Annotated in this window: 49 protein-coding genes and 1 tRNA gene (1 of these 50 cut by a window edge); 23 read left to right on the plus strand and 27 right to left on the minus strand. The window is 64.2% G+C overall.

Translation table 11 applies throughout. The features are described 5' to 3' along the window. A protein-coding gene (locus tag EP7_RS20390) for an ABC transporter permease subunit (RefSeq protein WP_463523991.1) crosses the window boundary here: on the plus strand, positions 1–125 show its 3' portion. Its footprint begins 1606 nt before the window's first position; 125 of the gene's 1731 nt are visible here — the last part of the coding sequence; the start codon falls outside the window, past its left edge; it ends in the stop codon at positions 123–125. 22 nt (positions 126–147) lie between these two features. Beyond that, complete coding sequence (locus tag EP7_RS20395) at positions 148–702, plus strand: hypothetical protein (RefSeq protein WP_463523992.1); 555 nt, start codon at positions 148–150, stop codon at positions 700–702. 9 nt (positions 703–711) lie between these two features. Here the strand turns inward: EP7_RS20395 and EP7_RS20400 are convergent, their stop codons facing one another. Further along, the gene (locus EP7_RS20400) at positions 712–1551 is read right to left on the minus strand and encodes a hypothetical protein (RefSeq protein WP_463523993.1); all 840 of its coding nucleotides are present in this window, start codon (positions 1549–1551) and stop codon (positions 712–714) included. 211 nt (positions 1552–1762) lie between these two features. Here EP7_RS20400 and EP7_RS20405 point away from each other — a divergent pair. From EP7_RS20405 to EP7_RS20415, 3 genes are all read left to right on the plus strand, one after another. After that, positions 1763–1833, plus strand: a tRNA-Gln gene (locus tag EP7_RS20405). 65 nt (positions 1834–1898) lie between these two features. After that, on the plus strand, positions 1899–2471 hold the full coding sequence (locus EP7_RS20410; RefSeq protein ID WP_463523994.1) for a hypothetical protein: 573 nt from the start codon (positions 1899–1901) through the stop codon (positions 2469–2471). A gap of 15 nt (positions 2472–2486) precedes the next feature. Next, on the plus strand, positions 2487–2981 hold the full coding sequence (locus tag EP7_RS20415) for a tyrosine-type recombinase/integrase (protein WP_463528443.1): 495 nt from the start codon (positions 2487–2489) through the stop codon (positions 2979–2981). Here EP7_RS20415 and EP7_RS20420 read toward each other — a convergent pair. Further along, positions 2974–3168 carry a helix-turn-helix domain-containing protein gene (locus tag EP7_RS20420; RefSeq protein ID WP_463523995.1) on the minus strand — a complete coding sequence of 65 codons (195 nt, stop codon included), beginning with the start codon at positions 3166–3168 and terminating at the stop codon, positions 2974–2976. The two genes, EP7_RS20415 and EP7_RS20420, sit on opposite strands and share 8 nt — an antisense overlap. 288 nt (positions 3169–3456) lie before the next feature. On the opposite strand from EP7_RS20420, the gene EP7_RS20425 reads away from it, so the two are divergent. Beyond that, positions 3457–4170, plus strand: a complete 714-nt coding sequence (locus EP7_RS20425; protein ID WP_463523996.1) for a hypothetical protein — start codon at positions 3457–3459, stop codon at positions 4168–4170. On the opposite strand, the gene EP7_RS20430 is transcribed toward EP7_RS20425, so the two are convergent. Both EP7_RS20430 and EP7_RS20435 read right to left on the minus strand, forming a co-directional pair. Next, entirely contained in the window at positions 4163–4363 is a 201-nt protein-coding gene (locus EP7_RS20430; protein WP_463523997.1) for a hypothetical protein, read from the minus strand. The genes EP7_RS20425 and EP7_RS20430 overlap by 8 nt on opposite strands. 169 nt (positions 4364–4532) lie before the next feature. After that, the gene (locus EP7_RS20435) at positions 4533–5582 is read right to left on the minus strand and encodes a hypothetical protein (RefSeq protein ID WP_463523998.1); all 1050 of its coding nucleotides are present in this window, start codon (positions 5580–5582) and stop codon (positions 4533–4535) included. Between the two features lie 1149 nt (positions 5583–6731). On the opposite strand from EP7_RS20435, the gene EP7_RS20440 reads away from it, so the two are divergent. From EP7_RS20440 to EP7_RS20450, 3 genes are all read left to right on the plus strand, one after another. Then, positions 6732–6983 (plus strand): type II toxin-antitoxin system HigB family toxin, encoded by a 252-nt coding sequence (locus EP7_RS20440; protein WP_463528444.1) that lies wholly within the window; start codon positions 6732–6734, stop codon positions 6981–6983. 48 nt (positions 6984–7031) lie between these two features. Continuing rightward, positions 7032–7448, plus strand: a complete 417-nt coding sequence (locus tag EP7_RS20445; RefSeq protein WP_463523999.1) for a helix-turn-helix domain-containing protein — start codon at positions 7032–7034, stop codon at positions 7446–7448. Positions 7449–7620: 172 nt separating this feature from the next. Beyond that, the gene (locus EP7_RS20450) at positions 7621–8604 is read left to right on the plus strand and encodes an IS630 family transposase (RefSeq protein ID WP_463524000.1); all 984 of its coding nucleotides are present in this window, start codon (positions 7621–7623) and stop codon (positions 8602–8604) included. A 250-nt stretch (positions 8605–8854) separates the two neighbouring features. Here EP7_RS20450 and EP7_RS20455 read toward each other — a convergent pair whose 3' ends face one another. The 4 genes from EP7_RS20455 to EP7_RS20470 form a co-directional block, all read right to left on the minus strand. Beyond that, positions 8855–10030 (minus strand): VWA domain-containing protein, encoded by a 1176-nt coding sequence (locus EP7_RS20455; protein ID WP_463524001.1) that lies wholly within the window; start codon positions 10028–10030, stop codon positions 8855–8857. After that, positions 10027–12306, minus strand: coding sequence for a DUF5682 family protein (locus EP7_RS20460; protein WP_463524002.1), 2280 nt, complete (start codon positions 12304–12306; stop codon positions 10027–10029). Before EP7_RS20460 ends, EP7_RS20455 begins: the two co-directional genes overlap by 4 nt. Positions 12307–12327: 21 nt before the next feature. Continuing rightward, positions 12328–13407 (minus strand): ATP-binding protein, encoded by a 1080-nt coding sequence (locus EP7_RS20465; protein WP_463528445.1) that lies wholly within the window; start codon positions 13405–13407, stop codon positions 12328–12330. A gap of 68 nt (positions 13408–13475) precedes the next feature. Beyond that, entirely contained in the window at positions 13476–16463 is a 2988-nt protein-coding gene (locus EP7_RS20470) for a DUF5691 domain-containing protein (protein ID WP_463524003.1), read from the minus strand. A 459-nt stretch (positions 16464–16922) separates the two neighbouring features. Here EP7_RS20470 and EP7_RS20475 point away from each other — a divergent pair, with 459 nt between their 5' ends. Next, complete coding sequence (locus tag EP7_RS20475; protein ID WP_463524004.1) at positions 16923–17420, plus strand: helix-turn-helix domain-containing protein; 498 nt, start codon at positions 16923–16925, stop codon at positions 17418–17420. Then, positions 17420–17965, plus strand: a complete 546-nt coding sequence (locus EP7_RS20480; RefSeq protein WP_463528446.1) for a transposase — start codon at positions 17420–17422, stop codon at positions 17963–17965. Before EP7_RS20475 ends, EP7_RS20480 begins: the two co-directional genes overlap by 1 nt. Positions 17966–18005: 40 nt before the next feature. On the opposite strand, the gene EP7_RS20485 is transcribed toward EP7_RS20480, so the two are convergent. After that, positions 18006–18809 (minus strand): IS5 family transposase, encoded by an 804-nt coding sequence (locus EP7_RS20485; RefSeq protein ID WP_463524005.1) that lies wholly within the window; start codon positions 18807–18809, stop codon positions 18006–18008. Positions 18810–19048: 239 nt separating this feature from the next. Continuing rightward, entirely contained in the window at positions 19049–19345 is a 297-nt protein-coding gene (locus EP7_RS20490) for a hypothetical protein (RefSeq protein ID WP_463524006.1), read from the minus strand. Between the two features lie 629 nt (positions 19346–19974). Here EP7_RS20490 and EP7_RS20495 point away from each other — a divergent pair. From EP7_RS20495 to EP7_RS20515, 5 genes are all read left to right on the plus strand, one after another. Further along, on the plus strand, positions 19975–21204 hold the full coding sequence (locus EP7_RS20495) for an SGNH/GDSL hydrolase family protein (protein WP_463524007.1): 1230 nt from the start codon (positions 19975–19977) through the stop codon (positions 21202–21204). A 176-nt stretch (positions 21205–21380) separates the two neighbouring features. Further along, a complete protein-coding gene (locus tag EP7_RS20500) occupies positions 21381–21737 on the plus strand; it encodes a DUF4180 domain-containing protein (protein ID WP_463524008.1) in 357 nt (118 codons plus the stop codon). 166 nt (positions 21738–21903) lie between these two features. Beyond that, the gene (locus tag EP7_RS20505) at positions 21904–22149 is read left to right on the plus strand and encodes a hypothetical protein (RefSeq protein ID WP_463524009.1); all 246 of its coding nucleotides are present in this window, start codon (positions 21904–21906) and stop codon (positions 22147–22149) included. Between the two features lie 36 nt (positions 22150–22185). Beyond that, positions 22186–22383, plus strand: coding sequence for a hypothetical protein (locus EP7_RS20510; protein ID WP_463524010.1), 198 nt, complete (start codon positions 22186–22188; stop codon positions 22381–22383). A 46-nt stretch (positions 22384–22429) separates the two neighbouring features. After that, on the plus strand, positions 22430–22636 hold the full coding sequence (locus EP7_RS20515) for a hypothetical protein (RefSeq protein WP_463524011.1): 207 nt from the start codon (positions 22430–22432) through the stop codon (positions 22634–22636). A 27-nt stretch (positions 22637–22663) separates the two neighbouring features. On the opposite strand, the gene EP7_RS20520 is transcribed toward EP7_RS20515, so the two are convergent. Beyond that, the gene (locus EP7_RS20520; protein WP_463524012.1) at positions 22664–23071 is read right to left on the minus strand and encodes an ester cyclase; all 408 of its coding nucleotides are present in this window, start codon (positions 23069–23071) and stop codon (positions 22664–22666) included. 193 nt (positions 23072–23264) lie between these two features. On the opposite strand from EP7_RS20520, the gene EP7_RS20525 reads away from it, so the two are divergent. From EP7_RS20525 to EP7_RS20535, 3 genes are read left to right on the plus strand one after another with little or no spacing between them, the layout of a single operon-like run. After that, on the plus strand, positions 23265–24089 hold the full coding sequence (locus tag EP7_RS20525; protein WP_463524013.1) for an alpha/beta hydrolase: 825 nt from the start codon (positions 23265–23267) through the stop codon (positions 24087–24089). Between the two features lie 26 nt (positions 24090–24115). Then, entirely contained in the window at positions 24116–24622 is a 507-nt protein-coding gene (locus tag EP7_RS20530) for a SecY-interacting protein Syd (RefSeq protein WP_463524014.1), read from the plus strand. A 36-nt stretch (positions 24623–24658) separates the two neighbouring features. Beyond that, positions 24659–25153 carry a hypothetical protein gene (locus EP7_RS20535; RefSeq protein ID WP_463524015.1) on the plus strand — a complete coding sequence of 165 codons (495 nt, stop codon included), beginning with the start codon at positions 24659–24661 and terminating at the stop codon, positions 25151–25153. A 111-nt stretch (positions 25154–25264) separates the two neighbouring features. Here the strand turns inward: EP7_RS20535 and EP7_RS20540 are convergent, their stop codons facing one another. From EP7_RS20540 to EP7_RS20580, 9 genes are all read right to left on the minus strand, one after another. After that, positions 25265–25573, minus strand: a complete 309-nt coding sequence (locus EP7_RS20540; protein ID WP_463524016.1) for a hypothetical protein — start codon at positions 25571–25573, stop codon at positions 25265–25267. A 62-nt stretch (positions 25574–25635) separates the two neighbouring features. Next, positions 25636–25965, minus strand: coding sequence for a transposase (locus EP7_RS20545; RefSeq protein WP_463524017.1), 330 nt, complete (start codon positions 25963–25965; stop codon positions 25636–25638). Between the two features lie 184 nt (positions 25966–26149). Continuing rightward, a complete protein-coding gene (locus EP7_RS20550) occupies positions 26150–26497 on the minus strand; it encodes a hypothetical protein (RefSeq protein WP_463524018.1) in 348 nt (115 codons plus the stop codon). Positions 26498–26576: 79 nt separating this feature from the next. After that, on the minus strand, positions 26577–27092 hold the full coding sequence (locus tag EP7_RS20555) for a transposase (protein ID WP_463524019.1): 516 nt from the start codon (positions 27090–27092) through the stop codon (positions 26577–26579). Between the two features lie 12 nt (positions 27093–27104). Further along, positions 27105–27491, minus strand: coding sequence for a transposase (locus EP7_RS20560; RefSeq protein WP_463524020.1), 387 nt, complete (start codon positions 27489–27491; stop codon positions 27105–27107). A 578-nt stretch (positions 27492–28069) separates the two neighbouring features. Beyond that, complete coding sequence (locus tag EP7_RS20565; RefSeq protein ID WP_463524021.1) at positions 28070–31177, minus strand: efflux RND transporter permease subunit; 3108 nt, start codon at positions 31175–31177, stop codon at positions 28070–28072. A 183-nt stretch (positions 31178–31360) separates the two neighbouring features. After that, positions 31361–31855, minus strand: coding sequence for a hypothetical protein (locus EP7_RS20570; RefSeq protein WP_463524022.1), 495 nt, complete (start codon positions 31853–31855; stop codon positions 31361–31363). Between the two features lie 636 nt (positions 31856–32491). After that, positions 32492–34207: a hypothetical protein gene (locus EP7_RS20575; RefSeq protein ID WP_463524023.1), complete on the minus strand. Its 1716-nt coding sequence runs from the start codon at positions 34205–34207 to the stop codon at positions 32492–32494. Positions 34208–34676: 469 nt separating this feature from the next. After that, positions 34677–35336 (minus strand): hypothetical protein, encoded by a 660-nt coding sequence (locus tag EP7_RS20580; protein ID WP_463524024.1) that lies wholly within the window; start codon positions 35334–35336, stop codon positions 34677–34679. Positions 35337–35695: 359 nt separating this feature from the next. On the opposite strand from EP7_RS20580, the gene EP7_RS20585 reads away from it, so the two are divergent. The 3 genes from EP7_RS20585 (at position 35696) to EP7_RS20595 (ending at position 41288) form a co-directional block, all read left to right on the plus strand. Next, a complete protein-coding gene (locus EP7_RS20585; RefSeq protein ID WP_463524025.1) occupies positions 35696–36694 on the plus strand; it encodes a hypothetical protein in 999 nt (332 codons plus the stop codon). A 467-nt stretch (positions 36695–37161) separates the two neighbouring features. After that, a complete protein-coding gene (locus EP7_RS20590; protein ID WP_463524026.1) occupies positions 37162–38457 on the plus strand; it encodes a metal-dependent hydrolase family protein in 1296 nt (431 codons plus the stop codon). A gap of 404 nt (positions 38458–38861) precedes the next feature. Next, the gene (locus EP7_RS20595) at positions 38862–41288 is read left to right on the plus strand and encodes a type IA DNA topoisomerase (RefSeq protein ID WP_463524027.1); all 2427 of its coding nucleotides are present in this window, start codon (positions 38862–38864) and stop codon (positions 41286–41288) included. Between the two features lie 1166 nt (positions 41289–42454). On the opposite strand, the gene EP7_RS20600 is transcribed toward EP7_RS20595, so the two are convergent. From EP7_RS20600 to EP7_RS20630, 7 genes are all read right to left on the minus strand, one after another. Beyond that, the gene (locus EP7_RS20600; protein ID WP_463524028.1) at positions 42455–43810 is read right to left on the minus strand and encodes a DUF1501 domain-containing protein; all 1356 of its coding nucleotides are present in this window, start codon (positions 43808–43810) and stop codon (positions 42455–42457) included. Between the two features lie 124 nt (positions 43811–43934). Further along, positions 43935–46781 (minus strand): c-type cytochrome domain-containing protein, encoded by a 2847-nt coding sequence (locus EP7_RS20605; RefSeq protein WP_463524029.1) that lies wholly within the window; start codon positions 46779–46781, stop codon positions 43935–43937. Then, positions 46778–49033, minus strand: coding sequence for a serine protease (locus tag EP7_RS20610; protein WP_463524030.1), 2256 nt, complete (start codon positions 49031–49033; stop codon positions 46778–46780). Before EP7_RS20610 ends, EP7_RS20605 begins: the two co-directional genes overlap by 4 nt. 4 nt (positions 49034–49037) lie before the next feature. Next, on the minus strand, positions 49038–51332 hold the full coding sequence (locus tag EP7_RS20615) for a DUF1549 and DUF1553 domain-containing protein (RefSeq protein ID WP_463524031.1): 2295 nt from the start codon (positions 51330–51332) through the stop codon (positions 49038–49040). 530 nt (positions 51333–51862) lie between these two features. Further along, complete coding sequence (locus tag EP7_RS20620) at positions 51863–53194, minus strand: DUF1501 domain-containing protein (protein ID WP_463524032.1); 1332 nt, start codon at positions 53192–53194, stop codon at positions 51863–51865. 14 nt (positions 53195–53208) lie between these two features. Beyond that, positions 53209–55476, minus strand: a complete 2268-nt coding sequence (locus EP7_RS20625) for a DUF1549 and DUF1553 domain-containing protein (protein ID WP_463524033.1) — start codon at positions 55474–55476, stop codon at positions 53209–53211. Continuing rightward, entirely contained in the window at positions 55473–55820 is a 348-nt protein-coding gene (locus EP7_RS20630) for a hypothetical protein (protein WP_463524034.1), read from the minus strand. The genes EP7_RS20625 and EP7_RS20630 overlap by 4 nt, the downstream gene beginning before the upstream one ends. Before the next feature lie 840 nt (positions 55821–56660). Between EP7_RS20630 and EP7_RS20635 the strand changes: the two genes are divergently transcribed. After that, entirely contained in the window at positions 56661–57446 is a 786-nt protein-coding gene (locus EP7_RS20635) for a hypothetical protein (RefSeq protein ID WP_463524035.1), read from the plus strand. Positions 57447–57671: the final 225 nt, after the last annotated feature.

Consider the following 57671-nt stretch of genomic DNA (forward strand, 5'->3'; position numbering starts at 1 on the left):
GTGATGGTTCGTGGCGGATCCCGGTCTGGGTCGGGTTCCTCGCCATCTATCCTCCCGCATGCCTTGTGCTCTACGGGATCACCTACCAGGTCTTCCGATGGCGATGGTGGCGGGCCTCGGCCTGAGCCGAACTCCGACGAGGTCCGAATGCGAATCTCCGCCTCGATGCAGCTGATCCTCGCCCTGGCACTGGGACTGACCCTCGCGACTGGCCAGGCGACCGAGCCGGTCATGCTGGCCCAGCTCCGGGGCGCCCCGCTCGGCGCCTGGTTGAGGGTCCTCGGCGGGAACATGCTCACCGCAGCGGCGATCGTCGGAGGCCTGAGCCTCGCCGTCGAGTTCCTCAGAGGGCAGTTCCCCGTGTCGTGGGGCCTCGGTCGATGGACATGGTCGATGGCGATGATCTATGCCGGCTTGAACATCGGGACCATCGTTGCGGCCATCGTCGCCAGCCAGGTAAGAAGGCGTGGCGAGTGCCCCACCTGGGAGGTCCTCCGACGAGTCTCGCTCCAGGCTTCGACCGACCAGTTCCTCGGCCCATTCGCCTGGGCCTGGCTGGCCTTCGTCCTCACCGCTCGACTCGCCGGGGGTCCTGGGGGCTCTCCGACGAACGACCTCCGCGAGCGGCTCGGCTTCGAATTTGGGGCACTCACCGCTGCGACGGCCTTGATCGTCCGGGCCTTCGAGTCCGTCGGCATCTGAGTGCGGACCTCAGCCCTTTGGAAGTGTCCCGTCGTCTAGATACCACATCCGGTCCGGCCCGCGCACCAGGCTGGCGCTTCCCTTGACCACCTCAATCGGCCCGTCGGCCCGCTTCCCCCGGAGGAAAACCGCAACCTGATACGTCGCGTTGATCTCCGTCTCCCCCGCGCTCTTGGCCGCCTTGAAATTCTGGAGTTCGAACTGTACCGGAGTCCAACTCGACGCACGACCATGACGCATCCTCGTCAGCGTCTCATTCCAATACGCCTTGAACCCCTCAAACGAACCGAATCGGGTCCCCGTCCGGCCTTCGTTGCTCAAGAGCAGCCACATCCGGCGAAAATGCGGCCTGTGATGTGACAGGGCTTCGTAGTAATCCTTCAAAGCCTGTTCCGGCGTGATCCGAACGGGTCGTTCCAGAGTGATGAGCACGGGATAGGCCAGCCACATCAGCAACAGGCCGCCGACGACCAGGATCAGCAAGGCCAGGCCGATCTCGCCCGACAAGACCATATTCCCAAAGAGATAGAGAATTGGCAGAAATACGAGCACGATCTTGACGAAATCTCCCCCCGACTCACCCCAGCGGCTCCAGACCTCTCCCACCGTTTCCTCAGCCTCAAGACCCCGACGACGGGGCTTGCTCGCTCGGGAATCGGTACGTTCCGAAGGTTCCTCACTCCGAGCCTGCTGGGCCCGCGCCGGGATCGGAGGAACAATCGGCGTGACGTCCTCTTCATCGATCGGGTCGGGCCCTTCGAGATCGTAGCCACCGCCGCTCGAGTCGGGACCGGGCGATTGGTTGAACTTCCCTTGCACGTCGCTCCCCTTCGCTGAAAACGCGGGCATTCACGCCGTCTTGACTCGAAGACGACCAGATCATCGAACGACCCCATCGCGGGCCCAGGACAAATGACTCACGAGCAATGATCCTCCAACGATGACAACGCGCGACCCTCGCGAAGGCAAGCGGAGAGTGTTGAACACGCCCCTCAGACCGAAACTTGGTCACCTCGACCTTGACAATCATGGGGATCTGGACGAAACTAGCCCTGCAAATTGGGGATTGGTGTAACGGTAGCACGACTGACTCTGAATCAGTTAGTCCAGGTTCGAATCCTGGATCCCCAACTACTGACAGCGTAGGGAGTTGCGGCCGGCGACGGCTGGGGCGACGGCTCCCAAGTGCAGGAAAAGTGCAGGAACCCTGGTTCCGCAAGCAGACCAACGCTTGGTACGTCGAGATCGACGGCGTCCAGACCAGGCTCGGCCCGCATCCCGCCGATCGCCCGCCCGTCAAGGGCAAGCGCGGCTGGGCCCCGCCGCCGGAGATCGTCGAGGCCTGGCACGTCCGGATGCGCGAGGGGGGCCTGGCCCCCGCCACCAAGGCGATCAACGCCGCCCGACTCTTCGACGAGTTCCTCGCTTTCGTCGACGAGACCGGCAAGGCCAAGACCCGGGACTGGTACCGGTTCTTCCTCCAGGACTTCAAGGACCGGCACCCGGCGATCGACGCCGCGGCCGTCGACGAGTCCCACGTCGAGCGCTGGCTCCGCGCCAAGCGGAAGCGGACCTGGGGTCAGTCGACCCGCCGGGGCGCAATCACCGCGCTGAAGCGGGTCATGAGCTGGGCAGTCAAGACCCGTCGCCTGACCGAGAGCCCCATCGCCCACATGAGCCGCCCGGCAGTCGTGCGTCGCGAGCGAATCCTCACCGCGCCCGAGCGGGGCGACATCCTCGCCCTATACCCCGAGGGCGACCCCTTCTGAGACCTGCTCGTCGCGCTGGCCGAGTCGGGGGCACGCTCCGGGGAGGTCATCCGCCTGACCGCCGCCGACGTCGACCTCCCCGGCGGCGTGGCCACCCTGGCCGACCACAAGACCGGCGGCAAGACCGGGGCGGCCCGGTTCATCTACCTGACCGCGGACCTCGCCGCGGTCCTCGCCCGCCTGGTCATCCTGCACCCGTCGGGCCTGCTCTTCCGCAACGCCGTCGGCAACCCCTGGACCCTGCAGGCGATCAACTGCCGGTTCCGCCGCAAGCGGGCCCGCAAGGTCGACCCCCTGGACGCCGATGTGACCGCCTACGTCTACCGCTCCAGCTGGACGACCGACGCCCTCGAGAACGAGGTGCCCATCGCCACCGTCGCGGAGCTGCTGGGCCACACCAGCACCGCGATGGTCTCGAAGCACTACTCGAAGCTCGCCGCCAAGAAGGACTACCTGCGGAGGGCGGCCCAGCAGGCGGTCAAGAAGCCCGGCGGCGACCCGCCTACTTGATCCACTTCAGCGGCCCGACGGCGTCGACCTCGGCGCCGCGGGTGTAGGCCGTCAGGTGCTCGTCGGTGATCCGGATCGTCCCCCGGCCCAGGCCGTGCCGCGCGCACCTCAGCCGCTTCGACCGGATCAGCGCGTAGACCGTGCCGACGCTGATCTCAAGCTTCTCCGCCGCCTGCTTCACCCGCATCGTCGCCATCCTCCCGGGGGTCCACTCCGTTCACATCTTCAACGATAGCGCCCCTTCGCGGCACGCGCAAGCTCGCCCCGTAATCAATACCTGCGAGCCACTGGCATTGAGGCCGATGCCTGCAATGCCGCCCTCGCCGATGCCGCGGCCGTCCCCGCCCACGTCGAGGGCTTCCACGCCGGCCAGCAGGCCCTCTCCCAGCTCACCCCCGAGGCCGTCGCCACCCAGGCAGCTACCCCCGAGGGCAAGGCCCAGCTAGAGTCCACCGTCAAGCAGAGCATCACCAAGATGCTGCCGGCGCTGGAGACCTCGACCGGGAAGAAGGGCCCGGAGATCCTCGACAACTTCATGAAGGAGGGCCCCGAGAAGGCCATGCAGCGGGCGGTCGCCTCCACCAGCCCCGACGAGATGGCCAAGCAGTTCCAAGCCGTCGGCTACGACACCAGCAAGGCTCAGGACGGCGGCGACCTGACCAAGATGTTCGACGACTTCTTCGGCAAGATGGACGGCCCCAGCCAGCTGGCCGTGTCGCTGGGCATCCCCCTGGCCGTAGTCGGCCTGATCAGCTCATTCATGGGCGGCGGACTGATGTCGATGCTCGGCGGCGGCGCGGCCGTCGCGGGCGGCACCGGCCTGCTCACCCAGCTGATGGGCGGGTCCGAGGGCGCACCCGCGGCCAGCGCGGCGGCTCCTGGCCCTGCGGCCGCCGCGCCCCAGACTGCCGCACAGCCCCCGACCCAGGACGCCACCGACGCGGCCTACGTCAAGGGGCTGCCCGTGGCCGACCAGACGAACCTGATCAACTTCTCGCAGGAGCAGGACCCGGTCAAGCTCGAGGCCCTGCGTGCCCAGGTCGCCCCCCACCTGGACAAGATCAACCACGGCTGGCTGCCGACGAGCTGGGGAGGGAGCGGCGACATTCAGCAGCGGATGCTCCCCAGGGTCCGCGCGCTCAAGGCCGAGCAGGGCCCCCTGCTGGAGGCCCTCAACAAGGTCAAGTGACCGGGTCGGGGTCGACGCGCTGGGAGTAGCGACCCATCGCGAAGATCCCCGCGGCGGCGACGTAGCAGAGGCCGCCTGTCGGCGCGCGCCAACTGCCCGGCATGCCGTATCGTGCCGCGAGGAACATGGCGACGAGCTGTAGCGCAATGGCGCCCCAGAGCAGCATCGTCTTCTTCCGGATCGTCAACGTCATCGGTGACCGTCCCCGTCGTCTGCCTGATCTCGAGGCGCGGCCATTGTAAACCGGACGACCGGTTGCACATATGGCGTTGCCTGGAAACCCCAAACGACAACGCCCCGGGGCTCTACCCGGGGCGTTGTCGTTTGTCGTAAGACCGTACAGGTCAACCTATTGCCGGCAATCAGGCGTTCGCCTCGGCCAGCGCCTGCTCGTGCTCCTTCACGTAACGCTCGCGCTCCGCCGGCGTCCACCTCGGCGGGAACTGGGCCGTCGGGTCGCCCTTGAAGTAGCGGGCGAGCCGGACCTTGTCGTCGCGGCTCGACGCGTCGTAGCCGCCCACCTCTGTGTAGAAGAAGGGGAAGTCCCTGATCAGGTCGTCGTGGTCCATCGGGATGAAGCCCTCGGCGGTCTGCGCCCCGGGGTCCGAGCCGATGGCACAGTCGGGCCGATCGGCGTCGTCCTCGAAGGTGATCTGGGCGGGGACGTCGAAGCTGGCAACGAGCCTGGGGCCGGCGGGCACCACGAAGGGGTGACGGGTCGCGGCGATGCTGCCGAGGGTCTCGGTGCAGTCCTGCTTCTTCCGGCGCTGGGTCGCCAGCGTGTCCCAGAGCTGGCCGAGGCGGGCGCGGATCCGGTCGTTCTCGACCTTCGCGGCCTGCCTCAGGTCCGCCTCTTCCTTCGCGCGGGCCGCAGCCGCGGCCGCGGCGGCCAGGGCCTCCCGCTCCTCGGCGGGCAGCTCGTCGACCTTGGCCTTCTCCTCGAGGATCGACCTCAGCTTGGTCACGTGGTACGGGGCGATGGAGTCGGGCTTGCTCGAGCCGAGGGGCAGGTCGTCGACGACGGCAGCGGCCTCCGAGGCCGCCTGCGGGACGGGCCTGTCGATCAGGTCCCAGCAGCCGTCGACCTGACGGACGGTCTTGCCTTTCTGGCGACCCAGGTAGGTCGAAGCCCGCTTCCTGCGGACGGCGAGGTCCTCCAGCCCCGGATAATCCAAGGCGTGGACGGCGTCGTCGACGGCCGGAGAGGTAAGAGGACCGCCCGCGGCCGTGAGCGCGGCGACGATCGCCTCCGGCCACCAGCTGCCGCTCTTTCTGGGCTCCGAGGGCCTCTCGTCGTCCTCGGCGGAGCGCTCAATGTGGGCCCCGTCGGCCAGGTAGCCGACGAGCTCGGCGCGGAACAGGTCCAGTCTCCTGAGCATCTCGGCGCAGCGGGCCGCGAAGGCGTCGGGCATCGTTTGATCCAGCGTACGTGTCGAGGAATGGCGGGCGGATCGCCAGTAGAGCGCTATCAGGACACACCGCGCAAGGCCCCAATGGAATTACCTGTGATCTGGGCCGGACATGTTGAATCATGGATACATCGTAAATCTAACCAGTCGAACGAGTTGGGCACGTGGACACACCAGGACACTGGGACCGCGATCAATCTGGGGCCAGGACGTGATTGGTTGTGGGCAACCTGTGGTTAGGGCGTGATCGCCGCGTGGTTGCGTGCGGTCAGAGGTGTGAACGGCACAGTCATATCGGCATGCAACTGGTCCAAAGGCGGTGAAATCGGGCCAGGGCATCACCAGCACCAGGTAAATGCTTATGGTATGGAAAGTGATCATGCACGCGTTCACTTTTACGCGCCCGCGCGTTTTTCTAGTATTTCATACTAGAAAGGACACCCACCTCGGGGGGTGGTGTGCCCATCCCATCCAGAGTCTTGGAAGAGAGATTAAGAAAAGAATTCTGAGGACGCAGTTGCTGATCCCCTCTCTCGGCCTGCGGCCTTCGAGGGGATCAGCAACCCGTAGGGTGGGTGCAGGGTGCCCGCCTCGGTGACTGCCCCGCCCACCGTTCCTCTGATTCTGGCCACGGCCCACTGGTCACCAGGTTAGCCGGCGGCACGAGCAAACGCCCTGCTCCTGTGCTGGTGGGCGCACGATCACCTCCGACGCACAGCTAGACGTCCGACCTCGCCAGCGCCACCACGGGCCTCCCAGGGCCTTTCCCGGGCATACCTAAATAATCGTCGTTTGCGGGGCATCTATGGTTTCGACCGCCGTCGTCGTCATCAACAGGTCTAGACAACGCGGATTGTGGCCGGGGTGGGTCCACCTAAATCCGCTAAGTCATCCTATTTACGATATCCGCATGCGTGATATCCCGGCCCCCGGAGATCCAATGGATGGTGAGGCAATCGAAAAGGTTTCCCGGTTACGCTGCACATTGGAAACCTTTCCTTGGATTATCGCGAATTGCGATTATATTACCAATGGGCCCCTCGGGGAGCCGATCAGACTCGCATGAAGATCACCGGTAGGTCTTGAATCGAGGACTTCCTCGGCCTGCGCATTGCCGACTCACGGCGGGCGCGCATCGATTTCGACAGCTGGATCGCCATCGCCAAGGACGTGTCCTGGTCGAACTGGGGCCAGCTGAAGCAGACTTTCGGTAAGACCGACGCTGTCGGTCATTGCATCGTTTTTGACGTCGTCAACAACAGGTACAGGTTGATCGCACGCGTCGATTACCGGGCCCAGCAGATCCATGTCTGCGCGGCGATGGACCACGCCGAGTACGACAAGCGACGCTGGTTGACCCGATGCAGTTGCTACGAGCCCGCCGACAAACCAGGGACTGTCTGAGCCCAGGGGCATCGGCCCCGGGTTCCTAAAAGCGATAGGACGTGCGCTATGGCGACGGCGATCGAAAACTACGCTCCGACCAATACTTACATCGCGCTGGTGAACGACTTTAAGCTCGCCCATATTCGCGACGCCGCGCACTTGGCGGCGGCCCTGGGCGTCGTGGACGGCCTCCTCTGTTGCGAGCTCGACGAGGGGGGCCGGGAGTATCTCGGCGCGCTTACCGACCTGATCGAGGTCTACGAGAATGCGACCATTCCCTCGCCGACGGCAGCCGTCCACGAGGTCATCCGCGCGCTAGTCGAGGGCAGCGACAGGAGCCAGGCCGAGCTGGCCGACGAGCTCGATATCTCCCAGTCGACGATCTCCGCGCTCGTCCGCGGGCAGCGGGCACCGACCTCCGAGCACATCGCCGTCCTCTCGAAGCGGTTCGGTGTCTCGCCGCGACTGCTCCTGCCCCGCTGATTGAGATGAGCTGAGCCGATTCACGAAGGCCGCCAGCCCCCACCCAGGGGCTGGCGGCCTTTCTTCGTTTCAAACCCGCCCGATAACGCCCTTCCCGGGCACACCTAGAGCGGTTTCACTTTGACTGAGCCGGTTGTCCCTTGTTATCCCTTCCTGGATGGAGGGCATGGGGATGAAGGCTTATTCGACCGACCTGCGCGAGCGGGTCCTCGCCGCCTGCGACCGGCGCGACGGCACCCGCGAGCAGATCGCCGCGCGGTTCTCCGTCAGCGTCACCTGGATTGGCAAGCTGGTGCGGCCGCGGCGCGACACCGGCTCGATCGCCCCCCGGCCGCACGGCGGCGGGCGGGCCCCGGCCTTCGACGGCGAGGCCGCGGGGCGACTCCGCGAGGCGGTCCGGGCCGACGACGACGCCACGCTCGCGCCGTTGGCCGAGGCCGCCGGCGTGGGCTGCTGCCCGTCGGCCGTGCACCGGGCGCGGAGGCGACTGGGCATCACGCCGCCAAAAAAGTCGCGGCGGGCGGCCGAGCGGGATCGCCCCGAGTTGAAGGCGCACCGGCGGGCCTGGCGCGAGGAGTTCGCCGCGGTCAACCCGGGGCGGCTGGTCTTCCTCGACGAGAGCGGCGCCAGCACGGCGATGGACCGTACCCACGGCCGGGCCCCCAGCGGGGTCCGCGTCGACGGCCCGGTGCCGCACGGCCACTGGAAGGTCACGACGCTGACCGCCGCGGTTCGCCTCGACGGCGTGCCGGCGGCGGCCTGCCTGGCCTTCGACGGGGCGACCAACGCCGCCTGCTTCGAGGCCGACATCGGCCGGTGCCTGGCCCCGACGCTCCGTCCGGGCGACGTCGTGATCATCGACAACTTGCCGTGCCACAAGACGGCCGAGGTCGGCCGGCTGATCGCGGCGGCCGGGGCCGAGGTGCGGTACCTGCCGCCGTACAGTCCGGACCTCAGCCCGATCGAGTCGATGTTCTCCAAGCTGAAGCCGCACCTGAGGTCGGCCAAGGCGCGGACGGCCGAGGCGCGGATCGGTGCGATGGGCGACGGCCTGAGGGCCGTCGAGCCGGGCGACCTCCGCGGCTGGTTCGGCCACTGCGGATACCGGAGCGGGGTAGAGGCGTCAACCGACACGCTCAAAGGAAAACCGGGCTAGGATCGTCCGTCGCCTCGAAGTCCTCAACCTCTCCGCCCTTGCACGATCCGTAGGACCCGACAATCGACCGTCAGAATCACCCGCCGGACGCACGATGGGTCTGGAGCGGTTCCCCGGCGACCTTCACACAAGGGAAGAGCGGGGCAGGCACCTTCGCTTCACCGCGGAGCCGGTCCCCTTTTCTTTGACCGCGCCAAGCAACCTGGAACTGCTCCGATGGCCTGGGCTGGGGCGGAAGACACGGAGGCCATTAAACGCCCCTCGCCCTACCCCTGGTGGTGGAGATGTCGTGGGAGGCGGCCCATAGACCGAGGTCGCTCCGCGAGAGGGCGGCCCCCATCAGGTCCGGGAAGAGATCCGGCGTGCAGGCGAAGACCGGGATGCCCAGGTCGGCCATACTCTGCGCGTTGGCGTGGTCGTAGCTCGGCGCGCCTTCGTCGTTCAGGGCGAGGAGCCCGATGGCCTGGACACCCGAAGCGACAAGGCCGCCGAGGAGTTTGAGCATCTCCTCGCTCCCCGACCCTTCGTACAGGTCGCTGATCAGGATCAGGATCGTCTCCGCCGGGCGGGTGATCAGGCCGGCGCAATACGTCAGTGCCCTCGGCGTGTCGTTTCCCCCCCCGAGCTGAGTGCCGAAGAGGAGGTCGACCGGGTCGTGCAGTTCGGCCGTCAGGTCCACGACGGCCGTGTCGTAGACGACGACGTGGGTCTTAAGCGCGGGCAGGCTCGCGAGGACCGCGCCGAAGATCCCCGCGTAGACGACCGAGGTCGCCATCGAGCCGCTTTGGTCGATGCAGAGGATCACCTCACGCATGGCCCGCCGCCTGCGGCCGAAGCCGATCCGCGTCTCGGGGATGATCGTGCGGTACTCGGCCTGGTAATGCCGGAGATTCGCCCGGATCGTCCGGTTCCAGTCGATCTCGTGATGCCGGGGCCGCCGGCTGCGCGAGGATCGGTCGAGGCTGCCCGAGACCGCCTGGCGCATCGGCTCGGCGAGCCTGCGCTCCAGTTGGTCGACGACCGTGCGGACGACCGACCGGGCCGTCTCCCGGGCTTCGGGCGGGAGCACCGATCGCAAGGAGAGGAGGTTCGCGACGAGGTGCACGTCGGGCTGCACAGCGCGGAGCAACTCGGGCTGCTTGAGCATCTGCCGCAGGTCCAGCCTCTCCAGCGCGTCCTTCTGGAGCATCTGCACGACCGACGTCGGGAAGAACTTGCGGATGTCGCCCAGCCAGCGTGCGACCTTTGGCGCGGACTTGCTCATGCCGACGCGGCCCGACTTGTCGGCGTCGTAGAGCAGGGACAGGGCGCCGTCCATCGCCAAGTCGTCGTCGCCCAGGGCGATGCCGGTGCCGTCGGCCGAGTCGCCGCCGAGGATCAGCCGCCAGCGTCGAAGGCGTTCGTCATTGGATGGCGGGCCGCTCATCGATCCGTCCCTCCGCCCAGGCCCAGGAGCTTCGCGACCAGGGGGAGCACGGTCGCGGCCCGCTCGACGTCGAGGTCGACCGCCGGGGTCGCCGAAGGACGCGAGGAAGTTGACGGCGAAATGGACCCTTTCGCCCGTTCGCCCAGGCTGCGGCGGAGCGGGGAGTCGAACGTGCCGAAGGTCCGGCGGAGCATCGGCAAGAGGATCGGGAACGCCTCGGGAGAGAGCGCGGCGAGCCAGCCGTCGAAGATGCCGAACAGGGCGTCGTCGTGATAGAGGACCTCGCCGCTCTGACGTAGGAACCCCTCGATCCAGGCGGCTGCGCGGGGCGGATCGGCGGCCGGAGAGACGGCCAGGTTCATCAGCCGGGCCGCCTCATCGGCGTCCCGCTCGCGGGCGTCGAGCAGGATTCGCACGCTGCGTCCGGCGATGAGCCCGTGGATCGTGTCGGAATCGGCGAGCCTCGCGAACGTGGTGTGCCAGGCCTCCCGGTCCTGTGCCTCGTCCATTAAGCCGATCGCCGCGTCGGCGCGGAGGATCGCGTCGAACATCGCCGAGGCCGCTGAATCGTCGAGCGACGAGCAGGCCAGCGGCAGGCCGACGCAGATCCTCGCGACCATGCCCGAAGCGGCGTGCCCCACCATTGCCGAATCGGTCCTGCGCACGCTGCCGTAGCGCGTCAGATTCGCCAGCGGCGGAAGTGCGTCCATCAGCTGTGTCACGTCGGCAGCGACCGCAGCCTGCGACTCGACCCTCGTCATGATCGACTCGGTGGCGGCGGGGAGGTCGGCGAGAATCGCTCGGTCGAGCAGGGCCGTCAACGCTGGCAGTTCCTCCTCGCGGCCGGCGCGGTCCGCGGCCAGTGCCGTCGCGGCATCCTCGACGGTCGCTCCCCAGATGCTTGCCTCGATCAAGGAGACAGCAAGCTCGGGCTTCCACTGGAGTTGCCAGGCTTCCTTGAACGTGCCCTTCCCCGAGACATGCGCCGGCGACCCCCAGGCGATGCCCAGTAGAGAAAGCCGATGCAGGAGGCGGCTGCGCTCTAGGTCCGTCGGCTCGCGCAGGTCGAGCGTCTTCGTCGTTTGCGAGGGTTCGGGGGCGAGCTTCAATCGCTTTTGGAGACGGTTGAGGTCCTGCTGCAACGGGACCGACGGGGTCTCCGCGGGCACGGCTCCGAGACGTTCGCCGACGACGAGCTTCCGGCGGATCAGTCGCATCGGTGCTTCCTCGCCCGAGCAGAGGACGGACCGAGTCGCCTCGTCCAGGTCGGACAAGTCGGGCAGCGGACGGCCGCGCATCGTCGCCAGGGCATCAGCCAGGCGGACCGCCTCGATCACCGAGGCCGAGGAAGCATCCAGGCGCTCGTCCCTGAGAAGGCGGGCGACCCGGGTCAGCCATCGCTCGATCACCTGATCCGGGGCGGTCCAGAGGTGGTCATACCAGCCCGGCGACACGATGCCCGCACCGTAGCCGCTGTCGCGCATCAGTCGGCCGTAAGTCCAAGGCACCCAGGTGGCGGCGACCTTCGTCCTGGGGAGGCCCTTTAACAAGGCCGCATCGTCCCTGGCGGGTGGCCAGGCCTCGACGGCGAGCGCCGGGGCATGCCACGCGCCGCAGATGACGGCGATCGAGCGATGGCCTTCGCCTTGCGCACCACGGATGGTCTGTCGCATGTGGGCCTCGCGTCGGATTTCCCTCAGATCGTTCTCAACGGGGACGCTGGACCGGACCTCCGCCATCGCGTCGAGGATCGCGGCGAACAGGTCCGCGCCGTCTCGGCGGCCCTCGACGACATACTCCCACCATCGCTCGCCATCGTCGAACCCGGCGGCCTGGGCGAGCATCCCGAGCGGATCGACGGGACGGCGCGTGGGGGGCGACGGCTCGCCTGCAGTGGCCGGCTCGGACGCTTCGTCCTTCCCCTCGCCGAGTTGATGGGCGATGGGTAGGTCCATGAACCGGGCGGGGATACCGCGATCAAGCGCGTATTTGAGCGCCTGCCATTCGGGCGAGAACTCTGCGAACGGGTAGTAGACCGAATCCCTCGGCTGGTCGGGACGGTACACCAGCAACGCGACCGGCGGGATCATCTCAGGATGGACCAGGAGCGGGATCATCGCGTCGGCGTCGGGCGGGCCTTCGACGAGAACGATGTCAGGCTCGATCGCCTCGAGCGCTCTGCATACGCTCCGGGCCGAGCCAGGGCCGTGGTGACGCACACCGAGGACGTGGATGACGGGGGCGGTCGTCGACCGCGAGGGTGTGAGGGTGGTCATCGGCGATCGGTCCTCGATTGCTCAGACGACCTCACGGCACGCCCTGTACAAGTCCTTCCAGCCGTCCCGCTCCTTCACGACCGTCTCCAGGTATTCGAGCCAGACGACGCGATCCTGCACGGGATCCTTGACGACCGCGCCGACGAGGCCCGAGGCGAGGTCGGCCGATCGCATGACTCCGTCGCCGAAGTGGGCGGCCAAGGCGAGCCCCTGATTCATGACGGAGATTGCCTCGGCCGTGCTCATCGTGCCGCTCGGCTGCTTGACCTTCACCTTGCCGTCGGCCGTCTGTCCCTCCCGCAGCTCGCGGAAGATCGTGACGACGCGGAGGAGCTCCTGAAGTCCCGGCGGCTCGGCCGGGAACGCCAGCGCTCGGCCGAGCGACTCGACACGGAGTCGGACGATCTCCACCTCCTCGTCGGCCGTCTCTGGTGTGGGAAGCACAACCGTATTGAACCGCCGCTTCAGGGCGCTCGACAGCTCATTGACCCCCTTGTCGCGATTGTTCGCCGTGGCGATCAGGTTGAAGCCCTTCGATCCCTGGACCTCGGAATTCAGCTCGGGGACGGGCAGCGTCTTCTCGGAGAGGATCGTGATCAAAGAGTCTTGGACGTCCGCCGGAATGCGCGTCAGCTCCTCGACGCGGGCGATCTTCCCTTCTTTCATGGCTCTCATCATCGGGCTCGGGACGAGGGCCTTCATGGACGGGCCTTCGGCGAGCAGGAGGGCGTAATTCCAGCCGTAGCGGATCGCCTCCTCGCTCGTCCCGGCCGTCCCCTGCACCAGCAGGGTCGAGTCGCCCGCGATAGCCGCCGCGATGTGCTCGGAGACCCAGCTCTTGGCCGTGCCTGGCACGCCGAGGAGCAGCAGGGCGCGATCGGTCGCGAGGGTGGCGACGGCGACCTCCATCAGGCGACGATTGCCGATGTATTTGGGCGTGACCTTGAAGCCGTCGTCCAGAGTCCCGCCGAGCAGATAGGTCGAGACGGCCCAGGGCGAGAGCTTCCATCGCGGCGGGCGCGGCCGGGTGTCGCCCCTGGCGAGCGCCTCCAGTTCCTCGGCGAACTGCTCCTCGGCATGGCGGCGCAGAACAGTCGACAACGAGTCGTCCTGCCCGTTCGCAGCCGGGGTATCGGACCCGGGGGCGCCCGCACCGCTCTTGGTCCGGCTCATGAGTCGAACTCCCTGTGCATGTCGCGGCGGAATCGGAGTCGGTCGATCATCGTCGCATAGGCGGCGGCGTATGCGCCACGCGGGCCTTCTTCGTCGCCCACCCCACCGGCGGCCTCGTCGGCGAGCTCGAACGGGAGGACCTCGGCCAGGGCATGGATCAACGCGATCGTCGGATGGTCGTGATACTGCGGATCGTACTCCCGGCCCGACCATTTCTGCAGCGTCGCCATGCGAGCGGGATCGGCGAACCGTACGCGCTGCTCGCCGACGATCGGCCGCACTCGCCCGAGGATCTCGCGGGCGACCGGCACTCCGACCGGGCCGTTGAGCGAACCGACTAGGCCGAAGGCCGGGTGTGAAGGGCGGAGGGGACCGGGCTCGGCCCGGAGGCGGCGTAACAGGAACGCATCCCGACGATCGGGCGGCAGGACCGCGAGGAGTCCCTGGTCTTGCGAGTGCCCGCCGAGGTCCGAGGGCTTGCCGGGACCGGCCTCCAGCAGCGCCTCGGCCCACTCCGCGTCGCGCTGGCGGATCGCCGAGGTCGCCCAGGCCGTCCGCAGGACTACCTCCCATTCCCCGCCGCGGTTCGCCTCGACGACCTGCGCTGGCCCGTGCTCCAGGATCGCGGCGATCGCCTTCGTCGGGACGCTTGACACGATCTCGTGCAGCCACCAGCCCCGCTCGCCAAGCTTGAGATAGGCCGGCGGCTTCGGCTCCACGCCATCGCGGATCGTCGCCTTGTCGCAGGATGTCGGGGGGGCGACGACGAGGGTCCCGCGTCCCAGCCCGAGCATCGCGCGTTTCCAGTCCAATGCGACTCGGGCACGATCAATCATGCGGAGGCAGAGCCTCGACTCCGGTAGGCTCCGCAAATGTTCGGCGGCCTGGCGACGGACCTCCTTGCTCCGGTCGTCGAGCGCGGCCTCGAGGAACGGCTCGTCCTCCATCGACAGGCCGCGCGCGAACTCTCCGACGAACGCGGCGCGGCGGTCGGCTGCATCCGCCGTGAAGGTCGAGGCGACGAGTTCGCGGGCGCGTCCGGGGTCGCTGGCACGCAGGCCCCTAAGGACGGCCATCCGCTCGTGCAATGCGCCGGTCTCCCAGGTGATCGTCGGGTCGGCGGCCTCGTCGCTCCGCGCGTGCTTCCTCCACCTGGGACGCTTCGCCGCGAGCCAGCCGCCCCGGACGCCCAGGATTTCTCTCAACGACTTCGGGGCGACCTCGTGATTCTCGCACCAGGAGAGCACCCCCACGATCGCGTCGTCGTTCAGCCTCCTGCCCGAGGCCGCCAGTCGCTCGATCCAGTCGGGCAGACATTCCGGGTGATCACCCCCTAACATCCTCCGCAGCCTTGCGGCAGCTGCCGGCTGGCACGCAGGCTGGTCATCGGTCGGGCAGACGTCGGGCGGGGATGACGGGTCGATCGCGGGCTTGCGGCCGACGCGGCCGTAGAGGCTCGAAGCCACCGCGATGGATAGAAGGCGAGAGGGAAGATCCTTCGCGTCCAGCCCTGGGAGTGCCCGACCGATCGGGTCGTCGGCCGAGGGCAATGGGGGCGGCCGTCGATCGATCCCCAGCAGCGCCGAAGCTGTCGCCTCGTCCATCAGCGGGAGGGGAACCGGCGTCGAGCTCGCCGAGGACGGCGATGGGGACGTCTCCGGAGTGACCAGAGGCAAGAACCTTCCGCCCGCCCGGGCGCCCAGGGGATCGAGCGTTGTGCCGTCGAACTCGCCACAGATCGTCAGCGGCCCGCCGCCTTCGAGGGCCAGCAGGTCCCAGCCCCCCTGGAATCGCTTCGAGAGGGGGACGACCGCTCCCGAGATATCTCGCGCCGACCACGTCCCGTCGACCTCTTGGAGCACGACATCGTCGAGGATGATCGGATAAAGCTCCAGCCAGGGGTTCTGCGCCAGTGCAACACCGTAGGCCGCGAAGGCCGAGGCGATCGTCGCCCCGGCGGAGAGAGCTTCGAAGGGCGTCGGCGTTGCGTGGCGTTCTTTCACCAGGGCCCGGAGCGGAGCCGAGCCCGGGAAAAAGGCGAGTTCTGCGTCGATCAGGACTCCGGGCGGAAGGCTCAGGTCAAGCGGCCTTCCGCCGGCGGAGAAGTCGAGAACCAGCGCAGGGCGGCCCGTGTCGCGACCAATCATCCACGTACGTAGGATCGTCAACTGATCTTCGATCGAGACGGCCCGGCCGATGACCTGCCAGCGATCTCGGACCCCGAACCCGGCGCGGATCACGTCAAGGTCGGCGGTGTACCCGATCGCGGCGCGAACGTCCTCGGCGACCTCGGTTGGTAGCTCGGCCAGCCTCCGGAACCCCTCGACGAGGAGGTGGATTCGCGACAGATGGTCGAGAAGATTGGCCTGCCAGCCCTCGCCGGCCATGGACATCGCGTCGACCTGTCTGAGCCTCCTTGCCACGCCGGGCGCCTGGGCGTCGATCATCCGACGGGCCCGGTCCTCCCAGAGATTCCCGGACTTCGCGCCGAGCGAGGCGAACCCCTGACGAACGAGGTCCGCGATCCAGAGTGAGAGGTCGTCGAGCCCGGCTGCGACCTTGGCGTTGCGGGCCGCGTCGCGCTTCGCCCTGGCGGCGAGGTCGGCGGGAGCCGGCCCACGCTCCGACTTCGACTTCGCCTGCTCGGCCTTCTTCTCGCGGTTCTCCTTCCAGGAGATGACCCATGCAGGGGGCGCCCCCCGGGTGAACGAGGCCGGCTCGGATGCCCAGATTAGTGACAGCCCGAGGCCGTGCTTGCACGGGAATTTGCGGCTCGGGCAGGAGCAGGAGAATGCCGGACCGTCCAGGTCGACCTTAGTCTGATAAGGGTTCGCGCCGCTGCCATGGCACTCGCCCCAGATCAGGCCGTCGCCCGCCCCGAGGCTCGCCCATTTCCTCGCGGAGGCCAGGCCCTGCCCCGCCTTGGCCGATGCTGGGTCAGGCGCCAGCGCCAAAACCGTTGCCTCGTCCCAGTTGGACGTCACGAGGATTCCTCGCGGCTCGAGCGCTGGGGTCGCGTGAGAATCCCAATTTGCGACGAAAGGGCCGATCCGGGCGAGCCGCATCCCCGCTTACTTACCTGGAGCGAGCCCCGAGCCCGCCACGATAACATATTTCGACGCCCTGATCGGGAAGTCACCGGTGGGTCCCATCCCGCGGCCATGCTCGCCTCGCCCGTAGATCCAGCGGGTAGTTGAAGCGACGGGATGGCTCGATTCAAGAGAATTCCTGCCGACCCTCTCAAGAGTTCGTCGTCACCATGCCGGCCGGAAGTTTGGTTTCGATCCCCTCGATATCACGAAGGCTGTGGTTCGCGGGACCTTTCCGCCGCCGTGTGTCTCTTCGATCGATATTGGGTCCGCTAGGTCGAGCAAGCCGAAGTTATTGTCCTTTCAGGTAGTCAGGTTTTTGTTTCGTCGGCATCTCGCCCGTAACGTCTTGGGATGCCAAGCACCCGATCTCCGTCCGAGCTCGAGGCCCGACGCCGCCTGGCGGTGACGCGGGTCAATGAGGGCTGGAAGCAGAAGGATGTCGCCGCGTTCCTGGGCGTCTCGCTCAAGGCCGTCGGCAAGTGGATGGCCGCCTATCGCGCCGCCGGCGAGGACGGTCTCAAGGGCAAGCCGCACCCGGGGCCCGCTCCGAAGCTGTCGCGCAGGCAGGAGCGGTCGGTCTTGTCCTGGCTGGCCGTCAGCCCCGAGGCCTTCGGCGACAAGACCCAGCTCTGGACCACCCGCAGGCTGGCCGAGGTGATCGCCCAGCGGTACGGCGTCCGCTTCAACTCCAACTGCCTGGCCGAGTGGCTCAGCCGCCGCGGCCACTCGCCGCAGAAGCCCGTGACCACGGCGGTGGAGCGCGACAACCCGGCCATCGCCCGCTGGGCCGCCGAGGACTGGCCGCGGATCAAAAAAAAGCCCGGGACGAGCGGGCCCACGTCGTCCTGATCGACGAGAGCGGGTTCTTCCTCAACCCGACGCTACGTCGGACCTGGGCGCCGAGGGGCCGGACACCGGTGCTGACGGGGTTCGGCCGGCACCGCGACAAGGTCTCGACGATTGCGGCGATCTCCGTCGCCCCGCGGCGACGCCGTGTCGGCCTCTACTGGCGGACCGACCCGGCGCATTACATCGACGGGGCGGCGGTCGTGGCATTCCTGCGCGATCTGCTGCGGCACCTGCGCGGCGCGGTCGTGGTGATCTGGGACGGCGGCAGCAACCACAAGGGGCCATTGATGCGGGGTCTCCTGTCGGAGTTCCCCCGGCTGCACCTGGAGCGGCTGCCGGGGTACGCCCCGGACCTCAACCCGGTGGAGAGGATCTGGGGCTACCTGAAGCACGGCCTGCTGGCGAACTTCGTGCCCCGCGACGTGGGCCACCTCGACCGGGTCGTCCGCGCTCACCTGGCCGAACTCCGCGGCCATCCGGCACGGATCCGGGCCCTCTGGGCGGGGTCAAAGCTGCCCTACCCCGACAAGAACCTGGCAACCTGAAGGTCAATAACCAGCTAACGGAGTAGCATTAGAAATCGTTTCATAACGGTCGCATCGTGATCAGCATGCAGGCCAGGTGAAAGAACGCCCGGTACATCCGCGGCGTCCGCTCGTGCCGGACCAGCAGCCGGCGGAAGTTGCCCAGCCAGGCGAACGTCCGCTCCACCCGCCACCGCCGCCTGTAGTAACGACGCAGCCGGCCCGCCCGCTGAGTCGCCGGCCTCCTGCGGTTCCTGCGGTGCGGGCAGACCATCTCGATCCCCCGCGCGGCCAGCCGGTCCCGCAGCGGGTCGCTCTCGTAGGCCCGGTCCAGGATCAGCAGCCTCGGGCGTGGCGTCGTCCCATCCCGCCGGCGCTTGATGCTCACGTTGTCGAGCGTCCGCTCCACCTCCGATGGGCGGGCCGAGTCGAGGTGGCAGGCCAGCGGGACGCCGTCGCCGTCGACGACGAGCATCCACTTGGTCCCCTTGCCCTTCTTGGTGGGACCGACGCCGCCGCCCCCTTCTTCGCCGGGGCGAAGGACCCATCGGCGCAGCACTCGTCCCATCGCAGCCGCATCCGGTCGTCGAGCGCGCCGAGGAAGGCCCGCCGGGCGGCGACCCAGGTGCCGTCGGCCTCGCACGCGGAGATCCGTCGCCGGCGCCGGGAAGCCCTCGGGCATCGCCCTCCATCGGGCGCCGTTGCGGAGGATCCAGAGGATGCCCTCGACGACCGGGCGGTTGGGGACCGGCCTGGGACCGGCCCTGGCCGAGGCCCGGGGCTCGGGGAGGTGGGGTGCGAGCAGGGCCCATTCCTCGTCGGCCAGCTCGGGCTGGCGGATGCAGATGATGCGTTTGCGGGCCATGCGACGCCTCCCGGGGTAGAGACATCGTACGCAAGGGGTCGGTGTGACTGAAGTTGCGTGCAGACGGTTAGGAAACGACCTGCTTCGGCAAGGAATCCCAGGATGAGGATCACGAGGGAGAATCCGAGCACCGGTAGCGTTCCGGAAGGCTAAGTGTACGCGTTTACGAGTTGAGGAGAGAGGCCCCACTGCATACGAATACGCTGATATTGGGAGGGGGACGGCAGTGGCGTCCGGCCTCATTCGGCATGAAAAGCAAAGTTCCAAAGCCAGTCTTCGACTGCTTGCACTATCTCTGCCTTCGAGCAGCGCTCCAACATTCTCAGCGGATTAGCCCAAGAAGCTCGCATTTCCTCGTCGTTGGGGCATCTCCGAATCGCGAGAAGGCGGAAGGTGCCATTCGGGTCGCCGTCAGGATACCACCCAAGGTCGAGCAGGACCGAATTCCGCTCATGTGATAGTTGGAGGAGATCCTCGCCGAATCCAATCAAAGCCTGATCGCCGGCTTCAAACCTGGTCTCGGTATCAAGGAACATATTTCATTCAACCTCCCAGCCGGTTGGAATCCGGAGCGGCTGGAGAGGCGGGTCCGTCCTGATAGGCATCATGCGTTCCTCCGATGCAAGCACAGCCCTGGCGGAGAGCTATGAGCCCCTCGTTAATAGCGAGGGAGCGGCATTGCTTCCCAGGTGGGCTCGGCGGGAGGCAACTGACGGCTGGGACAAGTCATGGTGCGAACGGCTAGGGCCAGGAGGTCGCCCGCAAGTTCCGACAAAGGCGGGCGAAGTCGTGATGGATGACAAACACGTCGCCCCTTTGCAGCGACCTGGCTCCGCTACCAGCCTGACGGCAAGGCGTCGGAGTGCGAAGCGATCGCCGGTTAGATGCCCAACACCGAAATCCTGAATTTTCTGGCGAATCGGTGAATTTTACCTGATCCACAGAGTCGACTTAATCCGAAGTATCACACTACAGGAAACTTCGCCGCATCCCGAGCAGGCGGGGAGCTGTGTCGCGAATTTAGCAACCCCCGAAATGACGAGATCGTTCCATGTTACGCATTTTGACAGGCCGATCCTCCGTCATTCGACCTGCGGTCCGGAAGCGTCGCTCGTTTCTGTCCCTGGAAAATCTGGAGACGCGGGAACTCCTCAGCACTGGAGCCGTGATTTCCTGGGAGATGGCCCCACGAATTGCTCTCAACCCGGCACATGGCAATGCTCCCGCCCTCCCCAATACCTCGGCCTACGCGAGCCCTGCCGGCGGGTATCAGGTCCTGCTCGACGCCTCAAAGACCCAAGCGTTGAAGGCGAACTCGACCTTCACTTGGACGATCAGCGAGTCGGGCCAGGCCGTCGCCAGCGTTCGAGGGAAGAAACCAAGCGTGACCCTGCCCGAAGGCCAATACTCCGTCCAGCTCACCGTGAATGGCGTGCGAGGGGCTTCCGGCCCCGTGGTTGCCGAGCAGGACATCGTGATCAAAAATGTCCTGATCGTTTCGATCGGCGATTCCTATGCCTCGGGGGAGGGCAATCCGGTCGTCAACGGATTGTATTTCCTCAGGTCGCCGGAGTGGGCCTATTCTCCGGATCCGGCCATGAATCTCCAGAACGCCAAGGCTCACCGGTCGACCCTTTCCGCCCCGGCTCAATTTGCCCTGGCTCTTGAAAAGAGCGATCCGCACACGTCAGTCACCTTTATCTCGGTGGCTGATTCAGGGGCGACGATCGACGAGGGGCTGCTTGCACCGATGGCCAGCGTCGTCGACCCAGCTTACACGCTACCGGGTCAGATCGCGCAAGCTCGCCAGATCGTCGGCTCGCAACCCATCGATGTCCTGACGATTTCCATTGGGGGGAACGATATCGGTTTCTCGACCAGGATCGAAGATCTGGCCTCCAACACGCTCAACGAGACGACGCCATTGTCCGAGATCCAGAGTCAGGTGAGCACCGACCTGGCGACTCTCCCTCAGAAATACGAGTCGTTGGGCCAGGCGATCCAGGGCCTCGACCCCGACAAAGTCCTCATCACGCAGTACCCCGATCTGACCCGGAACCAGCGTGGTCAATTTGCCCCGATCAGATTTGCGGGCATCGAGGCCATCAGCAAGGCGAATGTCCAGTTCGCGTACCAGAACATCCTCCTCCCTCTCAACCAAAGCATCGCGACAGCGGCCGCCGCCAATGGCTGGACTGCCGTGGGGGATCCGAACGAGTCGTTCCGAACCCATGGATACTCCTCGACCGATTCCTGGTTCCGAAGTGTCGGAGAATCCCTGAGGTACGAGTCGGCCAGAATCGGCGCTTTTCATCCCAACGTCAAGGGACACCAGGCAATCGCTAACCAACTCCTTTCGGTGTACAGTCAGACAATAGTCTCGGCAAAGAATTAAATACCTTTGATATGACACGAATCAACTCAAGGGCCGAGGCGGCTTCGTCTCGGTTCACGAAGAGCCCGCCCGGACGCTCAAGCTCAGATCCAAGTGAACCAAACGACGCCTCCCTCGTCTCCTCCTCACCGCCCTCATCCCGGTTAGAATCAAGGCCATGACCTCGGAGGGTAACGATGGAACTGGTCACTCTCGAGGATGGCGGCCTGACAATCGAAGAAGGCCAGCCCGGCGAGGCCTTCATTACCGGCCCCGGCGACGTCGACCTCATCATCGAAGCCTGCTTCGCGTCCGGTGCCCGCGCAGCACTCCTCTACGCGGAGAACCTGCCCGTCGGGCTCTTCGACCTCAGCTCCTGTCAAGCCGGTTCCATCCTCCAGAAGCTGCGGCAGTACCGCATCCGTCTGGCGGTCGTGGGCGGTTTCGAGCGCTTCAGCTCCCGCTTCGGCGAGATGGTCGCCGAGGAGAGCAAGGGCAGCGACTTTAGGGTGTTCGAGACGCGGGAGGCGGCGAGGGAGTGGTTGCTGGGGTAACGAACCCGCCTCGCCCGATGGTCCACGCCAGGCGGAGGCCTGGATCATCTGATCGAAGCGAAGCCCCGGCTAACCGGTCCCCAAACACCTTCTGGAATTCAGTCAGACACAGTGGGACCATGTAGCTCAAATTGAGCCGTGTTGCCGCCGGATCCAGGCGCCTGCCATGCCAGACCCCGTCGTGCTCAGCCCCGGACGCCTGAAATGGGCCGCCGTCGGGCTGCTCTTCATCCTGCTCACGGGTGTTGGCGTCTGGATTGGTATGACGGGCGACAAGTTCGGCTGGTGGATCGCCGCCTTCTTCGGTCTTGGGATACTCCTCACTGTCGTCGTCCTGCTTCCCGGCGCGATCTACCTGAATCTCACGGACGAGGACTTCACCATGTGCACCCTATATCGGTACCACACCTAAGGCTGGGACGACGTCTCCGGGTTCGAGGTCGGCTGCGTGATCCGGAACAAGATGGTGATGTTCAACTTCGAGCCGGGCTATCAGAGGGCTCCCGGCCTGCGATCGACGAACGTCGGCCTGGTCGGGTACTACGCGGGCCTCCCCGACAATTACGGGCTCTCACACGCAAAACTCGCGGACCTGATGAACCAGTTCAAAGCCGCCCACGAGCTTCAGCGTTCGACGGGGAGCTGAGGCCTGCGTTCCGTGCAGTGAGTCTCGTCCTTCGGCAAGGAGTATCATGCGACGTATTGGCTTCAGCCTCCTCGGGACGATCGGTGGCTATATTCTCGGGGCCGTGGCAGGGTACGTGCTGATCTCCCGGGCTTCCGGCAACACACACGACAGCCCGGTCGAGGCGGCAATGACGGGTGCCTTCGTTACCGCGCCGCTCGGCGTGATTGTGGGTGGTGTGGCCGGATTTCTGCTCGGGAGGCGGCGGGGCTAAATCCTCGGCGGCCTCGCCAATGGATCGTCACTCAATCGGGATGCCGAGTTGCAAGATCCAACAAGCCCGGTCCCAGTACCCTTGCTGGTACCGGATCTGCCCCTCGACGACGTGAAAGAAGCCGCAACCCCTGAGCTTGAACGTCTTCCCGTTCGGTTGTCTTCTTGAGAATTCTCCTCGCCATGTCGCCCCACCCGACCATTCGATCATGACAAAATCCCCGTCCTGGTGCATGGCCTCCAAGGTCGTGTAGCTATCCGGGAAGGCCGCGAAGAATCCCCGCGAGTCGCTGATGATGGCATCGCGCCCGACCACGGGCTCCCCGGCTGCCACTTGGTGGTTCGTCGCGTCAGGATGGTAGAGGGGAATCAGGGCATCCGCGTCCCGTCGGTTGAACGCATCGACCCAGGCAAGCAGCACGTCTTTGGCGTTCATGGATCACCCCGATTTTTCTGATGAATTCCGGGACACTCGCGGCGATTCGGTGGTTCGCCAGATGGGGAGATACCCCGGACAAAATGCAGGAAAAGAGGATTGCGGCCCGCACTGCCACCGACCCGATTCCCCCGGCTACCCGCTTTGATATCATCCGAGTTGACCGCTCTCCAGGTCGAACACGGAGCCGCCGATGAACCGATTGATCTGCCTGATCGCCCTCGCATGGGCCCCGATAGCTAACTCTCAGGCGCCTTCAGAGATTCCCCTATACCCTGGTACTGCCCCGGGTTCGGAGAAATGGGACTGGCAGGAGAAGTCCGTCACCACGGGCAACGGCCTGCCGATCGTCACAGACGTCGTGAAGCCTGTCCTGATCCACTATCCGGCCGAGAAGGGCAAGGCCGTGGGAACGGCCATGATCGTCGCCCCCGGCGGCGGGTTCCGCGCCCTGATGATGAGCTACGAAGGGGCGGATATCGCCAAACGGCTCAACGCGATGGGCGTCGATGCCTTCGTCCTGAAATACCGGCTCGTTCACAATGCCCCGGGGGCCCCCACGAGGGAGGAAGTCGTCAAGCTGGCGGCCGAGGACGGACGACAGGCTGTGAAGTTTGTCCGAGAAAAGGCCGACGAGTTCGGCTACCAACCGGAGCGGGTCGGCATGATCGGCTTCTCGGCGGGTGGCATGGTCACGTCCGAGGCGCTCTTCGGTCCGAAGGAAACGCGGCCGGACTTCGTGGCGCTCATTTACGGGATTCGCGAGATAAAGGAGATCCCGGACCCCGCACCGCCGCTCTTCCTGGCGGTCGCGGCCGATGATGCCGGTTTCGTCGCCCAGTCGGTCGATCTGTTCACCGCCTACCGCAAGGCGAAGGGGCAGGCCGAGCTGCACGTCTTCCAGTCGGGCGCGCACGGCTTCGTGAACAAGGGCGGCGGAGCCGACCACTTCATGGACCGGCTTGAGGAGTGGCTGCGGGTTAACAAGCTTCTGATGAAGCCCGGGGATGGCAAGTGACCGACTTCCAGGCCGGAGGACGCACCATGGGCGAGGTGAAGCGCATACTCGCGGAACTCATGGAACGGGACGTCGGCCAGCGGCGTGAGCACGACCCCGAATGGCCCTCGCCGTGCGAATACGGTGAGATTGATAGCGAGGGAATGACCCGTTGGCGGCCGGTCGAGATGATCCCGCCGCCCGACTTCCGCGACGTCGAGGAAGCGACCGGTGTGGTCTTGTCCCAAGACATCAGGGAGGTCTTCGGCAGCTACCACGGCTGGACGGAGAAGAGTGGGTTTCGGGGAATGTCGGTCTCGCTCTATACGAGCTGGAACCCGGAAGAATTCGCGAACTTCAAGCGGAAGATTATCCAGCACATCCGGCTCTGTCCGTCGATCCCTGCACTCTTGAGCGTCTATTTCGCCAATACCGACTCCGACCCTTTCTACAGCGTCGATCTCGCGACGGGAGAGATCTTGCTGGAGGAACCCGACTGGCCACGGACGACGGTAATCGCCCCCTCGCTTGCGGCCTTCCTCAGCGAGCTATAGCCACCCCGTGGTCGATAACCGAAAAGGAGGGGGTCGATGACGGAGGACGAGTGGTGGGCCTGCCGCAACCCGGATTTGATGGTACCCCTGATCCCAGTCGAGCGTTACCAGCGCGAACTCCGGCGCTTTGCCACTGCCTGCGTTTGCAGGATCTGGCATCTGCTCCCCGAAGCCTCCAGGTCGGCAGTAGAGGCTTCTGAGCGATTCGCGGTTGGAGAGATCGACGAGGCGGAGCTGGGCAAGCTGATAGTCGAGGCGATGGAGGTCAGTGAGGCTGCATTCCCCGGCCATTCGGCCCCCGATGCTCTGGCTTATGCGACCTCGGCAGCGGCCGATGCATCGTCCGTGTGGCCTCGGACGGCCTCGAATGTCCTGGCGTCCACGTCATGCGCCGCGTCTGCGGCCGGGTGCGCTGCAGGCGAGGCCGTGACCGATGAATCGGAATACGACGCGGCGTGCGAGTCGGAGATGCGAGAGGAACTGGCGGTCCAGGCGAGCTTGTTGCGCGGACTCGTAGAATTCCCCGGATAATCGGTTCTCCTCAGTCCTCCCTCCGCACCCGCTCCACCCTGAGCAGTTCTAGCACCCAGAACGGCACCGGCGTCTTGCCCGGCGCCCAGCGGCGGACGGTGCTACCCACTCTCACGCCGCCCTCTGCTTCTCCAGCTTCGCCGAGATCTGCTCGATAGCAGCCTCCAGCGAGGCCTTGCTGTCGAGCGTCACGTCCGAATCGTCAAACTCTCCGATCGAGATCGTGATGCTGGCTCCCTGCTGCTTGAGCCATGCATCCCCGTTGAACTCATCGTCGGCGGATTCGGAGAAATCGCTGCCGCATGATGGTCGTAGGTATTTGCCATTGTCCGCAATTGGTTTCTGCACACGGATATGATCCGGGTGCGAAAAAACCGCCGCCTTGGACATCCCTGAATGGTACATCTCACGCTGCATCACCGCGGCGTAGCCTTGTAGAGGAATTGCCACACCTGGCTTACTGATTCAGAGTAGAAGTCGATTCATAACGGTCGCATCGTGATCAGCATGCAGGCCAGGTGAAAGAACGCCCGGTACATCCGCGGCGTCCGCTCGTGCCGGACCAGCAGCCGGCGGAAGTTGCCCAGCCAGGCGAACGTCCGCTCCACCCGCCACCGCCGCCTGTAGTAACGACGCAGCCGGCCCGCCCGCTGAGTCGCCGGCCTCCTGCGGTTCCTGCGGTGCGGGCAGACCATCTCGATCCCCCGCGCGGCCAGCCGGTCCCGCAGCGGGTCGCTCTCGTAGGCCCGGTCCAGGGACCGCCCCTGGCCGAGGCCCGGGGCTCGGGGAGGTGGGGTGCGAGCAGGGCCCATTCCTCGTCGGTCAGCTCGGGCTGGCGGATGCAGATGGTGCGTTTGCGGGCCATGCGACGCCTCCAGGGGTAAAGACATCGTACGCAAGGGGTCGGTGTGACGGAAGTTGCGTGCAGACGGTTAGGAAACGACCTCTATTTCTCCCAGATTGTGCATATCTGGACTTTGCCAGTAGTGAAGCCGGTCATCCGGCCAGCCGTGTGATGCGATCGAACAGCGGCATGATTTTCTCCCTGAGCGTGTTCGGGACGCCCAGGCGCCGATATTCTTCCCGCCACATGGCTTGCCGCAACGCTCGGCGACGATCCGCATGCGAGGGGCGGCGGTTCGCATCATCCCACGGCCGATCCCGCCGGTCGCTGAGCTCCGAGGTGGCCTGCTTCCAGGCCCACACCTCCGTCAGCGTGTGGACCCACATTCCCAGGTGGAACGCCCCCACGTTGGCCCACACCCGACGCAACTGCACCTCGCCAACCCGCTCGACCTGCTTCAAGTCCCGGTAGTTCGCCTCGATACTCCAGCGGTCATGCACCGCCTGGACGATCGACTCGACGCTGGCATCCCGGTCGGTGCTCAGGAAGGCCCGCCACGAGTCGTCTTCGCCTTGAGGATCACCCCCGGATCACCTCGCCGGCCGGTCGCCACGTCGCCAGGAACGTCTTGAAACACTCGGTCACCTCTCGGCCCGAGGCGGTGGTGCTCTTCAGCTCGGCCCAGCCTCGCTTCTGGCCGGCTCGTTTGGCCAGGCTCACGACATTCTTGCCGTAGATCGGCGGGCGGCCACGGGCCCGCTTGGTCCCCGGCGCCAGGACGGGTGGTAGGTCCGTGAGGGCGGCGTCCTTGCGGAGTCGGGCCACGACGTCGAAGCCGGCCATGAAGGCCGGCTTGAGGAACTCCCGGTTGGCATAGGCGCCATCGACGACAACCCGGGGTCGGTGATCGGACTTGGGCAGCCCCGAGGCCATGGCCGTGAGCATCTCGGCGGCCTGCCGAAGCTTGGTGCGGAAGAGGATCTTGGCCAGCTCGGGGAGCTTGGGGACATCGGCCTTACGGACGTACAACCGGGCCAGCAGCGGCAGGCCGATGACGCCGACGAGGGTCTGACGCACGACTCGGCTGAGGGTCACCCAGTTGTGACCCTAGAGGAACCTCGAGCCGGCCGTCCCCGGGGTGGGGTTGTGGTGGATGCCGGCCCCCTGGACCTTGGGGCCGTACCGCCTGGTGGGCGTGTCATCCAGGGCGAAGAGCAACGGTTTCGAGTCGAGGACCTCCCGGGCGACGAGACGCAGCAGCACCAGGGCGATGGCGTCGGCGTTGTGTCCCACGGCATCGAGGAAGTAGTAATAGGACCTCAAGCCCGTGGCGATCCGGGCGACTCGCCACCAACTCGTGGCGGTGCGTCGGCCCGAGGCCAGGACCAGGCCGGTGACGACGATCGGCAGCCGCCAGGCGAGCCGGCGATGCAACGGGACGGCCAGGGCGGCGACCCAGCCCCGCCACGAGTCGAGCAAGATCCAGGCAGACACCCTCGTCCCTCTTCGGTGTGACCGTGGCCGTGTAGCAACCAAGATCGTGCCGGGAGGGCGGGGGCTAACTCAAGGGGTAGGCGATGGCCAAGTCTCGCCTGCGCGATTTCTTCGACCCGGGAGCGGACATCTGCCTCTGGTCGTCGAACGATGCGGCAAATCAGGAGTTCGGCTACGCCGTCGATGCCCGGACTCTGCCACTGCCCGAGAACATTGGCGTCGGGTCACATACATCAACGCCTGGTGGGACACGGACATCGATTGGAACTACCCGCCCGGCCCGTCGCGTTGGGGTGATGCGGAGCGGCAGCGATTCAATGCCGAAGCCCGCAAGCTGCTGGCGATCCTGAGGGAACAGTTGGGTCCGGAGTTCGAGATCGAGGACGAGTCTGGCACAGCCGGGTAGCAGGACTCAGACCTTCGTCAGAACTGGCAAAGTGCAGGCATATGGTAATGAGCGTTTTCCGGGTCGGTTTATACTCCATCGCCGGACCTGGTCCCCTTCCCCGCCTGAATTACGTCGGATTGTTCGGTCCGGCCTGGGAGAAAAGTCAACTTGTGGTAAGCGATCGCCAGGATCAGGCCACAACTTCCTCGCGACGCCCCGGGCCCGGGTTGAACCACGGGTAGATCGCCGGAAGGACGATCAGCTTCAGCAGCGTCGAGGTCAGCAGGCCGCCGATCACCACCGTAGCCAGGGGACGCTGAACCTCGGCGCCCGAGCCGTGCGAGAACGCCATGGGGACGAATCCGAGGCTGGCCACCAGGCCGGTCATCAGGATCGGCCGCAGCCGAGACATCGACGCTTCGAAGACCGACTCCCTGACCGGCCTGCCGTCTTCGATCAAACCGCGGATCGCCGACACCAGCACCAGGCCGTCGAGGACCGCCACGCCCGAGAGCGCGATGAATCCGACGCCTGCGGAGATGCTGAAGTTCAGGTCGCGGAGCCACAATGCCAGGATACCGCCGATGGCCCCGAGGGGGACAGACACGAAGATCAGCAGGCCCAGCTTGACCGACTGGAAGGTCGCATACAGCAAGAGGAAGATTAGCATCAGGGCCACCGGCACCACGATCGTCAGCCGCTTAGTTGCCGATTGGAGGTTCTCGAACGTGCCGCCCCACTCCACTCGATATCCCCTCGGCATCTCGACCTGGCTAGCGACCGCGGCCTGAGCCTCCGCTACGAAACCGGCCAGGTCACGGCCGCGTACGTTGGATTGAACCATGATCCGACGCTCGCGATCCTTCCGCCAGATCTCGTAGACGCCATTCTCCACGGAGATGTCGGCCATTTCCTCGAGGGGGATCAGCCGACCCTGCGGATCGCCGACCCTGAGCCGTTTGATCGCTTCGACGTCGTTGCGTGTCGTGGGGTCGAATCGCACCTGGAGGTCGAACCGCCGCTGTCCCTCGACCACCTGACCCACGACCTTACCCCCTAGCGTCGCGCCGACGTCGAGCGTCTCGGCGACGTTGATCCCGAAGCGGGCCATGCGGTCGCGGTCGATCTCGACCCTGAGAAACGGCAGCCCCTCGACATTTTGAGCTTTCACGTCGGTCGCGCCCGGGACTTTGGACAGGACCGTTGCCAGGGCGTTAGCCTTCTCCTGGAGTACGCCGAGGTCGGCGCCGAAGAGGCTCAGCCCCACGTCGGCACGGACGCCGGCCAACAGGTCATTGAACCTCAGCTCAATCGGCTGGGTGAAATTCAGGAATGTCCCGGGCAGAACCTCGCCGGCGATCCGCTCGATCTTGACGATCAACTCTTCGCGAGAGTGCACCTTGTTCCAGCGCTCAGGCGGGTGCAGCAGGACGAACACGTCAGTGAGGTTGACTCCCGCCGGGTCGATGCCAATCTCGGGGCGTCCCGTGCGGCTGACGACGGTGCGGATCTCGTCGGGCAGGCCGGAACGCAATGCCTTCTCGAACCGGGTCGTGTCCTCCAGACCCTCGTCGAGCGACGCGCTCGGGGGACGGACCAGGACAACGACGAGGTCACCCTCGTCGAGCTTGGGGATGAATTCGCCCCCTAGACTCATCGCGAAAGGGATGCAGCATGCGAACGCCATCAATGCCAACAGGGCCACGCGTCGCGGGCGATGCGTCGTCCAATTCAGGGTCGGCTCGTAAAGCCGCTTGGCCAGGCGGATGGGCAGCGTGTCCTTCTCGGCGAGCCCTGGCTTCAGGAAGAAGGACGCCAGCACCGGTGTGGCCGTCAGCGAAAGCAACAGAGAACCGGTCAGGGCGAAGATCACCGTCAACGCCATCGGCCGGAACATCTTCCCCTCGACCCCCTCAAGGGCCAGCAAAGGCAGGTGCACAATCGTAATGATTCCGACGCCGAAAACGACCGGCTTACGTACCTCAAGCGTCGCCCGCCGCACCACTTCGCGCGACGACTCGCCCGGGTTCGCGTGAGCGAGACGTGTGACGCAGTTCTCGATGACAATAACTCCGCTGTCAACGATCAATCCGAAGTCAATAGCCCCGAGACTCATCAGACTACCTGCGACCCCCGATGCGACCATCAGGTTGCCTGCAAAGAGCATGGACAGCGGGATAGCAAGGGCGACGATCAGCCCGGCTCTGAGGTTGCCCAGGAGGACCAGGAGCACGGCGACGACCAGGACTCCGCCCTCGGCCAGATTCCGGGCCACTGTCGCGATCGTCCGCTCGATGAGCGCCGCGCGGTCGTAGAAGAGGTCGACCTCGACACCCGGAGGAAGGCCGGCGCGGATCTGCTCGAGCTTCGCTTTTACTCGGTCGACGACCAGACGTGAATTCTCGCCGGAGAGCATTAGCACAGTCGCGGTGGCGGCCTCGCCCCGCCCGTCGCGGGTCACGGCGCCATTGCGGATCATCGGCGCCAGCATCGCCTTGCCTACGTCGCGGATAAAAATCGCCGTTCCGTCGGAGTTGACTGCGAGGACCACCGACTCGAGGTCCTGGATGGAATCGACCAGGCCGACGAAGCGAATCACCCGCTGCTCTCCATTCTTCTGGATATAGCCGCCGCCGGAATTGCCATTGTTGGCGCGGATCGCCTCAATGACCCGGCCGATCGAGATCCCTCGTGAGGTCAGCCGGACCGGGTCGAGCCGGACTTCATAGGTCTTCAACTCACCACCGAAGGCATTGACCTCGACGACCCCTGGCACGCTCTTGAGCGGTCGGGCGACCTCCCAGTCGAGGATCGTTCTCAGATCCATTAAGGACCTAGGCTCCTCGGCGTCGGCGGCGTTGCGGACCTCGAATTGGATCACCTCGCCCAGGCCCGTTGCAATCGGCCCCATCTCGGGCTGGCCGAACTCCGCCGGGATCTGCGACCTGACCTGCGCCAGCCGCTCACCGACCTGCTGGCGGGCCCAGTAGATGTCGGTGCCGTCCTCGAAGATGACGGTCACCCCCGAGATGCCATATTGCGAGAACGATCGGACCTCCTTGACGGAGGGGATGCCATTCATTGCGTTCTCGACCGGCACTGTGATGAACTGCTCAATCTCCTCCGGGCCGAGCGCCGAGGCATTGGTCAGAGCCATCACCTGAACGTTGGTGATATCGGGCACGGCGTCGATCGGCAGCACGAACAGCGAATAGCTGCCCGTTCCGACGAGCGCCACAATCGCCAGAAAGACGAGCGCGCGAGCGCGGAGGGATGCCTCGATCAGGCGGTCGAACATGGGGGGACCTCGGACGAGTGAGTCGGAAGGGAGGACTCGCGCATGATTCCGTGAGAGGAACCCAGCCCGAGGCGTGCGACGTCGGGCGGGGAACCGCGGCCCGCGCCGAGGGGCGACGGCCCGGATCACGCGCAGCATGGTGCCCGGCCAAGAACGAGCGAGAAGAAGCGCCCGGTCATCGGCTTAGCAGCGGATCGCCACCGAACGCGAGCGGAGGGTGCAGAATTGAGGAGCAGGAGGGGGGGAAACGGACAGGGCGAGGGGCAGCCCGGACGGGATCAGCGTGAGGAAGTCCAGGAAGGACAAGGCTGTCGCCGTGAAGGACTTCAGCCGCCGTTGCCTCAGATCGAGCGTGTCGTCGGGGGAGACGGAATCGTCGGTCGAAGCCGGCTCACACTCGACTTCGTCGTCATCGGGCGTGCTGGAGGTCTGGCCTCGGGTCCAGATTCCGGCGGGGTCGAGTTGGACCGGTACGTCGAGACCCGGCAACCCTACGATCGCATTGCCGATCGATTCCAGCCCAAGAATCGTATTAATGGGACGGGAGGTGTTGCTGTAAGGGACCAATCCTGACGGCTGGACTCGGGCATGGTGGGTGGAGAACTGCGTGAGGCCGCCGTCGACCATCATCAAGATGGTCAGTGCGAGCTTCGCCAGCCAGCAGTTCCGGGGGTTCACCATTGTCCTCGAGCTTCGGGGGTTGGAGGGCGCGAGGTGCTTGAGAGTAATTTGAAACACGGATCGCCGTCAAGCGATTGGACTCACACCCTGGTGCTCCAGTTACACTTGAAGTTGCGGCCTCAAAACGTGTTAAATCTGGTGGCCGAATCATGTCACCCAAGCCGACGGCGATGGACATATGCCATCGAGCCGATGAGGTAGTCGCCTTGGACGATCGGCTGGCCTGCTGCTTCGCCCGGTCCGAGCCGCGGAAGCGGGCCCTCAGTCTCTCCGAGGACTGCTCTCTGGCGTCGATCGCAAGTACAGCTGAAAGCTCACCGAGCAGACCGCTGGCTCGTCGCGCCAGGACATCCAACACTTGGTCGGCCGCATCGACTGGGACGCTGCCAATCGGGGCCGCGACGACTTGGCGGCCTATCTCCGCGACACCTGGCCGAATCGCGCGGCGAGTTGATCATGGACCAGACCGAGGTCCTCAAGAAGAGGAACACGTCCCCCGGACTGCAGTGGCACGATTCGCCAGGGCGAGGCGGGAGCGGGCCGTCACCGCTGGGGTGCGGGCGGTCCAGCACTGCTCGTGAACATCAAGTTGACGCCCGTCTGTAACCAGCCCTCCTGTGTGACCACCATCGGTCAATCGAGGTCCCAGGGGAATGCCAAGGAAGGCGAGTTGATGTAACGCTTTACCTTAAATTTGAGCCTGGTGCCTGCACCGGGAGAGAGACGGACGGTGAGGTCGGGACCGCCGATTGGAGTCGATATCCCTTCGACCATCACGGATTCCCAGAGGTGTTCGGCATAGGCGCCCGCGTGGATGACGACTTCGCGGGAGTCGGACTGATCGACATTCACGAGAGTCAGGACGGTCTCGTCGACCGAGAGCTCCTCGACCAGCGCGGCGACGTCGGGGGGAAGCCCGGCGCGACGTTGTGCAGGGTCGAAGTAGCGGACACGGGAATGCAACGCATTCGTCATGTTACCCACGGGAAGACCACCGAGCGTCAGGCGAACGAGCGCGTCGACGGTCGCCGGGTTGAACGGAAGCGGGTCATCGGCCAGTCTCGTGTCGGGAGTAGACGAGTCGACGCGCATTGAGGCGACTTTGCCCCGGATCGACTCGAGGTCGGATAGCAATGCACGCTCGGGATAGCCTGGATCCTTGCGGTCGAGGAAGGCAATCCATGGGTCGTCAGCAACGCGGGCTCGGTCGTCGGCTCGCATCGACCAGAAAGCGATCTCGCTCGCCCCGTGTTGATATTTCTTCGGCGTGAAATGATACCATCCCTGGTCACCGAACATCGTCGGGTATTGAAGCTGGCCGTCGACCAACTTTGCTTGTGCGTTAATTTGATCGATTTGCTTGCGCCACGGGTCGAGGAATCGATCGTCGCCTGTGAGCAGATAGGCATTGCCGAATCCGATCAGGGCGAGATGATGGAGGTTCCGATGCACCGGACGCTTCGTCGCGGGGTCGATCACGCTGAATCCCCAGCCGTAAACGCCTCCATACCATTTGCCACCCGCGGTGCTGCCGATCTTACCGTCGAGGCCGATATTCGTGGGGATGATCCCGCCGTTGTCGGCCATCCGCCCTCGCCAGGCATCCATATAGCCGATGAGCCAGTCCTTGTATTTTCCCTCCTGCGTGAGCATAAAGGCATTGAGGGGCAAGCATGTGGCGACGAGATTCTCGGGGTGGTCACCGACGATGTCATTGTAGTCCCGGAAGTGCTCGATCATCTGTGCGTAGGAACTCTCGCCGTGGCGAGGCCTGAACCGATTCGCAACCTCGATCGGATCGCCAGCCCAATCGAGCGCGGTCGCCTTCCGGAGCAGCGGGCCTCGGCTGCCGGTGAAAAGGCTCCGGATGATCTTGCGTTCGGGGTCATAGTTGGGTGCGCTCGGATCTTCGTTCAGATAGAATCCGGCGTAGCGGACCACACGGCGCCGAAATTGGGCGTCATCGGGGTCGGAAAGCCCCTGCTGCTGGAACGGGCCGAGCCCCTCGCCGTTGTGAAGCCAATCGAACATCACAGGAAATTCTTTGAAATACATCCCTTCTCGCGCGAATGGGACATCCGTCGTCCTGGCCGCCGCGAACTGTCGTAGGTGACCCTCCCAGCCTTTCTTATATGCGAGAAGGACCGAGTCCGCCGCGCCGAGCGCGTGCAGGACCGTCCAGTTGGTGAAATTCTCGCTCGCGTCATCCGGGCCATCGTCTCCCCCCCAGCGTTCGACGCATTCGAGGAACCCTCGGTCGTCGAAGTAGCGGTTGAAAAACTCTTCGCAGGCCTTCTCGTTGGCCCGGAAGAGTTGTCGTTCCAGGAGCGCCCAGGCCGGTGGTGCCATCGGGCGATCCACATAAATTGCGACCGTCCCCCGCGTGCGATCCCCTGCCCAGGCTGTTGAGGTCGCTTGTAACTCCGCAGAGAATAGGACCGCAATAAGTAGCCCCAAGACCCTCGCCCCGTCCCTGCGCTTCATGCAACAATCCTCCCGTTGGTGCTGCCTACCGATTGTCAAAGATTGATGGGGCGAGAATAGCCCGAGCGGAGGACATGCTCAAGCGCCGCGATCCCCGGTGTCTGTGACTCCAACCAGCCCTCAGCCCGGTGCGACCGGAAGCGAAGCGAGCCCCGCAACTCGCTCTTGCACGGTCGATGTGAACAGTTAAGGTGCCTCGGATTCTTCGTCTGTCCACCGAAGCGGGCTTGTTGAAAGACCCAGATTTGCCATCCTCGGCCCGCCGGCGTCGCTTCTCCGATTGGTCGAAGCGTCTGCCAAGATGACACGCATCAGAGCGTTCCGGTCGCATGCATCACGACCGAGAGCCGAAATAAAATCCGACGAACGACGCCAGGAGATGCTCCGGGCCGAACCGCCCGAAGTGGATCCACCTCGCGAACAGTGCGTCGGCTTGTTCCGGCGGAAAGTAGGGGAACAGTCGGTTCCAGACCAAACCGACAAGTGCGACAGCCGCCGCCATCGCGCCCAGGGCCCGCACGTCCTCGAAACCCCGGTGACGCAGGTGGCCCCGCTCCCTCCATCGTGTGGCCAGCCCGTTGGCGACCACGCCGATGAGGAATCCTCCGACCAGCAGTAGCGTGACCACTCCTGGGTTACGATCCACCTCCGTCAATTGGCCACGCCGGTAGAGCAAGGCGGCCACCGCCGCGCAACCCGCCAGGAGCACCAATCGGATGGTCCCGCTGGGGAGCCAGAGTGGCGGGGGCCCGGATTCCGGCTCCTGGCCGTGCTCGGCGCGGTGTCGGCTCGCGAAGTAGTGCCCCATGATAATGAAGAGAAGGTTGGCCAGATAATCCGGCACCTCCTGCGACGGCCTGAGCACCAGCATGCCCCAGGTCGTTGCGAAGATCATGACCGCGAGCAGCGCCCGGATGCTTCCCGATGGCAGTCCTAACGCGTGGATCCGCCGCCAGTCGTCGGCGGATCGGTTTCCCTGACTTCCGTCGCCCATAGATTCGCCCCTCGTTCCCATCTCATCAAGGTGAGCGACCCCGCCCCTTGCGCATTGCGATTCGCTCGCACCCCGGTTTTATTGAACGATGTCACATCATGGGTCGCTTGTCGCGGGCCGGGGTAATGTTCCGAACCGACGCCCCAATATTTGCGACCTCTTTCCATCTTATGGATGGAGAGGTGTCTGCTAAGCTTGATCGTGACCACTGGGGACTATCTCCGATCCCCGATGGTCGCGGTCACCTCACATTAACGCCCGAGTCCGTGTCGCATTCGCTTCGAAAGTCGATCACTTGAGTCGAGCATAGGCCTCCGCTACTCTTGCCTCTGCCTGAATTGAGAGGAAGGGGTGGTGAAATGACGGCGACGATCCTGATTCTGGTTACCTGCGTGTCGGCCTACCCGGCGGAGGACCGAGACTTACCGAAGCCGGAAGCCAGCCGCGCCGCCGTCGCGAAGGCTTTGCCCCTGCTCCTGAGGAGCACGGGGCAGTACCCGGAGAGCCGCGACTGCTTCTCGTGTCACCATCAGGCAGTCCCGGTCCTCGCCCTCGTGACGGCGAAGGGGCATGGCTTCGTCGTTCCGGATGGGGCAATCGAGGATCCGGTGGAGCTTACCGAGACTGACCTTCGCGGCGCAATGGACAGCTACCGCAAGGGAAACGGTCAGGGAGGCGGCGTCACCAGGGCGGGATATGCCCTGCTCACCATGGAGGTCGGCGGCAAGGCGGCCGGCGAGTTAACCGACACCGTGGCCGGATACTTGCTGCAGAAGGACGAATCCCGCGATCACTGGCGGGGCTCGTCGGACCGCCCGCCGTCGGAGGCGAGCGATTTCACCGCGACCTACCTCGCCCTCCGCGCCCTGGCGGCTTACGGCAAGGAGAGCCAGAAAGATCGGATTGAAGCCCGCGTGAGCAAGGCGAGGCGATGGTTGGAAGCGACCGCTCCGAAGGACACGGAGGACCGGGTGTTCCGCCTGATGGCGATGAAAGCGGCCTCCTCTCCGGAAGAACTCATCCGGAAGGCGGCCGACGATCTGCTCGCGACCCGGCGCGACGACGGGGGTTGGTCGCAACTCGACGGCGGCTCCTCGGACGCCTACGCGACGGGCTCGGCCCTCGTCGCACTCCAGTGGTCGGGGCGGCTGGCGACGGATAGTCCAGAATATCGGGGCGGGTTGGCATTCCTTATTGCCGACCAACGCGCGGACGGGTCGTGGTTCGTCGTCTCGCGAAGCAAGCCATTCCAACCCTACTTTGAAAGCGGGTTCCCCTATGGAAAGGATCAATTTATCTCGATGGCGGCGACCTCATGGGCGGTCACGGCGTTATCGCTTGCATGCTCGACGAATTAATCAGGCCGTAACGTCCTTGACCGACCGATGTGGCTTGGGTGACGTAGTCTCCCTCTTCCGATGAGATTCATAAACATCGGAAATTCCTGGCAATTCGACTCTCCGTCACTGTGTCGAATGGCGCTCCGCTCAAGGCAACAAGGAGTTCGGAGAAATCACCGAGTAAGATGTAGCACGCTGGTACCGAACTCCTTGGAACCAATCGCCGCGGTCATCGATCAGCTTGCGATGGAGATTTGAAATGCGGTCTGGAGATATACACTGGATCCGAATCCGTTGAGACGCGAGGGGTCGGTGCGTTCTCCTCAAATCAACTCCCTGGTAGGCTGAGATGCCATAGTCCTGGGGGAATACAACGCCGCTCATCGGCCTTCCGCCCTCTTCTATGCGAGCGCAACGCCGGTTAACCTCGCCTCCTCTCCCGCCTTCCGGCGGACACTCGGTTTGGCGTCGATGCGAGGTAGGTCATGCGCCGCACTTTCATGTCCGTTCTGAGCATTGCCGCCCTCGGGGCCTTGGCGGGCCTAGATTCTCGGGCGCACTCGGCTGATGCTCGCGTCCTCCTCCGCCCCGATCGGGTCTACGACGGGAAGAACGAGATGCCGCACGATGGCTGGGTCGTCCTCGTACGAGGCGAACTCATCGAGGGCGTTGGAACGCCCGCCGAGGTGAGAGCGCCGGCCGACACACGAGTCATCGAACTGGCCGGAACGACCTTGATGCCGGGTCTCATCGATGCCCACACCCACGTCCTGCTCCACCCCTACGACGAGGCACCGTGGGACGACCAGGTCCTGAAGGAGCCATTGGCCCTGCGTGTCTGCCGCGCGACCAACCACCTCCGCTTGGTGCTCGACTCCGGGTTCACCACAATCCGCGACCTGGGAACCGAGGGGGCCGGCTACGCGGATGTCGGGCTAAGGAAGGCCGTCGCCGAAGGCATCGTGCCGGGGCCGAGGATGCTGGTCGCGACCCGATCGATCGTCGCCACCGGCTGCTACGCGCCGAAGGGATTCGCCCCCGAACTGACTATCCCGCAGGGAGCCGAGGAAGCAGACGGGGGAGATTCGCTGGTACATGCCGTCCGCGACCAGATCGGCCGAGGCGCCGACTGGGTCAAGGTCTATGCTGATTCCGCGATGGGAGGCCGGGAGGTGCGGCCGTCGTTCACCATCGAGGAGTTGAAGCGGCTCGTCGAGACGGCCTCCTCGGCCGGTGTCCCGGTGGCCGCTCACGCGATGTCTAAGGAGGGGATGCGGCGGGCGACTCTGGCGGGTGTGGAGACGATCGAGCACGGCAACGGCGGCGACGCCGAAGTGTTTGCGTTGATGGCCGAGCGAAAGGTCGCGCTCTGCCCAACTCTAGCCGCGGCTGAGGCGTTGGGCCGGTACAACGGCTGGCGGCCGGGGACCACCCCCGAGCCGGACGACTTACGCTCGGCAAAGGCGGCGGTCCGCTCCGCGATCAAGGCTGGCGTCACCATCATTAATGGCAGCGACATGGGGGTATTCGCCCACGGCGGGGGTGTCCGCGAACTCGAACTACTCGTCAAGTGCGGGCTGACACCGTCCATGGCTCTCCGTGCGGCCACCTCCGACGCGTCGCGGGCGCTGCACCTGGGCAACCGACTGGGGGCGGTCTCACCCGGCCTGAAGGCCGATCTGATCTCCGTCGAAGGTGACCCGACCAAGGAGATCGGGGCCCTCCGACGAGTCCGCCTGGTGATGAAGGATGGCAGGATTGTGATGGAGAAGAGGGATTGATGACGCCAAGGCCCTCATGATTCGAGTGGCGTCAGGGGTACACCTGCTGGGGGCCGGAGCGAATCCGTGGAAGATGGCAGCGCGGTCCGGGCATGATCTCCATGCACGGGGCAACCTGAGCCGGTATTGTCTTATCCTTACGGATCGAGCTAGCCCTGTGCGAGCCAAGTTGAGAACGATCCGAACTGAGCCGAGGGAGTACCTGCGGAGGTCGTCATGGGAACTTTCACCGCCTTCAGATGAGGTTCTAGGTCGGGCAACCAGGACGTCCGCACGGTTTCGGGGATACAGTGAGTGGGGCGACAGATCAATCAGGTGATGAGTCGGTACGAGACTCTGACGACCTGGCCGCCGGTACGACCCACTCAGGAGGGGCGTCGAGGAAAGAGACGACGCCCGGGCCCATGATCGTTGTACTCGCCGAGAAGCCGTCGGTCGCCCGCGAGTTGGCCTCGTTTCTCGGTGCCAGCTCTCGCCACGAAGGATACTTCGAAGGGCGGGGCTATCAGGTGACCTGGGCCTTGGGTCACCTCGTCACCCTCAAGGAACCGCAGGACTACGACCCGGCGTTGAAACGCTGGTCTCTCGAGACCCTGCCGATCGTCCCCGAGAGGTTCGGTCTCAAGCCTCTAGATGAGAAGGGGTCTGGAAAGCAACTGGCGGTGGTTCGACGCCTCTTCCGCTCCTCCGACGAGCTGATTTGCGCCACCGACGCCGGCCGCGAGGGCGAGCTGATCTTCCGCTACATCCTGGAACTGACCGGCTGCGAGGCCAAGCCGGCCCGAAGGCTCTGGCTCAGCTCACTGACCACCGAGGCGATCCGAGACGCCTTCGCCCGACTGCGACCCCTGTCCGACTACAACGCGCTGTTCGCGGCGGCCCGTTGCCGGAGCGAGGCGGACTGGGTCGTCGGCCTGAATGCGACCCGATACTACACGGTGCGCCATCGGGTTGGGGGGCTACTCTGGAGCGTGGGACGGGTTCAGACGCCGGTCCTCGCTCTGATCGTCCGACGCGACGACGAGATCCGCGCGTTCAAGCCCGAGCCATTTTGGGAGCTGCAAACTCGCCACAGATCCGTCGTCTTCAAATTCACCGGCGACCGCTTCACCAAGGAAGATCCCGCGCGTGAGCTGCTACTCCGCGTGGAGGGCCAACCACTCACAATCCTGGGCATCGATCGCAAGCCGGAGCGGGTCCCGCCGCCGCAGCTTTACGACCTGACCGACTTGCAGCGTGACATGAACCGCCGCTTCGGCCTGTCGGCGGACGCCACACTCAAAGCGGCGCAGTCGCTTTACGAGGCCAAGCTGATCAGCTATCCGAGGACAGACTCGCGGCACGTGGGCGCCGACATGAGGCGGAAAATCCCTGGAATTCTCGCCGACCTGCAAGCCCTGAAACCGGCCGAGATCGGCAAGCTTAACCTGGACGCCCTGCCCTTCACTGGGAGGATTGTCGACGGCTCGAAGGTGAGCGACCATCACGCGATCCTCCCTACGGGCAAACGGCCGGGCGACCTGCCGCCCGGGACGAAGAAAGTCTTCGATGCCGTCGTCAACAGGCTCATCGCCGCCTTCTATCCCGCGTGCGTGAAGGAGGTGACGACTGTCTCCGGCACGTCGGCTGAAGTCCCGTTCCGGGCGCGGGGAGTTCGGATCGTCGAGCCCGGCTGGACGGTGCTCGATCCTCGAAAAGAGGATGCCAGAAAGGCCGACGAGCCCCAGGATATGCCCGCATTTCAGCCCGGCGAGAGCGGACCTCACGAGCCGTTCGTCAGCAGGGGCGAGACAGCTGCGCCGAAGCCCTTCACCGAGGACAGCCTGCTGGGGGCGATGGAGACGGCCGGGAGGCTGGTCGACGACGACCAGCTCCGAGAGGCGTTGAAGGAGCGGGGCCTTGGCACACCCGCGACGCGGGCGGCGATCATCGAGACCCTACTGACGCGAGGCTACATCGCCCGCAGCGGAAAGACGTTGACGGCGACCGACCCGGGCCGATATCTCGTCGCCGTGATCAGGGATCGGGGCCTGAAATCCCCCGAATTAACGGGTGAGTGGGAGGCCAAGCTCCGGAAAATCGAGAGAGGCCAGCTCGACCCGCGCCAATTCATGTCGGAGATCGCCCGCTACACGGGCGAGATCGTCCGACCCGGCGACTCCTCGGCGATCGACCCTGCACGTCTCGGTGAGTGCCCGCGCTGCAAGCGTCCTGTGATCCAGGGCAATCGAGGGTTCGGCTGCTCGGGATGGCGAGAGGGATGCCCGTTTGTCCTCTGGCGAGAGCACGACGGCCGTTCGCTCGATGTTGACCAGATTCGGGCCCTGTTGCAGCATCGGACACTCTCCCCCACCAACGAGTCGGGCGGGACCAGCCCGACGATCCTCCACCTTACAGATCAAGGCGAATTGACTTCGATCCCGATCCCCTCCGGCGGGCCGAGACGCACCGCAGGTAAGCCGGGTCGCCGACCTGCCGGCGTGAAGGCCGGGCCGATAGCGAAGCGTCGCAAGTCGACCGCCAGCAAGCTCGAGGATAAGCTCCCCGGGGAACCGGCAAAGGGTTTTACGCAGGGCTCCTTCGGTGCGTGTCCCATCTGCGGAGCCGAGGTTGTAGAGCAGGAGAAATCCTACGGCTGCAGCGGATGGCGAAAGGGTTGCAAATTCGCGATCTGGAAGTCAATCGCCGGCAAGCGGATCACGGCCCGCATGGCCCAGACGCTCCTGCGACAAGGAATGACTTCGGTCATAAAAGGATTCGTGTCGAAGTCCGGGAAGCCATTCGAGGCACGATTAAAGCTGGACGCTGGCGAGGTCCACTTTGAATTTTGACCGACCTTTTTATAGTCCTTTTCTTTCGCCTAAACCAGTGGCGCGGACTGCTACTTCAGGATATCGTCCATAGCCAAGTTCAGCCTCGCTGCCACCCGCCCACCTCGGTCAGGGGTTGCATGGCGATGCGATCGGCACACGTCCCTGCGGAATAGTCGGGGGCATTGCACGATTGGAACCGATCGCTGCGCTTCGTCGCCCGTAGCCATGTCGAGGCGGTACGCCGGCCTCGACACTGGACCACGCCGAGAAATTGGAGACCGAGGCCTAGAGCGGCCCGACGCTTCATGGACAAAGCGAGTTAAGCGAATCCAACGGCACAGAACGGGTGTCTGTATTAAGGATGACTTCAGGGGTCGCCTCCATGAGTGGCGCCTGACTGGGCAGCCTTCTTCTTCCTGATAGGCCGGTCTCCGACGACTCATCGCGACTATGGAGATGGTGGCCTCTATGGCCTCAGCCGAGCGGCGGGCACGCCTGGTGTCTCGCCTGAAAGAACAGTATATTATACCATTTCCATAACATTTAAGATGAGCGTCAGCGGCTTGACGGTGACGCGGTCCTTGAGGACTTCGTTAATCCCGGATGCATCGAGGCGAAGCGGAGACGCAGGGAAGGGTTGCTCACCATCACCAAGCAGCGCCACGCCGGCACCTTCATCGTCGGGAGACCTCCGCGGGTCAGCAGAGCGCCTCGTGATCAGCAATCCTCCGGCCAACCTTTCAGAATCAGGTCATTATTAACCCAGCGGTTCGATGCCCAGTGTGAGTTGGCCGATCTTGGACTGGAGTCGGGCCACCAACTCGTCGCAATGGTCGAACGGGCGACTCTTCATGTCAGGGCCGTGATTGTTGAGGAAGGCGCTCCGCCATCCCGAGAGAGTGGCGGAGTTGAAGCCCAGAACGTGTGAGAGAAGATCAGGTCTTCGCCACTCCTGAAAGGGTGGGGAATGGCCTCGGCCTAGCGATTGGCTGAGAATCATTCGCGATCTTGAGTATCACATGGAGTGCCATTTTTGGGCTTCTGGGCACTCCTTCCAGGGTCATTATGGGACCAGAGAAAAGCTTCGGCCAAGGAATCGAGACCTCGCCATCGATGCCCTCCTCGCGGAATTAGCATGCTCATATCCGCGTGCGATGTTCGTGGGAAAATCCAAAACCTCAAACTCATCCGATCAGTTCAGCAATTGGTTTACCGTGATCCACAATCGGTGTGGGGCGTCCATTGAAGTCATTGATCAGGACTTTCGAGCCGTCAATACCCAGGTGGTGATAGATTGTCGCCAGGAAGTCGCCGGGGCTGCAGACGCGCTCGATTACGTCCTCACCCCGCTTGTCGGTGGCGCCGATGACGCGTCCGGTGGGTATGCCGCCGCCGGCCCAGAGGTTGGAGAAAGCACGCGGCCAGTGGTCACGGCCTGGCTGTACGGTGCCCGCCGTGGCGCTCGCGTCGCCGGCGCCAGTGCTGCGGTCGTATTCGATCTTTGGAGTGCGGCCGAACTCGCCGGTGACAACAACGAGAACTCGCTTGTCCAGGCCACGCGCGTAGACATCCTCGATGAGCGCCGTCACGGCCTGATCGTAGGCCGCGGCGCGGAATCGCATGGCATCGAAGACGTGATGATTCACCGCGTGATCGTCCCAGTTGTTGACCCTGCCGCAGAGGGGTCCGCTCAGGCTACTGGTGATGATCTCTGCGCCGGCTTCAACGAGCCGGCGGGCCAGAAGGAGTTGCTGCCCCCACCGATTTCGCCCGTATCGGTCGCGGATGCGCGGATCCTCCTCGCTCAGGTCGAACGCCTTCCGAGTCTGCGGATTGGTCAAAAGTGTCATTGCTTGCGTTTCAAACTGATCTAGCGCACCGAGTTCACCCTCGCGGTCGAAGCTCCGCTCCAGATTATCGATGCTCTGACGAAGGGCCACGCGATCGCCCAACCGGATCGCCTCGGCAGGATTGGCGAGGCCGATGTTGGGTACCTCGAAATTCTCTCGATTGGGGTCGTCCAGCACCGAGAAAGGTGAGTACGCATCGCCGAGATAGGCAGGCCCATTGTATTCCAATGGGGGGTTCACCCCTACGTACCTGGGGAGGGGGTTGGTGCGTTCCTGACCCTTCGAACGCAGGTAATTGGCGACTGACATCCAGTCCGGGAGCTTTGGCTTCGTTTTGTCACGTTCATCGATGTCACCCGAGAGCATTTGCATGGATCCAGCCGGGTGGCCCGGACCCCTGTGGCTCATCGAGCGCAGGATTGTGAACTTGTCCGCGATCTGCGCGTGAAGCGGTAAGAGCTCCGTGAACTGCAAGCCGGGAACCTTCGTGTCGATCGTCTTGAACGGTCCACGGTACTCACTGCCGATATCAGGCTTGGGGTCGTAGCTATCAAGGTGCGAACAACCGCCCGGCAGCCAGACCATGATCACCGCTGACTTTTCAGTGCTAGATGGTAGTGGGTTCGCCGCGCGTAGTTGCATCAGGCCCGGCCAACTCAGGCTTGCGAAGCCCGTCAGTCCCAGACGCATGAAGCCGCGACGACCGAAAGGACCAGGGCAAGGGGCGTTGGGTCGAGATCGGGTAGATGATGTTGACATAGGTTTACGCCGGTAAGAGTTCGAGAAACCAACGGACCCCGGTGTTCGACGGTACTCACGGAGATTTCGGGGGCGACTCGGCACCGAATACGGCCAGTTCTTGCCCCGTCGTCCCATTCCATACTCGAAGCAGGCTGTCCTCGCCGCCACCGATGATGATGTTCGCAGTTGCCGAACTGGCCGCCGATTGCATGAAGTCGGGGAGATTGGGCATGGCCCGAATCTGTGCTCCGCCTTCGTCCACGATGCGGACCAGGTTGTCCCCGGACGACGTGAGGATCTGATTGGTCGCTCCGATGAACTGGACCGATGTCACTTCCTTACTCCAGCCTTCGACCTTCCTCTTACGCTCCCCCGAAATCATGTCCCACATGACCACGACGGTGTCCGCGCCAGAGGTGGCGAGCACTCTCCCGTCCGCGCGGAACGACACCCCAAGGACATGATGTGTGTGCCCTTCGAGCGTATTCATGAGTTTGCCGCTTGCTATGTCCGTCACTCGTGCGATTTTGTCCGCTGCACCGGAGGCGAGTAGTTTACCGTCGGGAGAAAAGTCGAGGCTGAGCACCGCATCGGAATGACGTTCCTTCCACTCGTTGATCAACGTGCCATTCTCGAGATCCCAGAGACTGATGTCACCGGAACGCGTCGGCTCCCCCCCGCCTGCTGCGAGCGTCTTTCCGTCGGGGCTGAACCGCAATGCGTTCACGCGATCAACAAACGGCGACGCTGCGGTCTCACCGCCGATCGTACGCTCCAGGATCCAGCGGGATGGGGTACTGACGCGGCTTGTCAAACCATCCGCAGTGGAGGTCGTGATCGCACCATTGGCGCATGATTCGAGGGAAACAGCCGCAGTCATACCGCTGCTTGCCAAGTGCTGAATCGGCAAGCCAGATGCAACGGCCCAGATCCGGAGCGATCCGTCACTGTATGCGGCGGCGACGGTCTCTGTATCCGAGGAGAAACGCACGGCCAGCGGCTGAACCTTCCTGGACAGCGCAGCTTTCCTGGTCAAGGCCGAATCCGCCGACGCCTTGTCCTTCGAGGCGTTTGCTTTCGTCAGGGCAGCGTTGACCGCGTCGACAGCACTCTTGTTCCGAGCTTGGGCCGCCGAGTAATTCTGGGCTTCGATTTCCGCATCCTTGAGGTGGATCTTTCGGGACTTGAATGATGCCAACGACGTGCTCTCTGCCAAGGTTGCGGCCATGAGCTTCATCCGGGAGTCAGTCAGAGACTTCTCGAGTGCGGCATCGGGCTTCCCGCCAGGAGACTTCGCAATCTGGTCCGTGACCGTGGCAACAAGATTCTGCGCCGCCTCCCTAGCTTCGCTCGTCTGCTTTAGCTCGTTCTGCTTTTCGACCAGGTCCTTTCGTACAGTTGCGATGGTCTCGTTCGCCTTCTTGAGCAGTTCTTCCAACGCCTTGTTCTGGGTCTCGATGCGTGCCACTTCTTGTTTCTGAAACGCCATCTCGAGCCCCTCCGCCGCAACGACCCTGTCCAGTGCGGCCATTTGCGCGTTGGTATCCACGTCGCCGCTCAGCTCGATGATGGGCTTCCCCGCCGAAAGCTCCCAGACCTGCAGAGTTCCGTCGGCACGGCCCGCGGCGAATCGCTTGTCGTCGCCAGACAGCCCGAGAGTCACGACACCGTCGATCGCCAGCTCACGGCGAGCCGGCTTAACCTCGGAAGTGTTCCACAAATGCACCTTGCCATCCGTACTCGCGGCGAGGAGCAATGCGGATCCGGTTTCGATCGCCGTGATGACTCCGGTCGCACCCTCGAGTTCCTTCGAGACGACTAGCCCCGACTTCTCCCCGGCAGGCCAGGACCAGATACGCGCGATCTTGTCCTGTCCCCCCGTGGCGATCGCTTTGCCATCGCGTGTCCACGCCAGGCTACGAACGCCGGCAAGTCCCTCTTTACTAGCAATGCGATCACCCGCCACGAGATCCCAGAGGCTAAGCGACCCGTCGGTTCTGTAGACTGCGGCCATCGAGGCATCTGGCGAGAGTCTCAGCAGCGTGATCCTACCCTGGCTCCCCGTCGGGATTGTTTTGAGCGACATCCCGTTTGCAGCATCGAGCACATGAAGGATCCCTTGCATGTCGGCACTAACGACCTGAGTGCCGTTTGCAGAAAGCACGGAGAGAACAGCGCCAAGTGCCGGGTCGCCCTTTCGGGTTGTGACGATCGAGTTTTCCCGCCGCCAGATTTTCACCTCGCGGAAACTTCCCGAGGCGAGCCTCAGACCGTCGGGACTTAACGCGAGCGACTGCACTATCGCTCGATGGGCGACTCCCGTAATTTGAGGAGACCCCGGCTTGCTGAGCGAATCATCCGCAAGTCGGGTCACCAATTGCCGAGTCGCCAGATCGTAAATGAAGACCTGATTCGCCCGGCCGCAGGCGGCGAGCCGGCCGTCCCGGCTCATCGCCACGCTATAAATCGGATTAACGCCCGGCGGCAAGGGTTGCCAGACAACTTGCCTCGCCTGATTGAGCGAGCTCTTTGCACCCTGGTCAATCCATGCCTTGAGCAACTCGAGTTCTTTGGGCGTGAGCTTCGAGGCGCCGCTCTTGTTTCCCTTCGGCGGCATCTCGACGTCCCCGGTGTGCGCCGCAGCCTGAAATATCAGGCTCTCCGCCCCGTTGCCAGGGATCACCCCTTCACCCGAGTCGCCCCCTTTGCGCATCGTCTCCGGCGTCTCCATATTCAGAGCCGCCTTGGTGATCGTTTTGTTATGACAGGCGATGCAGTTGGACTTCAGAACCGGATAGACATCGCGATAGAAGTCGATTTCCGAGCCGGTCGCGAAGGGATTGACCAAGCACAAACAGACGCCAACGATGGCGCCGACGGAGAACGGGCGAATGGGGCGTTGCCGAGGGGGCGCACTCATTTCTGATCCTTGGGCGTGACAAGAATTCGAATGGGTTTCGCCACCACGATATCGACGATGTCCTTGGGCGCGGCCGCATCGGTCGCGGCCTTCATACGCTTGGCGGCCTCGACCTTGGCAACTTCGGCCGACTTCCGCTTTCCGACAGCAGCGATCGCGAGATTCTCGGCTTCCAACTTCTTGTTGGGTGGAGCAACCTGCGCCTCGTCAGCGAGCTTCTTGGCGGCCTCGGCAATGGCGATTGCTTCTAGCTCAGCCTTCTTCTGCTCCTCTTCGGCCAGCCTCACGGCCTCGGGATTGTAGCGGTATTTGGCCACGGCACTGCCGTACAAGACGAGCGCATACTCTCCGGGCGGCATCGTCGAAGACGTCAGGTCAATTACGACCTCCGAGCCGGCGGCCTTGAGCGGAATGTCGATCGCGCCGACGCTTGGGAAGTCTGCTCCCAAGGGGCTCAGCTTGATCGACGTGCCCGTGAAATCGCTCCTCCAAGTGACCTTGAGAGGGATCGTGAGCTTATCCCCCACCTTGGCCTCCCAGACCTTGTTCTCGGCCGGTGCGATTGTGACGGGCGCGCCCTCCGACCGACAGACCGAGACCGGCACATCGGCGACCAGGCGCGGGTTCGGAATCTCCTGACTCGCGTCATACACCGGCCAGACCATCGAAGCGAGACGGCCGGGTCGCGTCACCGTTTTCCCGTCGACCTGAGCGAGGCCAAAAATTTTCGCGGCGCCTAACGAACGAGGGGCATCATCATCGGCACTGATCAGCAACGTCCCCACGGACTTGCCGGCCGGGATCTTCAAGCCGCAGGCGGACACACCTTCGGGGAGATCGGACATACCAAGCTCGATCTCGCCGTCGAACCCATCTCGACGTACGACCACAACCTCAAGGGCCATCGTCGACCCCGCGCGGAGCGCGATCGGTTTCGAGACTGCGTTGCGATCACCGTTCCTCAGGTTCATATGAAGAGCCCACGCGGCCAGTGCGAAATCGGGCGCCGGCTTGCGGATGATCAGCCGGTAGACGTGGCGAGCTTCGCTGCGTGTGCCGCCGAACAGGTCACGCAACTGGAGGCGATACACCCCGTCTTCTTTGATCTCAAGCTTCCCGAGAGAGTCCGCGGACCCGGCGTCGTAGACCGGTCCATCGTACGAATACCCGTTGCTCGATGGCTTGATCGGGCTGGGGATATCGTTGAATTCCGCCACGTCGTCGAGCTTCTCGCCCGAACCGTCAGGCGTCACCCGCTGCACGAGGACGAAAGGATCCGTGGGCAATCCGAGACGCTCCGACGCGACTTCCACCCACCACACCTCACCCTTCTTCGCCGCGAACTCGAACGTGTCGACGTCCGCGGCCGGGAAGAACTTGCCCTCGATCTCGCAGGGAAGCGCGATCTTCTGCGACTGGGCGTGCTGATTGTTGGGTTCCGTCTCCGCGACCTTAGAGAGGTTTGACACCACATCCGGGACCCAGGAGAACGAACTCACGGTCGACGTCGAGGGCTGTCGCGGCGCGGGACCGGTGCCGGGTTTTTCGAGAATGGCCAGCCGATAGAAGTGCGCGGGACCACCTTGAAACGTCAGGCCGTGGACCTTGACGAGATACCGGCCCTCGTCCGGGGCCGTGAAATCCAGGAGGCCACTGCGGCGATCGGCCAGCAGGTCGCGCCCCTTGGAATCGGCGATGATCAACACCGGCTTCAGCTTCGAGTCGATCCCGAGCGCGGCGCATTCCACCACGTAGCGCCGGCCTTTCGCAGCCTGGAAGGAATAGAAATCCACGCTTTTCGGGCTCATCACCGCATTGCAGATCGAATTCGACTCGAGCCCCAGAGCAGTTTCGAGCGAGGAATTCGGCTTCACTCGGGTTACCTCCGGCAATCCACTCACCGAGAAGGCCCGAGAGGACGAGACGCCCAACCGCGACACCACTCGGGCGTCGTACACGCCCAGGGGGATGTCGGCGGCGATAGTGACGACAAACACGTTGGCATCCGCGGTCCCCGCCTCGGTAACCTTCCGTCTCGAGGTGATAGCGGGATGGGAGAATCGCAGATCGTCCGCCCCGTCGATACTCTCGCCCGTGATCGAGACCTCGAAGCTGGAACCAGCCCTCCCCCCCATCGGCATGATCGTGAGCAGACGAGGCGCGGGGAGGCAAACCTCCTGGGAGAGCGCCACGACGCGGAGGCAGAGTCCCATCATGCCGGCAGCGAAACGAATGAGTGTTTTTTTGCGCATGATATTAGTGATTGTAGAGGTACTCTTTGGTGTTGATAATCGCCCAGAGCAGGTCTTCATAGGCATCGCGTTTGGCCCTTTCGGGCTCGATCGGATTGCCTTGCGAGTCGACCCGCACCTTGGCGAGATACGCCTCGGCCACCTTGATCTCCTCAGCACGCGGCTCGCGCGAATAGGCGGCCAGGTAGAGTTCTCGCACCTTCTCGGACTCCGGCTTGTTCGATTTCGACAAGAGGTCCGCGCGTCCGCCGGGCGTGTTGAGTTTCGACTTCACATCGGCCGCGTTCATCAGATGCAGGCTCTGCGCCAGACTCGGCGACTGGACCCGCTCGCACTCGCAAACGCTCGCCCCCTCGGGCCTGCCGAAGACCTGCAAGAATGGCGAACTTCGGTTGTAGCTGTTGTCGGGAAGCGAGATCGCGCGCGTGCCGGGAGGCAGATCGGCGAAGTCGGTGACTGAGCCGGTGAGCCGGTCGAGCGCATCCAGCAGCACCTCGGCTTGCAGTCGCTTGGGATAGTAGTGCGAGAAGTTCTGTCGATCGATGCCATTGGATGCGTTGGGCATCGCGCTCAACTGGTACGTCTGCGATTGGGTGATCACGCGGACCACGGCCTTCAGGTCGTAGCCGCTGGCGACGAAGTGGTTGGCCAAGGCATCCAAAAGCTCGGGATTCGTCGCCGGGTTCGTTTCTCGGATGTCGTCCTCGGGCTCGACGAGGCCCCGCTTGAAGAAGTGCTTCCAGTAGCGATTCACCAACGACTTCGCGAAGAAAGGATTCGACTTGTCGCTCATCCAATCGGCCAGTTTCAGACGCGGATCCTCGTCCTGGCCGATCGCCAGAGCCTGCCCTCCCAGTACTGCGGGTTTGACCGGGATCTTCGTCTTCTTGTTCTCCAACTGGGCCATGCCGCGCTTGTGAAAGATCACGTCCTCGCCACGAGTTGAGGTCGGCTTCCGTCCGACTCGGCTGAAGAATGCCCCGAGACTGTAGTAGTCATTCTGGCTCCATCGCTCGAATGGATGATGGTGGCATTGTGCGCATTGCATTCGCACGCCGAGGAAGAGCTGCGCCACGTCTTCGAGCTGCTGTTGAGGCTCTAGGACCCGCTTGTACCAGGCCACGGCCGGGTTATCCGCGATCGTCCCGGTCGCAGCCAGTAGCTCACGCACCATCTGGTCATAAGGCTTGTTCGCCAAGAGACCGTCGCGCACCCAGGAGTGGAAGGCGAAGTTTGCCGTGATGTCGCTGGTGTCATCTCGCTTGTTCCGAAGGAGCGCGGTCCACTTGTTGGCGAAGTAGTCCGCATAGTCCGGGCTGCTCAGCAGCGACTCAATCAGCCGGTCGCGCTTGTCCGACTCCGTGCTCGAGAGGAATGCAGTCGTTTCTTCCACCGTAGGTAAGCGGCCAGCGATATCCAGCGAGACGCGACGGAGAAACGTGGCATCCTCGCTGACTGGGGACGGTGGAACGCCCACCTGCTTCAGGTTGGAAAAGACGAGCGCATCGACAAAGTTCTTCTCGGCGGGCATTTGCGTGACGGCCACGCCCAGCGGAATGGAGGCGATGTAGACGGACACCATTCCTTGGTAGCGCACCATCACGGCCACGTTGCCGGGCACGTCGAGAATCTTGACGAGGCCATCCTCGTCCGACTCTGCCATCCCCTTGTCATTGGGCTCGTAGAGCGCCATTCGGGTGACATCCCGAGCATGGCCGTCCGAATAGTGGGCTAGCACCTTGAGCTGCTGTTTCCCGTGAATCGCCATCACGTTCCGCTTCGGCTGCACCTCGATCGACTTGAGTGATGGGTCGCTCTTTTCGCCGTAGGCCATGCCTTCGCTGATCCAGCGGGCCAACTGTTGGTAGGACTCCGAACTTGGATCGAGTCTCTTGCCGCCGCCGTGAGGGACGACGTTCGCGGCCTTCAAGAGCAGCAAGCTCTGATCCGGAGCCGCCGGAAACACCCTCCGGCCGTGCCCCTCCTTCACAATATGCTCGTAGTCCTCCAGGGGTTCAAAGCCGAGCAACGACAGTCGAAACCCATTCTGCCCGTTTCCCGCCTTTGCGTGGCAGCCCCCCGCATTGCACGAGGCCTTGGTCAGTATGGGCATCACATCATCAACGAAGCTGAGCCTTCGGGCTGTCTCGCCCGCGAATCCGGGGGTTACATGCAACGCCAGGGCGGCGACGAAGGCGAGCTTCAGGCAAACGGTTCTTAGGCAATTCCGTCTCATTGGCCCGCTCTTTCCCTGGTAGAGAGCACGCATTTCCGCCGCCCTATCCCCCAGACACGACATAAGCTTATCTCTCACAAAAAGTTGGCGTCAGGGGGCCGTCTAGTGAAGCGCGACCTGAAGGTCGACTCGCGCGAGCGGACAACCAATCGAGAGATCCACATTCTGAATCCTCGGCATCAGGCTTCGTTTGGATCGGTACGCCAACGTAGTAGGAAGGGGCAGTCAGGCAAGTCCGCAGGAAGGACACCGAATCTTCTAAGGGAGGGATGGCTCGATCGAAAAAAGAATGACCGATTTCCTCGGCGTTTGTGCAGAATAAGTTTAACATCCGAGAAGCTCAGGTGTGAGCTCGATCTCTCCGGCGTTTACTGATCGAGACACCTGCCTCGTCTAGCCACCAGCTGTAGGTGGGCTCGATAAGCCTGCGGATGCAGAGCCCGTTCACTCTTTTGCTTCCGCAACAAAACGAGTTGAGGTCCTCGCTTCACGGATCGGGGGTCTACGGGATGGCCCTCCATGTCTACCCAGAACCGACCGTGGCGAATCAATCCCGTCAGAGACGAAATTCGCCGATTCCTCGTCCACCTTGATCAGAAGAGTTCCTCGATCGGTTTACCCGCCCCGACGATAGAGACTGGCCGTCCCGAGGCGTCGGGGAAGTGGAGGTCGAGCGGGATGTCGAGGGATCGATAGATCGTGGCCAGTACGTCCTGCGGGCTCACCGGTCGCTCCCTCACGTCTCCCCCACGCGACTCGCTGGCGCCGACGATTCGCCCGCCGTTCAGGCCACCGCCGCCGAGGACGACCGTGAAACAGTTGGCCCAGTGATCGCGTCCTGCATTGCCGTTGATGATTGGCGTGCGTCCGAATTCGCCGGCGCAGAGGATCAGAACGTCGTCGAGCATTCCGCGCTGATCGAGGTCTTCCACGAGGGTGGCGATGGCTTGGTCGAGGGGAGTCAGGTGCTCTTCGAGGTTCTTCTCGATGTCGGTGTGATGGTCCCAGTAGCCCGTGTTCACAGTAACGCACGTACTCCCCGCTTCGATCAGGCGGCGGGCCAGCAGGGCACCTTGGCCGTAGAGGTGGCGGCCGTAGCGATCGCGCAGGCGCGGATCTTCCTCCCGGATGTCGAATGCTCGACGGACATGGTCGCCGGTGACCATCTCAAGTGCCTGCGTTTTGAAGGCATCAAGACCTTTCAGGACGCCGCTGGTGTCGATGTCGCGTCTAAGGGAGTCGAACTCCCGAAGTGCGGCGGACCGAGACCGTACCGCGTCGAGCGTAAGACCATCAGGAAGTGCAAGATTGGCGACCCGAAAATCGGCCGAGTTAGGGTCGGCCCCGACCTCAAATGGCTGGCTCGCCGCCCCCAGATAGAGGGAACCCTGATAGCCGAAGGCTTCCGATTTAGGGATCGTCACATACGCGGGCATCTCTGGCGATCGGGGCCCGGCGGCACGGGCGATCACCGAGCCGAACGAAGGCTTCTGGGGCGCGTTGCGTGCCAGGGTCGGACCGAAATAGCCGGTCTGCATCCAGTGCGCGGAGGGGGCGTGGATCGCGTTGCCATGCTGGACAGACCGGACCAGGGAGAGGCGGTCCATGACCTGCGCCTGGCGGGGGAACCGCTCCGTGACGAAAACTCCGGGGGCAGTGGTCGGGATCGGTCGATACGGCCCGCGAAACTGTGCCGGGGCGTCCGGCTTCATATCGTAGGTATCTTGCTGACTTAAGCCACCGTGTGTCCAGAAGACGATCAGCGACCGCTTACGCGCGGACGATGACGGGATGTTCGTCCGTGCGACCGCCCGTGCTCTAAGGACGTCGGCAAGGCCCATCCCGAACGCCGGAACGCCGAATTGGAGCAGCCGGCGCCGGCTGACCGCACGATTCAAAGGGTGGATTCCGCCGGGGTTCGGCATGGCCCCTCCTCGATTCAATGATTGAACAGAAACTCGGCGGAAACCAGCAGCGACCAGACCAGCGACTCGAACGCGTCGCGGCGATCCGCCCCGGACTCAAGGAACCGCCGAGCCTTCACGACCTCGCCGGGACGCGCCGGTCGGCCTAGGACACGAACGAACAGGTCATCGACGACCTCCGCGACAAGACGAACGTCGTTCGCCATGCGAGTTGGCAGCCCGTCCTTGGCCTTCAGTTTTTGTTCCAGGATCGGCGAGCCGATCAGCGCGAGTGCCTGACCGAGTGACGCCTCGTCGACACGTTCGCATTCGCACGCCGAAGAGCGAGCAGGGCGGCCGAATACGTCGAGGAATGTGCTTGGTACCGTCTCGTCGGGCAGGTCGAGTGCTCGAGTCCCCGCCGGGAACTTGCCCGGGCTGCCCGCGAACTCGGTGGCGACACCGAGGGCGTCACTGAACGCATCCAGGAGCACCTCGGCCTGGAGGCGTTTGGGATAAAAACGGGCGAACGTCTGATGGTCTTCCCCATTGGTCCCGTTCGGCTCCGCGCTCGAGGCATAGGCTTCGGAGTTGCAGCAGACTCGGATCAGGTGCTTGATGTCGTAGCCGCTCCGGGCAAAATCGCGGGCCAGAGTGTCGAGCAGCTCGGGGTGACTCGGCGGATTCGTGCTTCTGGCATCATCGATCGGGTGGATCAGTCCCCGGCCGAAGAAGTGGCCCCAGATCCGGTTGGCCATCGTGCGGGCGAAGAAGGGATTTCCCGGGTCGGTCATCCAGTGCGCCAGGCTCGCACGAGGATCGTCGTACGGACCTACTGAGAACTCCGGCCCGCCCAGCGGGCGGGGGGTCATCGTTCGCTTCGTGCGGGGATTCTTAACCCGACCCTCCGACGCCACGAAGATCGTTTGATTGGTGGGGACCTCCGCGTCGGCAAACCCTCCCTTGCGCCCAACGCGGGCGAAGACCGCAGCCAGACCGTAGTAGTCGTCTTGACTCCAGCGCTCGGCGGGATGGTGGTGACACTGAGCACACTGCACGCGGACGCCGAGGAAGGCCTGGGAGATCGATTCGACATAATCCTGCGATGTACGCACCGATCGATACCAGACCGTCGGAGGGTTATTCTCCTGGCTGCCGACGGCCGTGAGGATCTCGGAGGCGAAGCGGTCATAGGGCATGTTCGACCCTACCGCCTCGCGAATCCAGGCAGCAAAGAGGGTCGTGCCGGCTCGCTGTTGACTGGTAGAATAACCGCCGCCTCGATTCTTAAGGATGTCAGCCCACTTAAGGCCGAACAGGCTGGCGTACTCGGGTCGTTCAAGGAGGCGATCGATCAATCTGGCTCGCTTGTCGGGGCGGGCATCGACAAGGTAGGTGCGAACTTCCTCGGGCGTCGGAATCGTGCCGCAGATGTCCAGGCTTGCGCGACGGAGGAAAGTCGCGTCATCGGCAGGCGGCGACGGCTCAATGCCCAGGCGCCGCCACTGCTGTCGCAAGAGCCGGTCAACCCACGTCCCGCCCTGCTCTGCCTCGGACGTCGAGGCAAACGATTTCGGGGTGTGATATGGCACGGTTCCATGGAACACGCCGAACTGGTCGCCGTAACGAACCATCACGGCGAAGAGGCCGCCACGATCCTTCGTCTGGATCTCTCCCGAGGCGCTTACCTCTGCCACATCGGGCTCGTTCGACTCAAACAGCGCCAGACGGGTCACGTCACGGGTCGAGCCGTCGGAGAGCGACGCCCGCACCCGCAGAGACACGCGGACATTCCTCGACAATACGGAGTCGCCAGGTTCGATTTCGACACGCTGGACGACAGGATCGTCGTGACGAGGGGGTGGTGCTCCCTGTTCGACCCAGCGACGTAGGACGCCATAGTCCTCCGAATCCGGTGTGATGAGTCGCCCGCCGCCGTGGGGGACGATCCCGGTTGCCTTGAGAAGTATCAGGCTCCCCTCGGGCGACGCGGGGAAGATCCGCCGTCCGCGCGCCTCGAGGACCATCGCCTCATAATCTTCAGCGGGCTCGTAACCGAGCAGCGAGAGCTTGAAGCCATTCTGGCCGGTGTCCTTGCCATGACACCCGCCGCTGTTGCAACCAAACTTCGTGAGTAACGGGCTCACGTCGGTGGTGAATGCGACTCGCAGGCCGATCGAGGGTTCACCACCAAGAGCTTGCCAAGCCGGCAGTCCGAGCAACGCCGAGAAGACGACGAGCCATCCCGCCGCGCCCTGTGTCAGGTACGTTCTCGAAATGGCCCTTCGATCCGGGTCGTTCATCGGATGATCTCCATGTCGATGAAGCATCCGACGTGGTGGATCGGTTCGTCCTCGAGGGTACCGACCGCCTCGAGCCGCAGCGTCGACTGCCGGCCGAGCGGGGCGTCGTCCGAGGCGACAACCTGAAGGACGCCGCTCTCGGTCTGGCCGACGAACGTGACGCCCATCGCCCGCAAACCGGTCGCACCTTCTGGCGCGTACAGCTCTGTATGAATCTTGCCGATGAAACCGTTCCGCCGGAGTGCCCGGTAGTGGATCTGAACTGTCTCCCCACGCTTGATCGTCTTGGGGGTCTTAGGGTCGACTCGAAGATCGATGGCCCCGGGCCCCACCTCGACCGTCACGGAATCCGAATAAGCGATGATTGCCTGAGTACTCGGCTTCGTTCCCGGCATTTCGGAGGGAGCGGTCACCTCCAAATCAGCCCGGACCGCGAACGTGTAGGGGCCCGGCGAAAGCCGCTCAGGGACACGAAGGCTAACCCAAATCTTGGAGGGATCAGCGGAATCGCGGAAGATCCGATCGACTGGGTCTGCGGGGATGCCGACTCCGGTTAATGCGACCGTGCCCAACTTCCATCCAGGGGAGACATCCAACTGGACCAGGACGTCCATGACTGTTCCCTGGGAAACGGACGTCCGGCTCGGCGTCGCAGAGACCAGGCCGAGGGCCTCGGGCCCGGTCGCAGCCACGATACGGCCGGTCAGGCGTGTGGAAGCGGTCGGCGGACCGGTTGAAACTACGGTCGCCCCACGCGCCTGATGCACGACCTCGACCCCGCCCAGGTCGGCACGGCCGGTCAGCGTGAATGCTCTCGGTTCCCGGCTCGCATCGAGGCTCGAAGAGACAATCAAAGGAACGCGAGTCACGCCCGGCCCCAGCCAGACGTCCGGACAGTCGAAGCCATCGGGGAGTCCGGAAGCCGTCACTCGAATAGGCCGCGACAAGCCTCGATTACGTGTGGCGACGAGTTCGATCATCGCCCGACCTCCTCGGGGCACGCTCCACCCGACGGAGCCCTGGTCGCCCCCGGGAGCAGCCAGGAGCTGGAAGTCGGCCTCCTCGCGTCGGACGCTCAGCCGGTAGAGCCGGCGGGGGTCCCGACGCGTGCCTCCGATCAGGTTTCGCACCAAGATCCAGTAATCGCCTGTCGCCGGCGCGACCCAGCGTCCGGAGGGATCGGAGTGGCCGGTCTTGATCACGCCTGCTTCCGGATCGACCAGGGTATCGGTCAGGTGGAGGAGCTCGCGTTCGGTACGGGCGTCGAGCACGGACAGGTCCAGATCGACTGGGGCGCCAATACGTTCGCCAAAGAGTTCCAACCAGACGACCTCGCCCCGATCGGCGTGAATGAGATACCAGTCTTTCTCATCACCGGCTTCGAGCCGCCCGCAAACCTCGCTCGGCCAGGAGATCTGCTGGGCCTTCGTGGGCTTATGGTTCTTCTCGGTGTCGAGAAGGACGGGAACGTCGGTGATTCCCACCAAAACCGGCGCGGGCGCGCCCGGAAAATCGACAGGGAATTCATCGACCGAGAATCGCGACGGACGCTCAAACGTTCGCGTCAGGGGCGATGCTCCGGGCGCCGGCGGGGTCACGTCGACCTCGACCTGATCGAACTGAGACGGATCGGATCCGGCACTACCGGCTCGTCCCAGATTGCGTCCGAACAGGGTCACACGCGTCGTTCTGCCCCGCTCGACGACGTTCGGCCACGCGGAATCCACGCGCGGGCCTGTGTCGATATCGACCCGATAGACGTGTTCGGGACTTCCCGTATTCGTGAGATCAGACACGTGGACCACGTATTGGCCGTCGGCAGGCGCGAGGAAGTCGATCAGGGGATCGAGTCCCTCGTATCCTCGGCTCGAACCCAGGCGAAGGCCTCGCTCGTCGTCCAGTTCCAGCACCGCGCGGAGCTTCGAGTCGAGCCGTTCTGCCCACCCTTCGATCACCACGCGCTGGCCTGACCGAGCGTGGAAGCGAAAGACATCAACTTCGCCCGGATTTTTGATCCTCCCGCAGAGCGACACGTCGAGCTCGACCACCTGAGCTTTCAATCCAATTCCCTTCGACTCACTTTCCGAGAGAGTCGCACGAGGGCTCACGAAAAAGCCGCGTGGGCAACTCAGGCCGTTTGCACCGAGAGCGCGGAGATCGTAGAGGCCGGGAGAAATGTCGGCCGGGATCTCAAT

The sequence above is a fragment of the Isosphaeraceae bacterium EP7 genome, assembly GCA_038400315.1.
GTDB lineage: Bacteria > Planctomycetota > Planctomycetia > Isosphaerales > Isosphaeraceae > EP7.

Coding starts and splice junctions, on each gene's coding strand:
- EP7_RS20395 (WP_463523992.1), top strand. CDS start 148: ATGCGAATCTCCGCCTCGATGCAGCTGATCCTCGCCCTGGCACTGGGA.
- EP7_RS20400 (WP_463523993.1), bottom strand. CDS start 1,551: ATGCCCGCGTTTTCAGCGAAGGGGAGCGACGTGCAAGGGAAGTTCAAC.
- EP7_RS20420 (WP_463523995.1), bottom strand. CDS start 3,168: ATGCGGGTGAAGCAGGCGGCGGAGAAGCTTGAGATCAGCGTCGGCACG.
- EP7_RS20425 (WP_463523996.1), top strand. CDS start 3,457: ATGCTGCCGGCGCTGGAGACCTCGACCGGGAAGAAGGGCCCGGAGATC.
- EP7_RS20430 (WP_463523997.1), bottom strand. CDS start 4,363: ATGACGTTGACGATCCGGAAGAAGACGATGCTGCTCTGGGGCGCCATT.
- EP7_RS20435 (WP_463523998.1), bottom strand. CDS start 5,582: ATGCCCGACGCCTTCGCGGCCCGCTGCGCCGAGATGCTCAGGAGACTG.
- EP7_RS20445 (WP_463523999.1), top strand. CDS start 7,032: ATGGCGACGGCGATCGAAAACTACGCTCCGACCAATACTTACATCGCG.
- EP7_RS20450 (WP_463524000.1), top strand. CDS start 7,621: ATGAAGGCTTATTCGACCGACCTGCGCGAGCGGGTCCTCGCCGCCTGC.
- EP7_RS20455 (WP_463524001.1), bottom strand. CDS start 10,030: ATGAGCGGCCCGCCATCCAATGACGAACGCCTTCGACGCTGGCGGCTG.
- EP7_RS20460 (WP_463524002.1), bottom strand. CDS start 12,306: ATGACCACCCTCACACCCTCGCGGTCGACGACCGCCCCCGTCATCCAC.
- EP7_RS20475 (WP_463524004.1), top strand. CDS start 16,923: ATGCCAAGCACCCGATCTCCGTCCGAGCTCGAGGCCCGACGCCGCCTG.
- EP7_RS20485 (WP_463524005.1), bottom strand. CDS start 18,809: ATGGCCCGCAAACGCATCATCTGCATCCGCCAGCCCGAGCTGGCCGAC.
- EP7_RS20490 (WP_463524006.1), bottom strand. CDS start 19,345: ATGTTCCTTGATACCGAGACCAGGTTTGAAGCCGGCGATCAGGCTTTG.
- EP7_RS20500 (WP_463524008.1), top strand. CDS start 21,381: ATGGAACTGGTCACTCTCGAGGATGGCGGCCTGACAATCGAAGAAGGC.
- EP7_RS20505 (WP_463524009.1), top strand. CDS start 21,904: ATGCCAGACCCCGTCGTGCTCAGCCCCGGACGCCTGAAATGGGCCGCC.
- EP7_RS20515 (WP_463524011.1), top strand. CDS start 22,430: ATGCGACGTATTGGCTTCAGCCTCCTCGGGACGATCGGTGGCTATATT.
- EP7_RS20520 (WP_463524012.1), bottom strand. CDS start 23,071: ATGAACGCCAAAGACGTGCTGCTTGCCTGGGTCGATGCGTTCAACCGA.
- EP7_RS20525 (WP_463524013.1), top strand. CDS start 23,265: ATGAACCGATTGATCTGCCTGATCGCCCTCGCATGGGCCCCGATAGCT.
- EP7_RS20530 (WP_463524014.1), top strand. CDS start 24,116: ATGGGCGAGGTGAAGCGCATACTCGCGGAACTCATGGAACGGGACGTC.
- EP7_RS20535 (WP_463524015.1), top strand. CDS start 24,659: ATGACGGAGGACGAGTGGTGGGCCTGCCGCAACCCGGATTTGATGGTA.
- EP7_RS20545 (WP_463524017.1), bottom strand. CDS start 25,965: ATGGGCCCTGCTCGCACCCCACCTCCCCGAGCCCCGGGCCTCGGCCAG.
- EP7_RS20565 (WP_463524021.1), bottom strand. CDS start 31,177: ATGTTCGACCGCCTGATCGAGGCATCCCTCCGCGCTCGCGCGCTCGTC.
- EP7_RS20575 (WP_463524023.1), bottom strand. CDS start 34,207: ATGGCACCACCGGCCTGGGCGCTCCTGGAACGACAACTCTTCCGGGCC.
- EP7_RS20580 (WP_463524024.1), bottom strand. CDS start 35,336: ATGGGCGACGGAAGTCAGGGAAACCGATCCGCCGACGACTGGCGGCGG.
- EP7_RS20585 (WP_463524025.1), top strand. CDS start 35,696: ATGACGGCGACGATCCTGATTCTGGTTACCTGCGTGTCGGCCTACCCG.
- EP7_RS20590 (WP_463524026.1), top strand. CDS start 37,162: ATGCGCCGCACTTTCATGTCCGTTCTGAGCATTGCCGCCCTCGGGGCC.
- EP7_RS20595 (WP_463524027.1), top strand. CDS start 38,862: ATGATCGTTGTACTCGCCGAGAAGCCGTCGGTCGCCCGCGAGTTGGCC.
- EP7_RS20600 (WP_463524028.1), bottom strand. CDS start 43,810: ATGCGTCTGGGACTGACGGGCTTCGCAAGCCTGAGTTGGCCGGGCCTG.
- EP7_RS20605 (WP_463524029.1), bottom strand. CDS start 46,781: ATGAGTGCGCCCCCTCGGCAACGCCCCATTCGCCCGTTCTCCGTCGGC.
- EP7_RS20610 (WP_463524030.1), bottom strand. CDS start 49,033: ATGCGCAAAAAAACACTCATTCGTTTCGCTGCCGGCATGATGGGACTC.
- EP7_RS20615 (WP_463524031.1), bottom strand. CDS start 51,332: ATGTCGTGTCTGGGGGATAGGGCGGCGGAAATGCGTGCTCTCTACCAG.
- EP7_RS20620 (WP_463524032.1), bottom strand. CDS start 53,194: ATGCCGAACCCCGGCGGAATCCACCCTTTGAATCGTGCGGTCAGCCGG.
- EP7_RS20625 (WP_463524033.1), bottom strand. CDS start 55,476: ATGAACGACCCGGATCGAAGGGCCATTTCGAGAACGTACCTGACACAG.